We start from the raw sequence: 57,671 nt of genomic DNA, 5'->3' as shown, positions 1-57,671 counted from the left end.
ATAATCCTTGACAATAACCTCCTCATAAAGGGTCTGGCTATAATCTACAGGAAGAACAAGAAGTGATGTTAAAGCCCTTAGCCTTAAATCATAATTTAGCTTTGCTATAATTATTACTATATTTTTCGGAGGACTATCATGTGTCTGATATGCGACAGGATAGAAATGATAAAAAATGGAGAAAATCCCTATTTTGTAAAGGAGCTTGAAACGGGATATGTGGTAATCGGCGATAACCAGCATTTCCACGGCTATTCCCTCTTTCTTTACAAACACCACGGAGACAAAACGGAGCTTTTCCATCTGGAGCCTGCCGAGAGAGCAAAGTTCCTTGAGGAGATGTCTGTTGTTGCGGAAGCTGTGTCAAAGGCTTTCGGAGCTGAGAAGATGAACTATGAGCTGCTTGGTATGGGTGACGCACATCTTCACTGGCATCTGTACCCGAGAGTCAGCGGTGACATCGGTAACTACGGAAACAACGGCAAGGGACCTGTCTGGTGGTATCCTATGGAGAAGATGTACTCCGACGAAAACAGACCCGGTGAGGAGCAGCTTGAAAACATGAAAAAGAAGCTCCTTGATGAACTTGAGAAATTGCTGTGATACAGCAGACGAATAAGAAGCCCCGAAGCGCTTTGAAACGCCTCGGGGCTTTATTCATGTCAGTTTTTATCCTTTTTCTTGTCATCTTCCTTCTTCTTGTCAGCCTCTGTATTGAAGCTTTCGGTAGTGTTGAGGAAAAGTGCCGGGTCAAGACAAATTCCCAGATGCCTTACCTCGAAGTGGCAGTGTGAGCCGAAGGAATTACCCGTGTTGCCCACAAGTCCGATGAGCTGTCCGCGAGAGACATATTGTCCCTCGTCCACCAGCACCTCGCTCATATGACCGTAAACGGTCTGGTATTCGTCTGTATGGCCTATCTGTACAAAGTAGCCGTAGCCGCCTGTGTTCCAGCCTGCGGAGACTACCTCTCCGTCGGCAGCAGCATATATCTCCGTGCCGGTTGAAGCTGCGATATCCATACCCTTGTGGTTTCTCTCGCCGCCGAAGCCGTCGCTTACCCAGCCGCCGTCAACCGGCCAGCCGAACTCGCCCGAGCCCGTAAGTACAGTATCGGGACTGTCAGGTCTTGCGGCATAGATACCTATGCCTATCTTCTCGACCACAGGCTCCTTGGTTATCTTGCTGCTTATGGTCTTTCGCGAGTACTCCTTGCCGTCAACGTAGGTTATTTCCACATGGCTGGTCTTTTCGCCTCGCCTGCCCACTACAAGAGTGTCTCTCACGCCAACGTTAAGGGAGCTGGTCTCTACCTCCACGGTCTCATAGTCGAGGAAGGTAACGGGGTCCATTTCGCGGACGTACTGTATGGGAAGATAGCTCTCGGTCTCGATGACGTTGACTATCATGCCCTTGCTGCACTTCTTGATTATGCCCTCATTCAGCTCCTCCAGCTTGTTGAGGTCCATGTTGTATTTCATGGCGATGGTAACAGCAGTATCGCCCTTCTGAGCTACATATACCGCCTTCTTCTCCTTTGAGGAGGTAAGCAGGTCTATGGCAGCCTTGGTGTCCATAACGCTGCTTGCAAGGTAGATACCGTGGGAGTACTCGATGTTGTTCTTGTATGATATATCCTTTACCACACCGTCCACGCGGTAGTTGAGTATCCTCTCGTTAAGGGCGTCCTGAACGGGCTCCTTATCCGTTACAGCGCCTATGAACTTGCCGTCGATGTAGATGCCGAAAGCCTCTGTGAGAGCCTCATCGGAAGCAGCGAGCATCTCGTTTGCCAGCTGTGACGATGAGACCACCTTGTCGTTCTCGTTTATGATACGCAGCGAATACTTCGCGGAGAGGTCTATGGTCTCGTCGCTGTCTGCGTATGCAATTCTCTGCTGAACCTCGCGTTCGGCAGCCTCAAAGTCTGCCTCGGCGGTTATAATGCCTATCTCCCTGCCGTTGTACTCCACGCTGAGACCGTATTCAAGTCCGGAGCCGTAGCGGATAATGCCTATTAGAAAGGCTATGGAGACCACAGGCAGGATATAGTTGAAGGCGGTATAGAAAACGCCGTCCTCGCCGAAAAGGTATGAGAACCAGAACTGAAACAGTGCCTTGTTGTACTCGGACTTGCCTGCTTTCTTTGCCTTCATTACCTTTTTCTGCATATCCTTATTTATATTGAAGCGGTTCCTCAGCGGAGAAGTCAGCTCCCTGAGTATCCAAAGGAGCACCTTCAGCAGCGATACGGCAAGCTCAAGCAGCTCTGAGAGTATGAGCTTAACGCCCTTTACAAGTCCCAGAAGCAGGGCAGCTCCTACCTTTACGGAGAAGTGACCCACTCTTGCGAAGAAGTTCAGCTTACAACCGTCGGCAGCAGGGACTATATCACCTGTTTTCGCGGAAAAGTCCCGATTTTCCGTATCCATGACAACAGCTCCTTTCATTCATGATAATATATGCTCCCGGCTTTCGCCAAAGAACATTACTTATTATTATAACATAAAAGTTTGATAATAGCAAGAGGCGCGGTATTAAAGTTGCCGTTTTATGATACTTCGCCGCGAAAAAGGGGGCGGGGGCTCCCCGCTTATAACATAAAAGTTTGATAATAGCAAGAGGCGCGGTATTAAAGTTGCCGTTTTATGATACTTCGCTGCGAAAAAGGGGGCGGGGGCTCCCCGCTTATAACATAAAATTTTTATAATAGCAAGTGCGAGGAGTTAAATTTTGAAGCCCTTAGCCTTTAGCCATCAGGAAGCGGCTTAAATCGGAACAAAGCACACAAAACGTCAACGAAAAGCCATAGTACTTCCGATCACACATCAGAAATACTATGGCTTAAAACTTTTTTATCAGTCCCTATCTTATACTAAGAGACATCTTTATCCTATGATCTTTCCGAGAGCCTCCGTGAACTCTCTGTACATATACAGCGATCCCAGCACTATGAGCGGGATATTATTCTCGGCTGCATAGCTGTAAGCCGCCGCAGCTCCCTCGCTGAGGTCGGCAAAGGCTGTGGTGGGAAGTCCGCGCTCCGTAAGAGCCTCCGCAAGCTTTTCGCTGTCAAGTGAACGGGGATTATCGGGCTTTACCGCAAATGCTCTCACTGCCAGCTCTCCCAGCATATCCGCATAGAGGCTGTACTCCTTGTCCGCCATTACGCCGATGAGGAGCGCCACCTTTTTATCCTCGAAATACAAGCGTATACTGTCCGCTGCACAGCGTATGCCATCGGGATTGTGAGCGCCGTCGTATATGATGAGCGGCTCCCTGCACAGCACCTCAAAGCGTCCGTGCCATTTAACCTCTGCAAGACCGCTCTTTACAGCGTCAGGCGGAATACTGAGTCCCTGATGCCTGAGTATCTCCACGCAGCTCAGCACGTTCACAGCGTTGATGAACTGATATGTGCCGAGAAGTGGTATGTGCAGCTTTTCACCCTCGAAAACTATGTCCGCACCGTCGGTGGTGCAGCAGTCCTCGCTCCATGAGAAACGCGAATAATCGGGCAGGAACAGCTCCGCACCCATAGCTTTTGCCCTGTCGGCGATGATCTCATAGGCTTCCTCGCTGTCGCCGCCGAAGTAAACAGGTCTGCCCTGCTTGATGATGCCTGCCTTGTGGGAGGCTATCTCCGCCACGGTATCGCCGAGAAAGGCGCTGTGGTCTTTCTGTATGTTTGTGATGACCGAAAGCACGGGAGCCTTTATGACGTTGGTGGAGTCAAGGTCGCCGCCCATGCCGCATTCGACTACGGCTATTTCACAGCCGCGGCGCACGAACAGCTCAAAGGCTGCCGCCGTCAGCACCTCGAACTCCGTGGGCTTTTCCTCCATGCTCTCGCATATGGGAGCTATATCGCCGATAAGGTCGGCAAAATCCTGCTGTGATATCTCCTCACCGCCGATACGGAAGCTGTCTGTGACAGATGTGATGGCAGGGGAAGAAAATCCCCCCACCTTATATCCTGCGCTTTTCAGCACAGCCGTCAGCATAGCCCCGAAGGAGCCCTTTCCGTTGGTGCCCGAGATATGGACAGTCCTTACCCTGTCCTGTGGGTCTCCCATGATGTGAAGAAGCTCGGTAACACGGGAAAGTCCCAGAACGCTGCCTCTTTCGGCAGCCTTTTTCATGTACTCAAGCGCTTCTGTGTAGTTCATTTCTTTCTTATTTTTTCAAGCTGAGCCGCAAATGCCTTGTTGCTCATGAGCATATAGATTATTCTGATCTCGATAACAGCCATTACCAGACTTGTCACAGGTCTCCAGATGAGCTGTGGTCTCATTGCAGGGAAGAGGAAATACAGACTTGTTGTGGTGATGAGCACAGAGCCCACAAGTCTTGCGATGATGACCGACAGAGCTATTCTGGGGAGAGTCTTGTTCTTGAATACATTATTGTATACAAGTCCTGCCATAAAGCCTGTTGCCGCTGCACCGAGGGTTATCATGGGCGCAGGAGTCATGCCTGTTACAAGACATCCGATAAGGTCTGCGCCTGCGCCGACTGCGGCACCGATAAAGGGTCCGAAGAAGATGCCTGCCATAAGAATAGGCAGTGTCTCGGCGCTGATGCGGATAACGCTGAAGATGTCAACTCTCAGTGATTTTCCCACAACGCTGATAGCAATGAGAAGTGCTGCCAGCACCAGTACCTTTGTGCTTCCGAAAAGTCTGATATCAGACTTTACTGCTGCGCCTTTGTTGTTTGTAGTCATAAAAATAACCTCCTTTTCCTCACTCATACGACAAGAAAAGAAGGTTCTGTTTCTTTTTTAGTTGTCCTATGAAGCGGGATGCAAAATGTGAACCGTAAGCCTGAGCTTTTCGTTTGACCGACAACTCCCCGTTCGGTCAACACTGGAATACCTTGTGGTATAACGAACACATTTTTACTCTTCAAATGATTTTTGCAGTGCCTTTACTGCACTATTATTATACGATGAAAAAACGCCTTTGTCAATAGGCTGAAGCACGAAAACACGGCTTGTTCCGCTATTTGTCAAAATGCTCTAAATGATAGTCAGCTCGTGGTTATTTTAGGTAAAAAAGCCGAAAATGTATAAAACCCTTGACAAAACCTCACAATAGTGATAAATTATAGTTAGCACTCGGAGAGTTAGAGTGCTAACGAGGTCAGTAGACAGATCGATAAAGGGAGGGAGTATCGTGGACGAAAGAAAACTGAAGATACTCGCTGCCGTGGTTGACGAATATGTCAGGACGGGTGAACCCGTCGGCTCGAAGTCGATCTCGAAGCTGGAAAATATCAATGTTTCCTCCGCTACTATCCGAAACGATATGGCGGCTCTCGAACAGCTGGGTTACCTTGAACAGCCCCATACCTCGGCAGGACGAGTTCCTACCTTCAAGGGCTACCGCCTCTACATCGACAAGCTCATGACTCCTCACGACATTCCCGAGGAGGAAAAGAAAATGATCGATGATATGCTGGGCGATAAGGATACCCCCGAGGAGCTCCTTGTGCAGAACGCCGCTACGGCTCTCACGGAGATCACTCACTGTGCCGCAGTTGTCACAAACGCTGTTCCGAGGTTCTCGGTCATATCAAAGGTAGAAGTTATCCCCACAGGAAAGCGTCTCTACGTTATCCTGCTCATAACCTCCAGCGGAAACATCAAGAACAAGGCTTGCAGACTCGAATTCGACCTCAGCCATGAACAGCTCGATTTCTTTACACATTATATAGAGGAAAATCTCAGCGGAGTCTCCGTAAATGAGCTCTCCGAGGAGATGATGGACAATATGGTCGCCGCAGTAAGCGCCTACATGGTATCGCTTTCACCCCTTGTAAAGGGCATATGCGAGCTCTCCGAGGACCTTCGTCAGCAGGAGCTGACAGTCAGCGGAAGCGAAAAGCTCCTGTCCTGCGATGAGCTGGACAAAATGGAGGTCGTCAAGTTCATAGAACACAAGGACGGTCTCTCGGAGCTCCTTGAAAACGCATTCAGCGGCATACAGGTGAAATTCGGGGCGGAGAATGACAGCTTCGCTATCGGAAATTCAAGCCTTATCGTCTCCAAGTACCGCAAGGACGGCAAGGAGGCAGGCTCTCTGGGAGTCATAGGTCCCATGAGAGTGGATTACAAAAAGATCATTCCATACGTCGAATACCTGACGCAGAGGATATCCTCGCTGATGGACAGCGGCGATGATGACATCATAAACGCTCCCGACAATATGCAGGAGCCGTAGAAAGGAGCAATGACCGATGGAAAAAAATGAGAATATCTCAGAGGAGCTGGAAGATCAGGCAGAGCTTGCAGGCGATACCGCAGAGGCTCCCGAGGATGAAAATACAGACGAGCTTGAAGAAGCCGACGCGGTCAGCGAGTACAATGATACCGCAACTCAGTTCTCAGACCTTGAGGACGCACTGGCAGAGGCTAACGACAAGTACCTGAGGCTCTTTGCAGAGTATGACAACTACCGCAAGAGGACTGCCAAGGAAAAGACAGAGACCTATCAGAACGCTTCCGTAAAGTGCGTGGAGAAGCTCCTCCCCGTACTGGACAGCTTTGAGAGATCTCTTGAGGCAGAGTGTTCCGATGAGAACTTCAAGAACGGCATGAGCATGATTTACAACCAGCTCACCGCCTTCCTGACGCAGATGAACGTGACAGAGATAGAAGCTCTCGGCGCGGAATTCGACCCCAACGTACACAACGCTATCCAGCAGCAGGACGGCACCGACTATGCAAGCAACCATGTCTGTGCGGTCTTCCAGAAGGGCTATATGCTCGGCGACAAGCTGGTACGCCCCGCTATGGTGGCAGTGGCAATTTAGTCTTGCAGGGACGCCGCCCCGGCGTTCCGGAAATAACATCAATAAGAACAATCAAATCTGTCCGCAAAGCGGACACCATCGGCTAAGGGCTGAAGGCTCACGGCTGATGGCTTATAGATCAGGAGGAATTTATTATGGGAAAAATCATTGGTATCGATCTTGGTACAACTAACTCTTGCGTAGCAGTTATGGAGGGTGGTAACGCTGTAGTTATCCCCAACAGCGAAGGCGCAAGAACAACTCCTTCCGTTGTTGCTTTCACAAACAACGGCGAGCGTCTCGTAGGTCAGGTGGCTAAGAGACAGGCTATCACAAACCACGACAGAACAGTTTCTTCCATCAAGAGACACATGGGTTCTGATTATAAAGTAAGCATCGACGGCAAGAACTACACTCCTCAGGAGATCTCAGCTATGATCCTTCAGAAGCTGAAGGCTGACGCAGAGGCTTACCTCGGCGAGCCTGTAACAGAGGCTGTTATCACAGTTCCTGCTTACTTCACAGACTCACAGAGACAGGCTACAAAGGACGCAGGTCAGATCGCAGGTCTTACCGTTAAGCGTATCATCAACGAGCCTACAGCCGCAGCTCTCTCCTACGGTATCGACAAGGAAGAGGAGCAGACCGTTATGGTTTACGACCTCGGCGGCGGTACATTCGATGTTTCCATCATCGAAATGGGCGAGGACGTTCAGCAGGTTCTTGCAACAGCAGGTAACAACCGTCTCGGCGGCGACGACTTCGACCAGCGTATAATCAACTGGATCGTTGATGAATTCAAGAAGACTGAGGGCATCGACCTTTCACAGGACAAGATGGCTGCACAGAGACTCAAGGACGCAGCTGAGAAGTCCAAGATCGAGCTTTCTTCCACAACAACATCAAATATCAACATCCCCTTCATCACTGTTGATGCAACAGGCACCCCCAAGCACCTTGACCTTACTCTTACACAGGCTAAGTTCAACGAGCTCACAGCAGACCTCGTAGAGGCTACTATGGGACCTGTAAGACAGGCTCTCAGCGACAGCGGTCTCAACATCTCAGAGATCAACAAGGTCCTCATGGTCGGCGGTTCTTCAAGAATCCCCGCTGTTCAGGAAGCTGTAAAGAAGCTTATCGGCAAGGAGCCTTTCAAGGGCATCAACCCCGATGAGTGCGTAGCTCTCGGTGCTGCATACCAGGGCGGCGTTCTCGGCGGCGACGTCAAGAACGGACTCCTCCTCCTCGATGTAACTCCCCTTTCACTGGGTATCGAGACAGCAGGCGGCGTATGCACAAGAATGATCGAGAGAAATACAACTATCCCTACAAAGAAGTCACAGGTATTCTCAACATATGCAGACAATCAGCCTGCTGTTGATATCAACGTACTTCAGGGTGAGCGTGAGTTCGCTCGCGACAACAAGCAGCTGGGTACATTCCGTCTCGACGGTATCGCTCCCGCTCCCAGAGGAATCCCCCAGATCGAGGTAACATTCGATATCGACCAGAACGGTATCGTTCATGTATCCGCTAAGGATCTCGGCACAGGCAAGGAGCAGAACATCTCCATCACAGCTTCCACAAATATGTCCAAGGAAGATATCGACAAGGCTGTAAAGGAAGCCGAGCAGTACGCTGCTGAGGATAAGAAGCGCCGTGAGGCAGTTGACAACAAGAACGAGGCTGAGAACCTTGTATTCCAGTGCGAGAAGGCTCTCACAGACTTCGGCGACAAGGTATCTGCTGACGAGAAGTCAAATATCGAGTCTAAGTGCTCAGCTCTCAAGTCTGCTATCGCTGCTGACAACGCTGACGAGATCAAGAACCTGAAGGAAGACCTCCAGAAGGCATTCTATGACCTCTCTGCAAAGATCTACCAGCAGGCAGCTCCCAACGGCGGTGCTCAGGGCATCGATCCTTCACAGTTCGCTAACATGGGCGGTGCTGCTGATGCAGGCGCTCAGGGCGGAAACGACGACGGAGTAGTTGACGCAGACTTCACAGAGGTCTGATAACCGATAAAATGACACCATACAAAGGGCGGAGATATACTTCGCCCTAAAGGTGTATATAAGAATATGCCGCGCGGAAAAATATTACCGTTATGATAGTATTATGACGCGAAAAAGGGAGCGGAGGCTCTCCGCCCGCCCTAAAGGTGTATATATAAACAAATTAGATCCGTATTCCTGTTTGTAGGGGCTGGCGTCCCCGACAGCCCATGTTATATGGATCAGTAATGATTCCGGAACGGGACGTCGAGGACGCCGTCCCCTACAAAAACTTTCCGCCGGACAGCGGAAGAACGGAGAATAGATATATGGCAGAAAAAAGAGATTATTACGAGGTCCTCGGTCTCCAGAAGGGGGCTTCCGAGGACGAGATAAAAAAAGCCTTCCGTAAAAAGGCAAGAGAGAACCACCCCGACCTCCATCCCGACGATCCCTCTTATGTAGAGAAGTTTCAGGAGATAAACGAGGCTCATGAGGTGCTTTCAGACCCCGAAAAGCGTGCAAGATATGACCAGTTCGGCCATGCAGGCGTTGATCCCAGCTACGGCGGCGGCGCTGGCGGCGCTGACGGCATGGGCGGCTTCGGCGGCTTTGCCGATATGGACGATATCCTCGGCAGCATCTTCGGCGGATTCGGCTTCGGCGGCGGCTCAAAGCGCTCAAGCGCAAACGCTCCGAGGAGAGGCTCGGACATTCAGGAGACCGTCACCATCAACTTCATGGACGCCTGCAGAGGCAAGAAGCACGACCTGAGAGTCAACCGTATGTGTGTCTGTGACTCCTGTAAGGGCTCGGGCGCAGAGGCAGGCTCAACACCCGATATCTGTCCCGACTGTCAGGGCAGAGGCTCGGTAAAGACCACACAGCGCACTCCCTTTGGTGCTATTTCCTCATCAAAGCCATGTCCCCACTGCGGAGGCAAGGGTAAGATAATCAAGAACCCCTGCTCAAAGTGCCGCGGCGTTGGCAGAGTAAGAGTCCAGAAGACCGTTTCCATCGACATCCCCGCAGGTATCGATGACGGACAGACACTGCGTATCGGCGGTCAGGGCGACTGCGGTATCAACGGCGGTCCAAACGGAGACCTCCTCGTGGGTATCAACGTAAAGTCCCACCCCATTTTCAAGCGCGAGGGCTACGACATACACTGCGATATCCCTGTTACTTATATGGAAGCCGTTCTCGGCGCGGAAATAACCGTCCCCACTATCGACGGTGATGTGAAGTACACCATCAGCGAAGGAACCCAGACAGGCACTATCTTCCGCCTCAAGGGCAAGGGAGTACAGAGACTCCACCGCACAGACCGCGGAAATCAGTATGTAAAGATATACGTTGAGGTCCCCAAAAACCTTACCAAGAAGCAGAAAGACCTGCTGAAGCAGTTCGAGGCTTCGCTCTCGGAAAAGAATTACGCAAAGCGCCAGAGCTTCTTCGAGAAGCTCCGCTCAAAGCTGGATCTTTGATAAATGATACAGACCTGCTGCATATAGTTGCAGGTCTGTTTTTATACCGAAAGGAGGCAGAACTATGTATGAACAGGACTATATCATGCGCCAGATAAAGGAAATTACTGCCGTTATGGCAAAGGTGCTGCTGGACGCAAAGGTGGACCAGTCCTTCGCTATGCTTCAGGAAGTGAACAACCAGAAGGCTTACACCCTCATAGAAAAGCTGAGAAACGGCGAGATAAAGGAAGCCGTTGAGGAAGTAGACAGGCTCACCGACAACAACACCAAGGAGAATCTGGTGATCGGTCTTGCCTTTTACGATGAACTCAGCGACATCAGCGACGCTGCCCTTATCGCCGCAGGCTACAGCTGGGTCAAGGCAAGGGAAGCCTTCGAGAGATTTGCAGAAAAATACGGTATGCAGCAGATGACGAACCTCTATTTCGGCGACGGAAATGACGGCGGCGATGACGACGAATAGGTATAAAACCTCCCCAAGAGGACATAATATCCGCAAAGGGAGGTGTTTTTTATGGTAGAACAGGATACGATAAGACTGCTCAGGGAGTGCGATGCAGGCGTGAAAATGGGTATATCCTCAATAGGCGATGTGCTCGGCTATGTCAGCAGCCCCGAGCTAAAAAAGCTGCTTCAGGACAGCTCTCAGGAGCATGACGAGCTGAAAGCCGAACTGCAGGGACTTCTTGCGGAGTATAACGACGAGGGCAAGGAGCCTGCCGCAATGGCGAAGGGAATGTCATGGCTCAAATCAAATGTGAAGCTCACCGTTGACGGCTCTGACAGCACTGCTGCCGACCTTATGGTGGACGGCTGCAACATGGGAGTAAAGTCCCTGAGCCGCTATCTCAACCAGTACAAGGCAGCCGATGAACGCTCAAAGAACATGGCAAAGCGGATAATCAGTGCCGAGGAAAGGCTCTCCGCGGATATGCGTCCGTTTCTGTAAAAGAAAAGTCACGAAGCCCTTAGCCTTTAGTTTTTAGCCATTAGGAAGCGGCTTCGCCGCTTTATTATCGGGCGGCGGAACGCCGCCCCTACATCAGGCTAACGGCTAATGGCTATGGGCTAACGGCTTAAATCATAATTTAGCGGAGCTAAATTATGATTTATCGGCATAAACACAAAGCCCCTGAGTGTTAAAAAGCACTCAGGGGCATAATCATTATATGCTTACTGACGGGTGAGTGAGCAGGCTTTCCACAAGCCTCCGTCGTTTACCGCGTCGATGACAAAGGTCTGTGTATCGCCGAAGTAGTCCACAGGGACGGAAAATGTAAAGGAGCCGCCTGTTATATTGCTGATGGACGGTTCACCCTTGAAGTTATATCCGCAGCCTCTTCCGCCCTGCAAGTAGCAGAGTCCGCTGTCGAACTCCTTGAACATGGGAACGTCGCCCGAGTATATCTCGCTGTACTTATAGAGCAGGTCGCCGCAGACCTTTGACTCAACATAGGTCTGAACGTCCGACAAAGAGCCGAAACGGGGGTCGGTGACGTTGGAATATCTGTACATTCCGTCGTCTATTACGTCGCCGCCTGTGCTGACAGCGCCGCCGTCTATCATATCCAGATCATTTAGGTTCACCATGATGCTCTTTGCAGCTGTGACATATTCGGCAGGAACACTGCTTTCCTGAGGAGCAGGAGCCTGTGTGGTCTGGGGAGCTGTAATCTCGGGTGCCTTCTGCTCGGGCGCTTTGTTCTCCGGAGCAGCCGCTGTTGTGGCAGCTTCCTGTGCCTTGGGAGCTTCCGTAGCCTGCTGCTGAGCTTCGGTATATGGTGTTACCTCGATGTTGAACTGCTGTGCAGAGCGCGATGAGGTGCCGCTGTATGTTTCCACCGTGCAGGAAGCGAGACTTCCGCAGAGGAGTATTGATGCTATTGAAAAAGCAAATATCTTGTTCATGTTAAACCTTCTTTCGTGGGTATCTGATCGGTGTGTACTTAACATCATGCAAAAATTCCTTGAATTATAAAGAACTTGCGCTCCCCGAGCGAAGTTCGGGGCAATAACCTCCTAAAAGCGGTCATTGAGTTTACATTACTTATATGATACACATTTTCCGCGGCTTTTTCAAGAGTGAAAATCACCGAACTTCAGCCTGCTGAGCGGATTTTTTAGTATATATAGCCATGAACGGCTCCTGTCGGGCAGCATAGTGCTGCCATGCGCCGGTAAAAACGATGTCCCGAAGCAGTTTTTTCAGCCGCTTCGGGACAGTATATATTATCTCATGAACACTTATTTATTTTCAGCCCTCGATCTTGGGGAGGTTTGCGAGGGACTTTGCGATCTCCTCGTCTGTGGGGATATAATCGCTCATCTTGCCGTCATTGTAAGCACCGTAAGCATACATATCAAAGTAGCCTGTACCTGTGAGACCAAAGAGGATAGTCTTTTCCTCGCCTGTCTCCTTGCACTTGAGAGCCTCGTCGATAGCAGCGCGGATAGCGTGGCTGCTCTCGGGAGCAGGAAGGATTCCCTCAACTCTTGCGAACATCTCGGCAGCCTCGAATACAGCTGTCTGCTCAACAGAGCGAGCCTCCATGAGGCCCTGATCGTAGAGCTCTGAGAGGATAGCGCTCATGCCGTGATAGCGGAGACCGCCTGCGTGGTTGGGCGAAGGCATGAAGCCGCTGCCCAGTGTGTACATCTTCTGGAGGGGGCAAACCTTGCCCGTATCGCAGAAGTCATAAGCGTATGTGCCTCTTGTAAGGCTGGGGCAGGATGCAGGCTCAACTGCGATGAATTGATAGTCTGCTTCGCCGCGGAGCTTCTCGCCCATAAAGGGAGAAATGAGTCCGCCGAGGTTTGAACCGCCGCCTGCACAGCCGATGATGATATCGGGCTTGATGTCATATTTATCCATAGCAGCCTTTGCTTCCAGACCTATGATGGACTGGTGGAGAAGAACCTGAGCAAGCACGCTTCCGAGAACATAGCGGTAGCCCTCCTTTGTGGTAGCTGCCTCAACAGCCTCAGAGATAGCGCAGCCGAGGCTTCCGTTTGTATCAGGGAACTCAGCCAGTATCTTTCTGCCGACCTCGGTGGTATTTGAGGGAGAGGGAGTAACGCTTGCACCGTAGGTACGCATTACCTCGCGGCGGAAGGGCTTCTGCTCGTAGCTTACCTTTACCATGTATACGTTGCAGTCAAGGTCGAAGTATGAGCAAGCCATTGAGAGAGCTGTGCCCCACTGACCTGCGCCTGTCTCGGTGGTAACGCCCTTGAGACCCTGCTTCTTTGCGTAGTAAGCCTGAGCGATAGCGGAGTTGAGCTTGTGGCTTCCGCTGGTGTTGTTGCCCTCGAACTTGTAGTATATTTTTGCGGGAGTTCCCAGCTTCTTCTCGAGGAAGTAAGCTCTTACCAGAGGAGAGGGACGGAACATCTTGTAGAAGTCCTGTATCTCCTGAGGAATGTCGATGTAGGGATGTGTCTCGTCAAGCTCCTGCTTTACCAGCTCGTCACAAAAAACGTGGCTGAGCTCCTCTGCTGTGCAGGGCTTGCCGGTTGCGGGATTGAGGAGGGGTGCAGGCTTCTTCTTCATATCAGCGCGTACATTGTACCACTGCTTGGGAAGCTCGTTTTCTTCCAGATAAATTTTGTAAGGTATTTTCTCGTTTGACATAGTAAATTCTCCTTTTTGTCAGTTTTGGATCGTGTGTACTATGCCGAGACGGGATATAAAAAAGCTCCTGTCCCAGCATTAATTCTGCCGGGACAGAAGCTGTAAAACTTCTGCGGTGCCACCCTGCTTGACGCTCAGCGTCCACTCGATCTGTACATATATACAGTGGTTTTGTTAACGCAGACCTTTCTGCGTCTTGCCTACACAGTGCCTTTAACTGCTGTCGTTCAAACGTTGTCGGTCCTGATGCTGCTGCAACATTCCGTCCTGTCTGATCGCCTGCGCTGCACCTTCAGCTTGCCCTCGGAAGCCCATTCGCTCTGAACTGCATATCTGCTCTCACCTGCCGCAGACTCTCTGAAATGCAGAGACATGAGTTACTATTCTTCTTCATTGGTTTACTAAGGTGAATTATATCATATACAGCCTGATATGTCAAGTGCAGCGGCGAAAATTCCCCAAAATGCCGAAAAACGGGCGCAACGAGCGGCAGAAAGTGGTGCAAACTTAAAAAACTCCGCGGAATTGGCAGAGCCATTTCGGCTAAGCCATTAACGATAAACGGCCCCCGAAAGGACCGTTGTTTGCCTTATGAAACCTGCCTATTACCCGTAATAGGACAGATGTATAATAAAATGCGGAAAAAGACTTTTCAACAGAGCGGAAAAGTGGTATAATAGATAAGTGTACAGCTTACTTGATGTCGCTCCTGTACTTTGCACGGGTGCGTGAGATACTCTCCTCGCTCCTCTTTATGAGGTTGAGCAGGGACGATGAGTACTGGGCGAAATCCTTCTGGAGAGTAGCTGTGGTAACATAGAGGGTATCGAAATTGTCAACGCAGTCGTTGCCGTCAAGGGCTATTCCGCTGGAAGCAGCCTTGATATTGGCTTCGCTCATGGATACGATAGCGTTGGCGCTGTCGTTGGCGATGACCTTGGGAATGCGGAAGAGCTTCTGGTCATTGTGGGGATTTGCGTTGTATACGATACGGAAAAGCTTGTACACCGAGAGCATAAGGTAGGACGATACCTCCTTGATGAGGGTGATGCTGTTAGCCTTCTGAGCGAGGCTGAACAGCAGACTTATGGAGTTGTTGATTATCCTTCTGTTGAAGTTGATTATCTCGGGCGAGGGCATCTTCATGCTGTTGTTGCCGTCGTCGTCGGGGATATCCTCGATAGTGATAGTTTTTCCTTCGGGCTCGGGAGTTCTTCCCAGCAGGTAATCGCAGGAAACATTATAATAGTCTGCTATCTTTACGAGGAAATTGAGTCCGCATTCACGGATGCCCTTCTCATAGTGTGAGAGCAGAGCCTGAGATATACCGAGGTCTGTGGCAGCCTGCTTCTGGCTTATATGTCTTTCCTTACGCTGTAAAGTGATAATTCTTGCAAAATCTGAATTCATTGAAGTAAACCTCCCGATCAATATTCAAAAATATCCTTTACTAATATTATAATACAAAGCGTATAATTTGTAAATATGCAGAAGTATGAAAGAATTAGAGAAAAAATTTGACTCTTTTCGTGAATTTTACTAAGAGTTAAAAAAACGAGCAGTAAATTTGTGCAAAATTATCCTATCTGTATGTTTGAGAAGCTTCATACTGTGTTTCACAGGACATCAATATAAAAGGAGACGACTATGAAAGGCTACAGGATAAGCGTCCTCCGTCACGGCATGACGGAGGCAAACGAAAAAGGCGTCTATATCGGCAGTACAGACCTGCCCCTGTCCGACAAGGGAGCTGCGGAGCTGGCTGCAAAGGCTGACGAGTATGACTACCCAAGGGTACACAGGGTATATTCCTCGCCCCTGCGCCGATGTACCGAGACTGCGGAGATACTCTTTCCCGATACGGAGCTCTGCACCGTCGATGACCTGAGAGAGCTGAATTTCGGCGAATTTGAAAACAAGAGCATAGACGAGCTGGCAAAGCGCAAGGACTACAACGACTGGCTCAGAGGCGGCAAGGACGCCCGTCCGCCCAAGGGCGAGAGCCTTGAGGAGATGACCGCAAGGACATATAAGGCTGTCCACAGCGTAATAACCGATATGATGGAAAACGGGCTGACCCACTGCGCCATTATAACTCACGGCGGCATCATATCCAATATGCTCAGCTGCTTCGGACTGCCGAAATATGACGCAAAGACGCTGAGCTGCGACTTCGGTATGGGCTTTGACATAATCGTGACAGCTCAGATGTGGCTTAATTCTCAGGCATTCGAGATACTGGGATACTGCCCCTATGACAGGCTTCCCTCGGAGGAGGACGAATAATCGCGCCAAAACCGTCAATAATATCTGCAAGACCATTTTTTCGGAGGCGCAGATATGAAGATAAGGGAGCTTATCCGCTATTCGGGGCGGCTGCTGGAGGGCAGACGGGCAAGGACTATGATGATATGCCTGCTTCCTGCGGCGGCAGAGCTGTTTTTCCGCTTCGCCGAGGCAGCAGTGTTCAGCCTTTTGCTGTATTTCGGCGGCAGTATGCCCATAGAGCTTTTCAGCGGCAGCAGCGCTGTGCAGCTCTCAGTTACGGGAGTATGCACCCTGCTCAGATGGCTGACGGCTGCTCCGCTTATGTACGGGGCGGCGCAGAGGCTTTACCTCATCACCGCTGAGCTTCCACATAAAAGAAACTTGCCGTTTTCGCGGATCGTGCTCAACAAGCGCACCCTCAGACGCAGCGTTTCCGCTGCTCTTTGGACGAGAGTCATAGGACTCCTTGGACTGGTGCCCGTGGTATTCTTCGGTGCATGGGCGTATGAACTGCTCAGGGGAAGGCTCCGCGGTACGGAGATGTTCCTTGCGGCAAATGCCCTGTTTTTCGCGGCATTATCCGCTGTCATGTGGCTGTCGGTGAAGCTGAGCTTCGCGGCTGTGCCGTTCCTGCTGGTGAGATATCCGCAGCAGACTGCTTTCCGCATAGTATTGCGCTCCATAGGCTTTATGAGGGGCAGAAAACGTGTGCTTGCAGGGCTTATAGCAGTATATCTGCCTCAGATGCTGACCATAGTGGGACTGCCATATGCACTTATGAGACTTATGACCGCATTTTCGCTGAGTATAGACATTTTCATCAGGGAGGACGAATACCTTGAAACGGATAGAGCTGACGGTGGACACGGAAAAGCCCGTGACACTGGAAAAATTCCTCGTGGGAAGAAAAGGCGTGTCAAGGCGGCTGCTGACAAGGCTTAAACGGCAGGAGGGCGGCATTACGCGGAACGGCGAGACTGTCCGCAGCATTGATACGGTCTATAACGGGGACGTCATCGTCCTCAGCCTTGAGGACGACAGCTTCCTTGAGCCAAACAGCAGCCTGAATGTGCCAATTGCCTTTGAAAACGAGAGTCTTGTGGTGTTCGACAAGCCCGGCGGTATGCCCGTACATCCCTCCATAAAGCATCAGGGAGACACCCTCGGCAACTATTTCGCACATCTGTATCCGCAGCTGACATTCCGTCCCGTGAACAGGCTGGACCGCGACACCTCGGGACTGTGTATGATCGCCAAGGACGCTCTTGCGGCAAAGCTGCTTCAGGGCTGCTGCAAAAAGGTGTACTATGCGGCGGTTCACGGGGATATCCCCGAAAGCGGCACCATCGACGCTCCCATAGCAAGGGAGAGGGAGTCCATAATCCTGCGCTGTGTCAGAGAGGACGGACAGCGTGCCGTGACCCATTACAGAAAGCTGCTTGGCAGCGAAAGGTACTCTCTTGCGGAGATAGACCTTGAAACGGGACGTACCCACCAGATAAGGGTGCATTTTGCTCATATCGGAGCTCCCCTCGCAGGTGACGACCTCTACGGAGGGCTCCGTGATGATATACCAAGACAGGCTCTGCACTGCGGCAGGATGAGCTTCAGTGATCCGCTGACAGGCGAGCCCGTAACAGTTTCCTCGGAGCTTCCCGAGGATATAAAATCATTGTTTCCAACAGGAGGTATAGTATGGAAAAGATAGCAAGCTTTCAGGTAGACCACACAAAATTCAGCGTAGGAATGTACATATCCCGTATCGACGATGATATCGTTACATACGATGTCCGCATGGTAAAGCCCAACGGCGGCGTATATCTTGAGACTCCCTCAATGCACACTATTGAGCACCTTTTTGCAACATTTGCAAGAAACTCAGAGTTCGGCAAGAACATCGTCTATGTGGGACCCATGGGCTGCCGCACGGGATTTTACCTGTTGACAAGGGGACTTTCCCACGAAAACGCAATAAAGCTGGTGCGCGAGGCATATACGTTCATCAGGGATTACAATGACGAGATCCCCGGATGCACAGAGGTGGAGTGCGGAAACTACCGCGAGCACGACCTTGCTTCCGCAAAGAAGGACGTTGTGCCCCTTCTGGAAAAGCTTCAGGACTACACCGTGGAGATGCTGGACTATTCATGGCACTTCGATAAGAACTGAACCATTGCGAAAAAGATTTGCCCCCGAGTGTTTCAAAGCACTCAGGGGCATTGCATTATTTACGCTGCTCATATAAATCGGAATTTAACACCGCAGGTGTTAAATTCCGAAGCCCTTAGCCTTTAGCTTTTAGCCATCAGGAAGCGGCTTCGCCGCTTTATTATCGGGCGGCGGAACGCCGCCCCTACATCAGGCTAACGGCTAATGGCTATGGGCTAACGGCTAAAAACTTCTGTAAGAGTCCCTGCCTCGGGACTTGCTGATCACCTTAATATCTGATCTTGGGCATCGCAGGATATCCCCACTGGTTGGGTCCCACGCTTGGACGGCAAAGGAAAATGATCATTATTATCGCATAGGTCACCAGGAAAATGAATGTTGCACAGAATACTGCGCCAACAGCTTCTCTGCTGCCTGTAACAGCTGTTGCGATCATAAAGCCTGCACCGCCAATGGCGATCAGAATAGTACCTAATACCCACCAGCCCGATTTGCCGATGTCATGGAGCCTTCTTACCTGTGATGAAAGATTGGGCAGGAGGAACACAGCTGATTCAGCCAAGCTGATTATACTTGTTATGACCAAAGCGTCAGAGCCAAGTGTCGTTTTCAGTATTTCCGTGACTGCATTGACACATAAGCCAACTATAAATACGAACAGATAACCGAACCAGTATTCGCTTCGTGTAGAGCGTCCTTTGAAGTTCACATAGTTCTTGAAATAGAGCTTGATAGCCTCTCCGAAGCCTACATATCTGGGACTTTCGTCCGACTGATTATAGAATGCCGGATCAAGTCCGTAGATAGGAGGAGCGCCGTAGGGCTGACCGTAGTTATTCGGCTGACCGTAGTTGTTTGGCTGACCGTAATTGTTTGGCTGACCGTAATTGTTAGGCTGACCATAATTGTTCGGCTGTCCGTAGTTGTTCGGCTGACCGTAATTGTTAGGCTGACCGTAATTGTTCGGCTGACCATAATTGTTAGGCTGACCGTAGTTGTTTGGCTGACCATAATTGTTTGGCTGACCGTAGTTATTCGGCTGTCCGTAGTTGTCAGGCTGTCCGTAGTTGTTCGGCTGAGCACCGCCGCCCTGCTGTGCCTGATCTGTTGTCGGCTCTGCAGGTGCCTTTGAAGCTGCAAAGAGATCGTCCATTGCCCCCGACGCATCCTCCAGCATAGCTCCGCAGTTTTCGCAGTATCTGTCGCCTATCTTGTTTTCATAGTTACAGTATTTGCATTTCATGGTAAAAACCCCCTTTATCATAATGATATTATTCTATCAGAAAAAATTCCGTTTGTCAATATATATATACAAACAAAAAAGCTCCCTGTCGGGGAGCTTCTGCTTATTCGATCGTAACAGAGACCTTCTGGTCCTTCTTAGCTGCGCCTGCGCGCATGATAGTACGGAGGGCCTTTGCGATCCTGCCCTGCTTACCGATAACTCTGCCCATATCGTCGGGAGCAACGTTAAGGTGGAATACGATAACGCCCTCTTCGTCGGGCTCGTCCTCGGTGATATTTATAGCGGACTTATCTTCTACGAGGCCTGCTGCGATAGCATAAAGTAAATCTTTCATTAGTATTAAACCTCCGATAAGCTTTCGGACAGAGGCAGAGACCTTTACGCCTCTCCTCCTCCATTAAGCTTCAGCTCAAAGAACTCCCTCTTTCTTGAGGATAGCCTTTACTGTGTCAGTAGGCTGTGCGCCCTTAGCGATCCAGTCCTTAGCCTTATCTGCGTCGATCTTGACAACAGAGGGCTCCTTAGTGGGATCATAGTAACCGATCTCCTCAACGAAACGACCGTCTCTGGGGTATCTTGAATCAGCTACGACTACACGATAGAAAGGAGCCTTCTTAGCGCCCATTCTTCTCAGTCTGATCTTTACTGCCATTTGAATTCACCTCCGTGTAAAAAGTATATATTCCATGCGGCGGGAGACGTCGCATTGAAAGCTGTGTCAGTCTTTTCAGAAGGGCAGGTTTCCGCCGCCCTTGCCTGTGTACTTATCGAAGTTCATGCCTGCAAGGTTCTTTCTTGCCTTACGCAGGCTCATCTTGCCCGACTTGCCTGTGAACTTCTTCATCATTGTCTGCATCTGGTCGAACTGCTTGAGGAGTCGGTTTACGTCCTCTACCTTAGTGCCCGAGCCGTTTGCGATACGCTTCTTGCGTGAGGGATTGATGATAGAGGGCTTGGCTCTTTCAGCCTTGGTCATAGAGGTTATCATAGCCTCTATCCTGCCCAGCTGGCTCTCGTCGATATCGGCGTCCTTTATCTTGTCGCCCACACCGGGGAGCATACCGAGTATTGACTTCATGGAGCCCATACGCTTGATCTGCTTCATCTGGTCAAGAAGGTCGTCCATATCGAACTTGTTCTCCTTGAACTTCTTGGTGAGCTTTTCGGCGTCCTTCTGGGACATGACGTTCTCGGCTTTTTCTATGAGTGTGAGCACATCGCCCATTCCGAGGATACGGGAAGCCATTCTCTCGGGGTGGAACTGCTCGAAATCGTCAAGCTTTTCGCCCATACCAACGAACTTGATGGGCTTACCTGTTACGGAGAGTACGGACAGAGCCGCACCGCCTCTGGTATCGGAGTCAAGCTTTGACATGAGAACGCCTGTTATGCCCACAGCATCATCGAATGCCTTGGCAACGTTTACTGCGTCCTGACCTGTCATAGCGTCAACTACCAGCATTATCTCATCAGGGTTTGTCTCCTTCTTGATATTTACCAGCTCGTCCATGAGAGCCTCGTCAATGTGGAGACGACCTGCGGTGTCTATTATGAGTATGTCGTGACCGTAGTCCTTGGCGTAGGCAAGAGCCTTCTTGGCGATGACAACGGGGTCTGTCTGACCCATCTCAAACACCTTTACGTCAGCCTTTCCGCCCACTACCTGCAGCTGATTGATAGCAGCAGGACGGTAGATATCACAGGCAGCCAGCAGGGGACGGTGTCCCTCCTTCTTGAGGAGCTTAGCCAGCTTTGCGGCGTGAGTTGTCTTACCCGAACCCTGAAGTCCGCACATCATGATGACCGTAGGCGGCTTTGAAGCCATATTTATACGGGCGTTGCTGTTACCCATAAGGGATACCAGCTCTTCATTAACTATCTTTATTACCTGCTGAGCGGGAGTAAGGCTTGCCAGCACTTCCTCGCCCACAGCTCTTTCTGTAACGCTCTTTACAAAGTCCTTAACTACCTTGTAGCTTACGTCGGCTTCAAGCAGCGCAAGTCTTACCTCACGCATAGCCTCCTTTACGTCTGACTCAGTGAGCTTGCCTCTTGACTTGAGCTTTTTGAAGACGTTATTGAGTTTTTCGGAAAGTCCCTCGAATGCCATGCCGAACCTCCTTTATATTACAGCAGCTCCGCGCCCTTAGCGGTCTCGGAGAGTATGGTATTTCTTATATTCCCGTCAGTGATCTGCTCTGCGGCAGCTTCTATATTGCCGAAGCACTCCCGCATCCTGCCCAGTCTTTCCGCGAAGCCCAGTTTTTCCTCATAGTTGAGGAGTATATCCTCGGTGCGCTTGATAATGCTTCGCACCGCCTGTCTGGTGATATTCATGGGCTGACCTATTTCCGCAAGGGACAGGTCATCGCAGTAATACATCTCCATGATACTGCGCTGGTGGTCTGTGAGCAGGTCGCCGTAGCAGTCAAGGAGCATTACGAATTTCAGTTCTTTAGCCATTTTCGGGCACCTCTTTTGGGTGTAATGCAAAATCACTTTACACATTATACTACATCCCTGCGGTTTTGTCAAGTGGGAGCGATAAATTTCCGCCACATTCGGGATAATGCCGAAAAAAAGCGTCCCCCTCGGGACGCTTTTTGTATACTGTCTTAAAACGGGCTTATTTCTCCTGCTCGGCTTCCTCTGTTTCGGACATATCCGAATATGTAATGCTGACCATATCCACCACATCGTCCTCATTGAAGGAAATGACGATGGAATGTCCTCTCAGTATGCCCTGTTCGTCCTTGCCCAGCATGATACCGTAGCGATAGGTGTGGGTGAAGGGCATTTCCAGCTTCTGCTCGTCATCGGGAGGACCTATGAGCTTCGTCACATCGTCTATGGTGGACACAAGGGGCGTTATGCCGTAGATACTGCTGTCCGAGGTCTTTACGGATATGCTGTACATAACGCTTTCCTGCTCGTGATGGGTATAGGAGTTCTCCAGCATAACGGTACCCATTTCCGTACCGTTATAATAAAGGGAAGCCATGGCGTTGCCCTCATGAAGTCCGTACTCCTTCTTGTCATAGAACTTTACGTCCCATTCCTTTCCCAGCTTTGTAATGTACTGAGGCAGGTCAAAGTGCTGACCCTTTATATTGATATTGCTTCGCACCGCATCAACATCGAAGATGCCGTCCTCAACTGTATATGGCTCGGGGATAGGCGGTATCTCCATATGGGATACCACAAAATCGTCCTTTTTGAGACAGCCTGCGGATAAACACATCATGGCGCAGGCAAGCATAAAGGCAATGGTCTTTTTCATGTTATTCTCCTCTGTTCGTAAGCCTTCAGCGGCAGGCTTTTCCTATTTTCTCGCCGTATTTCACCACGGTCTCGATACCCTCTGCGGAATTGCGGAGTATATCCTCATCGGGACAGATGGTGTCTTTTCCGAAAAGCATGACTATGGTTGAGCCGCCAAACTCGAATTTTCCCTTTTCCTCGCCGCGGCAGAAGCCGCCCTCACCGTGGTGGTTCACGATCCTTCCCACCATCATTGCGCCGACCTCCACCTGCACAACATCGCCGAAGTTCTCGGTGTGGAGCACGGTATACTCGCGGCTGTTGCGCTTGTATATGTTATACCGCTCCAGAGCCACGGGATTGACCGTGTGGAGCTCTCCTGCGATAAAGGTATTTTCGGTCTTGGTGCCGTTGTCTATGTAGCAGTAGCGGTGATAGTCGTCCACCTCAAGGCGGAAAATAAGGCAGTAGCCTCCGCAGAAGCGGTTCGCAAGGAACTCGTTCTTCAGCAGGTCGCTGACTCTGTATCGCGAGCCCTTTATGCGGAAGATGCTGTTCTTTCCTATCTTATGCACCGTCAGCTTTGAATCGCAGGGGCTTATGAGATGGTCGGGAGCATAGTCCACAGGGCGTTTTTCGGGCTTTATGACACGGGTGAAGAAATCGTTGTATGAGCGGAAGCGGTACATGACATACTCCGAGGTATCTATGCCGCTGCGCTTGATGAAAGGCTTTATCAGCAGCGCCGAAGCCCTTGAGTCCATGAACTTTCCTGCAACATAGGACACAGCAGGGGCAGTCAGGGTCTTGAGCAGCACTCGTCCGAGGACACTGCCGTAGAGCTTTTTCAGCAGCTTGTTCTGATTTTCGTTTGTGACGATGATCTCGCCTGTTCTGGTCTTTATCATGGTGAAGCTCCTCCCCTCAGCCTTCACATGGACTTAAAGCCTTGCATTGGCAAGCATGAGCTTGATACGGTTTTCCTGATTTACTCTTGTGGCACCGGGGTCATAGTCTATGGCGACTATATTTGCGTTGGGGTTATCCTGCTTGATAGCACGGGACATACCCTTTGCCACTATATGATTGGGCAGACAGCCGAAGGGCTGTGTGCAGATGATATTCTCCACGCCCGACTTTGCCAGTGCAGCCATTTCCGCAGGTATGAGCCAGCCTTCGCCCATGACTACGCCCTGATTGATGTACTTGTCGGCAAGCTTTCTCAGGTGCTCGAAGTCGTGGAGAGGCTCGAAGCTTCCCTGCTCCTTCATGACCTTGATGAGCTCCTTCTGCTTGGCGTAGATAAGGTCATAGCCTATCTTGTTGAAGATGGACTGCTTTGTGGTGTGGTCGTATATCTTAGCGTCGTTGAATGTGCCTGCGGCGCAGTACATAACAAACTCCAGCAGCGAAGGCACAACGGGCTCGCAGCCCTCGGAAATAAGGAAATCCTCAAGGTGGTTGTTGGCAAGGGGAGAATACTTGACGTATATCTCGCCCACGATGCCGACTCTTATCTTCTTCTCACTGCTGAGAGGGATAGAGGCGAAATCATCAAGGATATCCCTGTATACCTTCTTTGTCCTGAGGAACATCTTGCTGCCCTTCAGGAAGATATTGCACAGTCTCCTGTGCCATTTATCCAGCATTTTCTTCGACTCGCCCTTGTTTATCTCATAGGCTCTGCACTTGTTGTAGCAGGTCATGAGCAGGTCGCCGTAGAGCACGGCGTACAGCATTTTAAGGAACATGGGAGCGGTTATCTTGAAAGCGCTGTCCTTTTCCAGTCCGCTGAAATTCAGCGATACAACGGGTATCTGAGGATAGTTCTTGGCAACAGCCTTTCTCAGCAGGTGGATATAGTTTGAAGCTCGGCAGCCGCCTCCCGTCTGTGTGATGAGGAGAGCGGTCTTGTCGGGGTCATACTTTCCGCTTTTGAGAGCGTCCATGAACTGTCCTATAACGAGGAGCGCAGGGTAGCAGGCGTCGTTGTGAACGTTTTTCAGTCCCTCATCGACCACTGCACGGGAATCATTTGTCAGCAGCTCCAGCTTATAGCCCTTTGCCTCAAAGATGGAAATGAGCATCTTGAAGTGTATGGGCAGCATATCGGGTACGAGGATAGTGTGGGTCTTTATCATATCCTCGGTAAACTTTGCATATTCGGGCATAGTGACCTCCGTATCATTGCTTCATAGCCTGTGCAGCTCAGACGGTCTGCACCTGAGGCTTTTTGGCAGGCTTCTGCTCTGCCTGCTCCATAGCGGCGACAAGGCTCCTGAGTCTTATCCTTGCAGCGCCAAGGTTGTTTATCTCGTCTATTTTAAGCTGTGTGTACAGCTTTCCGCGGCTCTCGAGGATATGTCTCACCTCATCGCCCGTAACAGCGTCTATTCCGCAGCCGAATGACACAAGCTGTATGAGCTGCATATCGGGCTGTGTGGTGACGTATTTGGCGGCGCGGTAGAGCCTTGAATGGTAAGTCCACTGGTTGAGCACGCCCAGCTTGGGGGTGCTGGAAAATCCCGAGATGCTGTCCTCTGTGATGACAGCCATGCCGAGACTGGAGACAAGCTTATGTATGCCGTGGTTTATCTCCTTGTCTATGTGGTAGGGACGGCCTGCGATAACGATTATCTTTCTTCCCTCGGCTCTTGCCTGAGTGATTATCTCCATGGCTTTTTTCGTTACCGAGTTGTGGTAAGCCTGAAGCGCCTCGTAAGCCTTGTCCACAGCGTCGGGTATCCTGCCCTTGACGTTGTAACGGCTGAGAGCCTTTCCCAGAACCTTTATGACGTTCTTCCTGATATTCAGGTCGAGGTAGGGGTGGATAAAGTTCTCCTTGTTGAGCCTTGGATTGTTTGCCATGAGCAGCTCGGGATAATAGGCAACTACGGGACAGTTGAAGTGGTTGTCGCTGCCGCCCTCGTCCAGATTGTAGCTCATGCAGGGATAGAATATGAAGTCCACGCCCTTGTCCAGCAGGTTCTCGATGTGTCCGTGTGTGAGCTTTGCAGGGTAGCACACTGTATCCGAGGGGATGGTATGCTGTCCCAGATAGTACATATCACGGGAGCTCTCGTCGGAGACCACTGTCCTGAAGCCCAGTGTGGTGAACAGCATATGCCAGAATGGCAGCTGCTCGTAAAATCCGAGTGCAAGTGGAAGTCCCACTGTGCCGCGATAGCGCTTGGGCTGGTGGGTCTTGACGGTATTGAGTATGCTGTCGTATTTGAACTCGTAGAGATTGGGAACGGTGTTCCTGTTGGCAGCTCCGCCGCCCTTTTCGCAGCGGTTGCCCGAGATGAAGCGGCGTCCCTTGCCGAAGCTGATGATGTTCAGCTGGCAGTGAGCGGTACATCCGCCGCAGTTTGCGGAACGCGAGGTGTAGGTGAAGTTCTCAAGCTCCTCTGCGGAGATGAGCTTTGAAGCCTCCTCCCCTGCTCTCTCCTTAGCATAGAGAGCACAGCCGAAGGCGCCCATGAGCCCCGAGATAGCAGGACGGATAACGTTCCTGCCCAGTTCCTTCTCAAATGAGCGGAGCACCGCGTCATTGAGGAAGGTTCCGCCCTGAACGACTATGTTCTTTCCGAGGTCGTCGGGAGAATTGGCACGAATTACCTTGTAAATGGCGTTCTTGATGATAGAGGAGGACAGACCTGCGGAGATGTCCTCCACGGTGGCGCCGTCCTTCTGCGCCTGTTTTACGGAGCTGTTCATGAATACGGTACATCGTGAGCCCAGATCAACAGGGTGCTCTGCAAAAAGACCCAGCTGCGAGAACTCGGCTATATCGTAGCCCAGCGCCATTGCGAATGTCTGTATGAAAGAGCCGCAGCCCGAGGAGCAAGCCTCGTTGAGCATGATGCTGTCGATGCTCTTGTTCTTTATCTTGAAGCACTTGATGTCCTGTCCGCCGATGTCGATGATGAAGTCAACGTCGGGACAGAAGTAAGCCGCCGCCTTGAAGTGCGCCACGGTCTCTACTATGCCGTGGTCAACGGAAAGACCTGCCTTTATGAGATCCTCGCCATAGCCTGTTACAGCGGAGCCCTTAATGGTGATACCGGGGTTCATCTCGCTGTAAATACGTTTTACCTGATCGGCTATCTTGTCAAGGGGCTGACCCAGATTTGAGGAGTAGTGGTGGTAGAGGATACGTCCGTCCTCTGTGATGAGCACCAGCTTGGTGGTGGTGGAGCCTGCGTCGATACCGAGATAGGCATCACCCTTGTAGGTGCGTATATCCGCATAGCCCAGATCAAACTTCTTGTGACGGTCTATGAACTCGTCATACTCGGCATGGGAGCGGAAAAGTGGCTCGCCCGTAACTATGGCGTCGGAAGCCTTTGCGGTGCGTATCTTCTCGATTATATCGCTTATATGGAACGCCTTCTCGGCAGTAGCCGCATAGATAGCACAGCCGTAAGCCACGAAAACAGGAGCCTCGGGCGGGAACACAGCGTGCTCATCGTCAAGACCGAGAGTCCTTACGAAAGCCTTTTTGAGTCCGCGGAGAAAGAATAAAGGACCGCCGAGGAAAAGTACCTTTCCCTCAATGGAGCGTCCCTGAGCAAGTCCCGAAACAGTCTGGTCAACGACTGCCTGAAAGATACTTGCGGCAACGTCCTCGCGCCTTGCGCCCTGATTGAGCAGGGGCTGTATATCCGACTTGGCAAAAACTCCGCAGCGTGAAGCTATGGGGTATATCTTCTGTGCGTGGAGGGACAGCTCGTCCAGCTGGTCTGCGGAAACGCCCAGCAGTGTAGCCATCTGGTCGATGAATGCGCCCGTACCGCCTGCACAGGTGCCGTTCATACGCTGTTCAACGCCGCCTGTCAGGAATATTATCTTAGCGTCCTCGCCGCCAAGCTCTATAACAGCGTCAGCGTCGGGCTGCTTCTGCTTAACGGCGAGAAAAGCCGCATGGACCTCCTGAACAAAGGGGATATCCGCAGAATTTGCCAGTCCCAGACCTGCCGAGCCCGTGATACATACGGTGAACTCCTCGTCGGGATAGTCCGCCTGAATGATCTTCAGCTGGTCAGTCACCGTCTCCTTTACCTTGGAGAGATGGCGCTGATACTTGGAATACAGGATATTTCCGTCGCTGTCGGTTATGACAGTCTTTACCGTGGTCGATCCCACGTCAATGCCGAGAGAATACTTATTTGCCATTATACACCTCAGAAGAAGTTATTATCGGGCGGACGATCCGCCCATATCGTTCAATTCGCTATTCTTTTATTATAGCACAATTATTATGTAAAAGTAAAGAGGTAAAATTTCCGCATTGCAGATAGGTGGGATAAGTTGCCATTTTTCGCAGGAAATGATATAATAACGTATATTTGGTACATTTCAGTATAGCACGATAGCTTCACAATGTCAATTTGAAAATTTTTCGGAAAAAGCTGTAACGAAAAGGCTTTTTCCGCAACTAATAAGTGAACGTTCGGAAAGGAGGTGTCGGCGTGTCGGGAGAAATGGAGCAATACTACAAGGAAAACGGCAGGAAGGTCTTTCTGTACCTCATGACTCTCTGCGGCGATGCCGACACCGCCGAGGAGCTCACTCAGGAGACCTTTTACCGCGCCATAAAGTCGCTGAGGAAATACAAGGGCGAGAGCTCCGTGTACACATGGCTGTGCAGTATCGCGCGCAACGCATGGCTGGAGGAGCTCCGCAAGCGCACAAAGCACAAGGGCGAGGAGATAAGCGAGCTTGCGGAGGACACGGCTCCCCGTCCCGACGAGGCTGCGGAGAGCGCCGACGGACGGCTGAGGCTGCTGAAGAAGATACACTCCCTGCCCGAGACGGAAAAGGAGCTGATACTGCTCCGCGCCTCACAGGAGCTGAGCTTCCGCGAGATAGGGGAGATATTCGGCAAGTCCGAGAACTGGGCGCGTGTGACCTATTACCGTGCTAAGCAGAAATTAGCCCGCGGCGATTGATGCAGGGACGACCGCAAACAGCCAACTGTAGGGGAGGGCGCCCCCGCCCTCCCGAAGCAAGCACATCACCATGAACGGGAGCCCGAAGCGGAATAACCGCCTGTAGGGGCTGATATTATCCGCCCGACAAGTTGAGAGTTGAAAGCAGATAGTTGAGAGTTGAAAGCAGATAGTTGAGAGTTGCGGTATCGCCTTTCGGCGATAGTATTCAGATCTGTCTGCGTAAACAGACACAATAACTCTGCACTCTCAACTAAAAAAGGAGTTGATATTATGAAATGCAATATAATCAGAGACCTTCTGCCGCTGTACTGCGACAAGCTGACCTCAGAGGACAGCAACGAGGAAATAGAAAAGCACCTCCGCGAATGCGAGGAGTGCAATAGTATCTACGAGAGCATGAACAACAAGGAAGATGATATAAAAGCCGACCAGAAGGACATAAAGCCGCTGAAAAAGATAAAAAAGCGTATAAAACTCAAAGTAATAGCCGCCATTCTCGGCACACTTGCAGTGCTGTCTGCAGTTTTTGTATTCGTTTTTGTGGGAGTTATACCCATAAGCTCGGATAAGCTTCATTATACCGTGACCGCATATGAGGTCAAGTCATACATGATAAAGCACGAGCCGAACGAAAACGGTGAATATCTCGAAGAATACCGTGCTGAATACATGGACGATTTCTATCCCATTCCTGATGGTGCAAAAGTCGAAACAGAACATCATATAAGCATTGATTTTGAGGCGGACTGCAAGATGATAAATTACAGGTTTGACGCTGATTACGAATATTTTGTAAATGATGAGGGCATAAATGATATGAGAACGCATGAGGAGAGGTGGATATATCCTGTTGTGAAGCTGCCTTTTGATAATTGTGGCAAACACCCTAATCAGTTTTCGTGCGGCGGAAATGTTAAAGAAGGCGATACTCTCACTATCCACTGCCGTGACAAGGACATAGAATTAGACCTCTGGCAGTTATATCTGGACAATGTTGAAAAATAACGCATACGGACGGCGTTCGCCGTCCGTTTTCTTTTTCCCTGTTTTTCGGGCGGCGGAGCGCCGTTCATGTGGTCCGCGACCGGGGTTCGATGCGTTTTTCAACTTTCAACTTCCCAAATGTTGACAAATCGGGACTCTTTATGTATAATAATAGCAGTATGAAACGGAAAGGATAATTTCATGTTCAAACGCAACCATGTCGTAAGACTTATACTCATATTCACCCTCATTATGGGAGTTTCCTCCCTCGCTGTCATGATAGGCGGAATGATGAGGGCGCGAAACAACAACTACATCACCATCGATCCCGAGACTATGAAGCTGATACAGCTTGATCCCCCGAAGGAGGGCGATCCCATAGCTATCGTGGACACCACCCTCGGCGAGGTAAGGTTCAGGCTCTTCCCCGAGCAGTCACCTAACGCCGTGGCGAACTTCACAGAGCTGGCAAATTCGGGTTACTATGACGGCACCTACGTTTTCCACGCAGAGAGCGGAGTCTATTCCGCGGCAGGCGCTCCCAACAAGGACGGCTCCGCCAAGGACAACTCACATGAGCTGGTGGAGAGAGAGCTCAGTCAGGACCTCTGGCCCTTCAAGGGCGCTGTCCTCGCCATGAACACCACTGTCAAGCAGAACTTCAAGGAGAAGATACTGGGCGGCGGCACCTACTACAACGGAAGCCGCTTCATCATGCTGAACACAGTCGAATACGATGACGAATTCAAGGAGGAGCTGAAGAACTCCTCCGAGAGCGAAGCACTTGCGGACGCATTTATCGAAAACGGCGGCGTTCCCAACTTCTCACAACAGATGACCGTCATCGGTCAGATATACAGCGGCATGGACGTTGCGGAAAAGCTGGCTCAGCTTGAGACCAACGACATCGGCGTGTATAAGTTCCCCAAGGAGGACGTCCTCATAAATTCTGTCACTATAAGCACCTATTCTTCGGAAGATGAAATAACGGAAGATACAAAAAACAACTGATATTTCGTTGATTTCAGCGATAAAACCTGCCTTTTCATGGAAAAGCTTTGTAATCTGACAACAAAAATATCAGGAAACTATTTACAAATCAAATTATTTGATGTATAATATATAAGTTGAAGTATAGTTACTCATAATAATCACAGTATCTCTTAATTCTGAGGAGTGATATATGATGCTCAGAAAATTCCTCGCAGGTCTTTTCTGTACAGTAATTGCGGCTTCTGCATTTACATCATGCAGCAGTCAGACGAGCAGCAGCTCTGACACCGCGGAGGTAACTACCGCAGCAGAGCTTACAACAGAGGCTGTTTCCACACAGCCGCTCACAGTGGAAAATGTTGACATTGCAAACTTCACAGCCCCCGAAAAGGGCGATACTATAATAATCATGAACATCAGGGACTACGGAACGGTCAAGTTCAGACTCTTCCCCGAGTACGCGGACAGAGGCGTCGAGAACTTCGTTGAGCTGGCTAAAAAAGGCTACTACGACGGTCTCAAGTTCCACAGAGTCATCAACGACTTCATGATACAGGGAGGAGACCCCCTCGGCACCGGCACAGGCGGCGAATGCGTGTGGGGCGGAAAGTTCGACGGCGGTACAGACCCCCATCTTATCCATGCAGCAGGCGCTGTTGCCTACGCAAACAGCGGCGGCACCTCCACCAACGGCAGCCAGTTCTACATCGTTACGGGTACTACCTATACCGATGAGGATTTCGACGATATCGCCAATAAAGGCTATATATTCTCCGACAACGCAAAGGAGATATACAAGAAAGCAGGCGGAGCCCCCTGGCTTGACGGCAGCTATACCGTTTTCGGTCAGGTCATCGACGGTCTGGATATTATATTCAAGATACAGAATGTAAAAACCGACCCCGACAACGATATGCCTTACAAGGACGTCATCATGGACTCCGTTACCGTCGGCGAGTACGACGGAGAGGATATACGCTGGTATATCAATGATTACGAGTCATTTGACCCCGAGGAGATCAGACAGGCATCGGCTAAGGAAGACGTGGAGATCAAGAACTTCACAGCCCCGAAAGAGGGCGAGACCATAGTCAGCATGAAGCTGAAAGGCTACGACAGGGAAGTAAAGATCAAGCTCTTCCCCGAGTACACCGAAAAGGGCATCGAAAACTTTACCACACTGGCAGAACAGGGCTACTATGACGGGCTCACATTCCACAGGGTGATGAAGGATTTGCTCATTGAGGGCGGTGACCCCAACGGAGACGGTACCGGCGGCGAATCCATATTCGACAAGGGCTATGAGGACAGCGCAGACCCACACCTCCTCCATGTTGCAGGTGCAGTTGCCTATTCAAATGAAGGTTCACTTAATACAAACGGAAGCCGCTTCTTTATTGTCACAGGTGAAAAGCTCACTCAGGACGAGGTCGACGAGATAGAGTCCTACGGCTACGAATTCTCCAAAAGCGAAAAGGAGCTCTACACCGAGTACGGCGGTGTACCGTGGTTCGACGGGAGCTATACGGTCTTCGGTCAGGTCTTTGACGGACTGGATATCATCTTCGATATCCAGAACTGCGAAGTTGACGAAAACAATAAGCCCAAGAAGGACATTGTCATCGAGAAGATGACCGTCACCAAGTATAACGGAGAGGATGTCCGCTGGCATCTTTCCGACTATGAATGACAGCTTTCAAGCTAAGGCTTGATGATTTATATTATCGGCGTCTTATGCCGAGGAACAAAAGAAAGAAATTCGGGAGCAGATATAAATAACCCGAAAAATAAGGAGAGAAAATATTTGGATAAGTTTGTTATAAAAGGCGGAAGACGCCTTGAAGGTGAAGTTACCATCAGCGGTGCAAAGAATGCAGCTGTTGCTATCCTGCCCGCAGTGATCCTTTCGGACGAGCCCTGCGTTATCGAGAACGTTCCCTACATCAGCGATGTAAGGATATGCATCCGCATACTCAAGGAAATGGGTGCGGAGGTCACAAACGTAGGCAAGGACGCTTACAGGATCGATCCCACAACTATCAATAAGTTCTGCGTTCCTTATGAGTACGCAAGAAAAATGCGTGCTTCCTACTATTTCCTCGGAGCGCTCCTCGGCAAGTTCAACAAGGCAAGAGTTTCAATGCCCGGCGGATGTCCCTTAGGAGACCGCCCCATCGACCAGCACCTGAAGGCTTTCACAGCTCTGGGCGCAAAGTATACCCTCAGTCAGGGCATGATCGACCTTACCTCAGACAAGCTCTCGGGCAGCCAGATCTTCTTCGATGTGGTAACTGTGGGCGCGACTATGAACGCTATGCTGGCTGCCGTAAAGGCAGAGGGCCTCACCGTCATAGAGAATGCGGCTAAGGAGCCCCATATCGTTGACCTTGCAAACTTCCTCAACTCCATGGGAGCAAATATCATGGGCGCAGGTACAGACGTCATCAAGATCAGAGGCGTAGAGCACCTCCACGGTACTACCTACGCTGTTATCCCCGACCAGATCGAGGCAGGTACATTCATGGTGGCTGTTGCAGCTACAAAGGGCGATGTGCTCATCAAGAACGTTATCCCCAAGCACCTTGAGTCCATCACAAAGAAGCTTGAGAAAATAGGCGTAAACATAGAACAGTTCGATGACAGCATCAGGGTATGGGTAGACGGTCCCCTTGTAAAGACCAATGTAAAGACCGCTCCTCACCCCGGATTCCCAACGGATATGCAGTCTCAGATAGCTACTCTCCTCTGTCTTGCAGAGGGAACCAGCATCATCACCGAGAATATCTGGGAGCAGCGCTTCCGCTACGTTGACGAGCTGAGAAGAATGGGCGCCGATATCACCGTAAACGGCAAGGTAGCTCTTATCGAGGGCACCGGCAAGCTCATGGGAGCTCCCGTAAAGGCGTGTGACCTCAGAGCAGGTGCTGCACTTATCATCGCAGGACTGGCTGCAAGCGGCGTCACCGAGATCGAGGATATCTACCATATCGAGCGCGGCTATGACTGCATGGAGGGCAAGCTCCGTGCGCTGGGCGCAGATATCGAAAAGGTCAGCGTTCCCGACAAGGCTGAGGACTCAAAGCCCGATAACGCCAAGGCTGCTGTTTAATAAGTATCACGGCTGCTGCACAACAGTGCGGCAGCTTTTTCATCTGTCTGCATGGGAGCACGCTCTGCGCGCCCCCTGTTTTTATGACCTCACACAAGGAGTTTTATGAAGGATAATAAAGGATTATACAAAAAACTGTTTACCATAGTGGCGCCTATCGCCTTCCAGTACATGATGTCGTCACTGGTTTCGGCGTCGGACGCCTTTATGCTGGGCTTTCTTGATCAGGACTCACTGTCCGCCTCATCACTGGCAGGACAGATAGCCTTCGTGTACAGCCTGTTCTTCGGAGCATTCGTGGCAGGCTGCGGAGTCCTCGCTGCCCAGTACTGGGGCAAAAAGGATCAGCGTACTGTTGAGGAGGTCCTTGCCATAACCATGCGCTATTCCCTTATAATAGGCGCACTTTTCTCACTGGCAGCCGCTTTGCTGCCGCGGCAGATAATGCACATCTTCACATCTGACAGCAACCTCATCAGCCTCGGCGCAGTATATCTGCGTACTGTGGCAGCTTCCTACCTGCTGGCAGGCTTCTCGCAGGCTTATTTCGGTATTATGAAGGTCTGTGACCGCGCAGGGCTCAGCTCCCTTATAGGCAGCCTTGCGGTGGTGCTGAATATTGCTCTCAACGGCTGTCTCATCTTCGGAGTGGGACCATTCCCCGAAATGGGCATCGCAGGAGCAGCTCTCGCCACGGTCATCACCCGTGCTTTTGAATGCGTGTTCATACTCTTTGTCATCGGCATGAAGAAATGTCCGCCTCTGCGGCTGAAACTCATGCTGCGGTCAAGGACTCCCCTCCTCCACAGGGACTACATACGCTATACACTTCCCCTGCTGCTCAATCAGCTGGGCTGGGGCGGCGGAGTCACCATGTACTCCGTTATCATGGGGCATCTTGGCTCTGACGCAACTGCGGCAAACTCCATAGCAGGCATAGTCCGCAGCATAATCGCCAGCCTTTGCTGGGGAATCGCCTCGGGCGTGGGCATCATCATCGGCGGTATGCTCGGCAGAGATGAAAAAGAGGAAGCCAAAAAGGCAGGCGGCAGCTTCGTTCGCTTCTCCATATGGATAGGCGCAGCCTCGGGAGTGGTCATACTGGCACTTACGCCACTGCTCATGAGGTTCATCACTCTCGCTCCACAGGCGCAGTTCTATCTGAAGTATATGCTGTTCATGGCAGCTTATTATATAATCGGCAACTCCCTGAACTCCACCATAATCTCGGGAATATTCCCCGCAGGCGGCGACACGAGGTTCGGCATGATATGCGATATCGTAACGCTCTGGTGCGTGGTGGTGCCCATGGGAATGATAGCAGCCTTCCTGCTGAAGCTCCCTGTGCTTGCGGTGGCGTTTATTCTCACCCTTGACGAGTTCGTGAAGATACCCGCGGTATACAAGCACTACATGAAGTACAAGTGGGTCAGCAATATCACACGATAAACAAGACTTCAACGCCATGCCGTAATTATTGGAATTTAACACCGAAAGTGTTAAATTCCGAAGCCCTTAGCCTTTAGCTTTTAGCCATCAGTAAGCGGCTTCGCCGCTTTATTATCGGGCGGCGGAACGCCGCCCCTACATCAGGCTAACGGCTAATGGCTATGGGCTAACGGCTTAAATCATAATTTAGCTCCACTAAATTATGATTTATCGAAATAAACACAAAGCCCCTGAACGTGACAAGACGCTCAGGGGCAAATTTTATATATGGGCTTGGCTCAGTTCTTCGCTTTTTTCTCATGCTGCGAGATTATGAGCCTTATGGAGTTGTACAGATAGGGCTTCAGCTCCACAAGGGAACATGGCTCCTTATAGAGTATCGCCGAATAGCAGGTGGAGCTCACCAGCTCGATTATCATGAAAAGCATTATCTCGGGGTCGCGGAAGCCGTTTGGCGCCTCCGACAGCATCTGATAGTACACCTCCGAGAAGTTGATGTCGTCCTCGGAAACAGGTGTTGTGATAGCGTTCTTGAATATGCCCCAGCTGAGATTTTTCGATATGAATGTGAGCAGGGACTGGTTATTGTTGAGCTGATTTATGATATTGTCGATTATCCTTATGAGCCTTTCCTCAAAGGGAAGGTCATTGATAGTGTCGCCAAGCTCTCTGAGCGCCGTCTTGAAAAGCTGGCTGGACTTGTGGGACACAAGCTTGTTGCGGATGTCATATTTGTCCTTGAAATAAAGGTAGAACGTGCCCTTTGCCACTCCTGCCTTGTTCACGATGTCGGTTATGGAAGTCTTGCTGAAGCCCTTTGTGGTAAAAAAATCAAAAGCTGTTTTCAGCAGCGAATTCTCCTTCAGCTTTTTATTAAGGTCGACCTTTCCCATGTTTACACACCTTTCCTGAGGATGTACGGAGCGTCCCCCACCGTTCCATTATTTTTTCCGCTTTGCAGTTACATCATAATTATTATAGCCCGAAAAATCGGCTGTGTCAAGGCTGTAAAATTGACCAACCGTCAGCCCTGACAAAAGAGAAATTTGTGCAGGCATACAAAAATATGACCGAAAGTCATTTTTTCACTTCGTTGCAGTTGACTAACGGTCATTTTTGTAATATACTAAGGTATAACAAATAAAACGGACGCATATTGAGTGTCCGCGGCAGACTGTGCGTATCTGTTCATTCCCGACAGATCAGCCCATTTTTCTCCTAAAGGTATTTCCCGACTGTCCCTCAGCTTCCGACGGGGACAGTCTCCTGCACAGAGCTGCGGACCTTCAATATGCGCCCGTAAAAAATGATAAGAAGGGATGATAAGATGCTTAAATTCGGTGAATGGATAGCTAAGCACAGAGTGCTGATACTCATTATCGCAGTGCTCCTGCTTATTCCTTCGGCTATAGGTTATATCAACACCCGTGTGAACTACGATATACTCTCCTATCTGCCAAAGGACATAAATACAATGATAGGTCAGGATATACTCAAGGAGGACTTCGGTCAGGGCGGCTTCTCTCTGGTAATGGTGGAGGGAATGAGCGACAAGGATGTTGCGGAGACTGCCGACAAAATATCGGCGATAGACCACGTTTCCGACGTCATATGCTATCAGTCCATGACGGACTGCAAGATACCCATGGAGATACTCCCCGAGAATATCTACGACTTCTTCAACAAGGGCGACACCACCATGATGGCGGTATTCTTCGATGATACCACCTCGGGCGACGGAACTCTCGCCGCTGTTGAGGAGATGAGGAACATCACCTCGAAGCAGTGCTTCATCAGCGGTATGTCCGCCATCACTCTCGATATGAAGAAACTCACTCAGAGCGAGACCCTCATCTATGCGGTCATCGCCGTTATACTCACAAGCATAGTCCTTACATTGACTATGGACTCCTTCCTCATTCCCGTATTCTTCATGCTCAGCATAGGCTTTGCGGTAGTGTGGAACTTAGGCTCAAACATCGTTCTCGGTGAGATATCCTTTATCACACAGGCTCTGGCAATGGTGCTCCAGCTTGGCGTCACCATGGACTACTCCATCTTCCTGTGGCACAGCTACAAGGAGCAGCTCACTCACTTCCCCGACAGCAAGCAGGAGGCTATGGCACACGCTATCGCAGCAACTATAACCTCCGTTGTGGGAAGCTCCTTCACCACAGTTGCGGGCTTCCTTGCAATGTGCTTCATGACCTTCACACTTGGTCTTGATCTCGGAATAGTTATGGCAAAGGGCGTTGTATGCGGCGTTATCTCCTGCGTAACAGTGCTTCCCTCAATGATACTCATATTCGAGAAGGCTATTGCAAAGACATCTCACAGGGACTTCCTTCCCTCATTCAGCCGCACCTCGTCTTTCATCGTAAAGCACTCATGGGTATTCCTTACACTGGGTATAGTTCTGCTTATACCTGCGGTCTTCGGCAACAACCACTACGATGTTTACTACAAGCTGGACAGCACTCTCCCCAAGACCCTTGACAGCGTTATCGCCAACACCAAGCTGGCTGAGGAGTACAACATGAACAGCACCCACATCCTTATGGTGGACTCTCATATGAGCGCAAAGGACGCTGACAGAATGCTCAGCGAGATAAAAAAGACTGACGGCGTTCAGTTCGCCGCAGGCTTCAATTCACTGGTGGGACCTGCTATCCCCGAGGAGGCTGTTCCCGAGGAGATAAAGAGTATCCTCAAGAGCGATAAGTGGCAGATAATGCTGATAGGCTCGGAATACGAGGTAGCCTCCGACGAGGTAAACGAGCAGATCTCAGACCTGAACACCATTGCCCAGAGGTATGACCCCGAGGCTATGCTCATAGGTGAGGCGCCTGCCACAAAGGACCTCATCACCATTACCGACAGGGACTTCAAAATAGTAAACTTCCTGTCCATTGCGGCTATATTCCTTATCATAGCCTTTACATTCAAGTCGGTAACACTTCCTGTGATACTGGTCTCCGTAATAGAGCTGGCTATCATGATAAATCTGGGCGCCGCCTACTACACAGGTTCAAGGCTGTCATTCATCGCTCCCATCGTTATAGGAACTATACAGCTGGGCGCTACGGTAGACTACGCGATACTCATGACCACAAGATACCGCACCGAGAGAAGCAGCGGTCAGGCAAAGAAAAATGCTATCGGTATCGCTCTCAGCACCTCCATAAAATCGGTCATCACTTCGGCACTGGGCTTCTTCGCCGCAACCGTAGGCGTTGCCCTCTACTCCGATATCGGTCTTATCTCGGAGCTGTGTATGCTCCTTGCAAGAGGCGCTCTCATCTCAATGGTGATAGTAATAACCGTGCTGCCCTCCATGTTCATGGTATTCGACAAGCTCATTTGCAGGACCAGCGCAGGCTTTTCACCTAAAAGAAAGGCGCAGGGCAAGCGCCGCCATATTTTCGGAACAGTGTGATATAAAGGAGAGATAGATATGAAAAAGATAAACAAGATCCTTACAGCTCTGGTGGCAGCTGCTGTTTCCGCAGGAGCTACGGGCTCCATCGCTTACGCAAAGAACAGCGACAAAAATACAGAAGCTCCCAAAAAGTCCGTAAAGACATCAGCCGACAGCGAGGCTGCCTCAAGGCAGAGCAACGGCGAGAACGCATACAAGGACGAGACAGTTTACGTCCTCTGCAACAGCGATTCCTCCGTGAAGAACGTGGTGGTAAGCGACTGGCTGAAAAATTCTCCCGCTCTGGTGAATATCTCCGATATCTCCGACCTGAGCAATATCGTCAACGTAAAGGGCGACGAGGAATTCGAGCTCAGCGGCGAGAACCTCAGCTGGGAGGCTGACGGCAGCGATATCTACTACAAGGGCAATTCCGACAAGGAGCTCCCCGTGGACGTTACCATGGAGTACTTCCTTGACGGCAAGAAAATGGCTCCCGAGGAAATAAAGGGCAAGAGCGGACACCTCGTTATCCGCTGGACATACAAGAACAATCAGAAAGTTACAAAGAATATAGGCGGCGAGGAGAAGGAGCTGTATGTTCCTTTCATGGCTGCCAGTGCCGCTGTACTCAGCACAGACAAATACATAAATGTTGAGGTCACAAACGGCAAGGTGATCTCAGACGGCTCAAAGCTCATCGCTGTGGGCATGGCATTCCCGGGGCTGGGCGAAAGTCTGGCTCTTGACAAGATAGAGGGCATGAGCATAGAGGTCCCCGAAAGCTTCGAGATATCCGCAGACGTTACGGATTTTGAGATGAATACCTCCGTGACAGTGGTCTCCAACGAGATATTCTCACAGCTTGACGTTGACAATGCAGCCGACTTCGGCGACCTGAAGGATAAGCTGAAGGAGCTCAGTGACGGTGCGGAGAAGCTCTCCGACGGCACAGCAGCTCTCTATGACGGCGTAAAGCAGCTCTCGGGCGGTGCAGGAGACCTTACAGACGGTATCGACAAGCTCCTTGCAGGCTCTCTGGAGCTGAAAAACGGCGCGTCAGAGCTTGACAGCGGCGCAAAGAAAATAACCGACGGCGCAAAGACTCTCTCCGACTCCACAGGCACATTCGCAAGCGGTCTGGGCAGCGCTAAGGACGGCTCTGCACAGCTGAAAGACGGTCTGGGACAGGTAAGCAGCGGCGCTTCCGACTTAGCTAATGGTCTGGGCAGCGCTAAGGAGGGCTCATCGGCACTGGTAGGCGGCTTCTCAAAGGTGACCGCAGGCGCTGACGCTCTCAGCAGCGGACTCAAGGACGCAAAGGCAGGCTCGGACGCTCTTACCGCAGGCTTCAAGCAGGTGGACGACGGCGCAGCTGCTCTCACAGCAGGCGCAGGTACGCTCTCGGGCGGCGTTGGAGCTCTCACAGACGGCAGCAAGCAGGTAAAGGACGGCTCCGCACAGCTTTCACAGGGCGCAGCTGCTCTCAGCGACGGTGCCGCACAGCTCAGCACTTCCGCAGGACAGCTCTCGGAGGGCATTGCCTCCGCAAAGACAGGAGCTGACTCCCTTGCAGAGGGTATCGGCTCAGCCAAGACAGGTGCAGACCAGCTTGCAGGCGGCGCGGCAGCCCTTACGGACGGAGCTTCACAGCTGGGCGCAGGAATAGCTCAGGCAGGGGCTTCCCTTGATACCACAATAGCCGCTAACGAGCAGGCTCTCGCGGCATTGCAGGCATTATATCAGCAGTCTCCCTCACAGGAGCTTGCTGTTGCAATAGGCACATTACAGCAGACCATAGACGGTCAGAAGCAGATATCAGCCTCTATGGCTGAGGGCGGACAGCTCAGCGCAGGTGCAGTTTCACTCCAGACAGGAGCACAGCAGCTCTCGGGCGGTCTGGGACAGCTCAGTGCAGGTCTGGAGACCGCACAGAACGGCTCGGCAGCTTTACAGAGCGGTCTCGGCACTCTCGATGAGGGCGGAAAGGCTCTCTCCGCAGGAGCACAGCAGCTCTCGGGCTCTACCGCACAGCTTTCAAAGGGCGCAGCAGACCTTAACACGGGAGCAGCTGCCCTCGACACAGGCATAGGCACTCTCGCAGGGGGCAGCACCGAGCTCATCGGCGGTCTGGACTCCCTCGTAAAGGGTCTCACACAGCTCAGCAGCGGCAACGCTTCACTGAATGACGGCCTCGGAAAGCTCTCAGTCGGTGCAGTTGACCTGACAGGCGGTCTCGGACAGCTCTCTGACGGTGCTTCTGCACTGGACAGCGGTCTTGCTCAGCTTTCGCAGGGCTCACTCACTCTGAACGGCGGTCTTGGACAGCTCTCAGACGGCGCTGCAACTCTGGACGGCGGTCTTGCTCAGCTCTACGGCGGAAGCACTCAGCTGTCTGGCGGTGCAAAGACTCTCTATGACTCACTGAAACAGCTCAGCGCAGGTGCAGCAAAGCTGTCGGGCGGCTCGGGAGAGCTATACAACGGCATAGGCACTCTCAGCTCGGGCAGCACTGAGCTCATAGGCGGCGTAGGCAAGCTTGAAAGCGGCGCAAAGGAGCTCAACGACGGCATGATAAAGTTCAACGACGAGGGCATTTCCGTGCTCACGGGAGCCGTTGACAAGAACCTCCCCGAGATCATCGACACTCTCAAGGCTCTCAGGGACGCTTCCCGCGATTACAACAGCTATTCGGGCATTTCCGATAAAATGGACGGCAGCGTGAAGTTCATCTATCTCGTTGACGGTACAAAATAAACCGACGCTGATATAAAAATTCAAGCCATAGTATTTCTGATGTGTGATCGGAAGTACTATGGCTTTTCTGTTGACAGGTTTACGCCATTAGCTAAGGGCTAAGGGCTAAGGGCTCAAATCATAATTTTGCTCCGCAAAATTATGATTTATCACAGGTATCCGTATGCGCCGGATTTTGACATCTCTCCCCTCTTGCTGTATAATAGTATGGCGGACTGAAAAAAGTTTTCAGAAAAGTGAAACCTTTCCCGCCGCAGATGTGTATTATGAGTGTAAAGGTCCTGACGACCTCCCACGAAACGTTTCTAAAAGGAAGACAGAAAGCTATGACTGACGATAAATTCTTATGGGCATATGAAAAGTTCAGAAATACGGTCTATTCCGTCATATTCAGCTATGTGCGCAATACAGAGGACGCCTCCGAGCTTTCGCAGGATACCTTCATAAAGCTATACACATACGACGGCGGCTTCGACTCCGACGAGCACATGAAAGCATGGCTCATCAGGGTCGCTATAAACAGCTGCAACAATCACTTCCGAAGCAGAAAACATATCTCTGCATCCCCTATCCCCGATGACATACCCTCGGAGGAGATGCACGAGACCGACGAGATCATCAGCATCGTCATGAAGCTCCCCGAAAAATACCGCATACCTATACACCTGTTTTACTACGAGGAATACAGCATTGCGGAAATAGCAAAGATACTGGAGCTCCCCGAGGCTACCGTGAAAACAAGGCTCAAAAGGGGCAGGGACAAGCTGAAAAATACTCTGAGAAAGGAAGACTGGCTGTGAGCGATAACAAATACAAAAAGGCAATGAACGACGTATGTGACAGGAATTTCAATGTATCGGCTGCGGAAATGCTGGAAAAAGCACGTTCCGCCGCTCCCACGGAAAGGAATATCACTATGACAGGCACAAGTAAAAAACATCTCATCGGAAAATTCATCGGCGCGGCAGCTGCCTGCGTCATCATATCGGGAACAGCCGCTTCGGCTATGGGCTACGGACCTCTGGGCGACAGTTTCCGCCGTTTCTTCGGCAAGGACGAGACCACCGCAGAGATAATCGACGAGGGTCACTACTGCGAGTTAGGTCAGGACATCACCGACGGCAGCTTCACCGTAATGCTTGACTCCGTAACAGGCGACCGCTCCTCACCGAAGCTGCTGTTCGAGGTGACTGTAAATGATGAGGAGCTTGCTGCAAAGAACGACAGGCTGCACCTCTTTGCCTATATCCTCGACGAGGACACCTATCAGAACCGCCTTGATGATTACGGTATGTGGGACGCATGGGGCGAAAAGGACCCCGAGGTCAGCAATATGTACCACGTCTGCATGGACGGTCCTGCAACATTCATGATAAACAACGCCGATGTCCTTGCGGCGGTAAAGCAGATAAGCTTTGAAAATGACCCTGTGAACCGCAAGTTCGACTATGATGTGGATATGGAGTTCCGCTTCACTGTCCCCGAGCAGGCTCTCAAGGAGACCGCTTATGAATACTACGACGATATCACCATAAGCAGCGGCAATGTCGATTACGAGCTGTTCTATGCCGAATTCGGCGCATACGATTCTCTGCTCAAGGTAAAGTACGACTTTCTGGGCACAGACCTTGCAGGCGGCGAGACCGACTACTATCAGGTAGCAGATAAGTTTGACAAGGACTGGCATGAGCTTGCGGGGAACTTCATTCTCACCGTTGACGGCGTGGAATATGAGCCCAAAGAAATGGGCTACAGCTACTGCGATACAGAGGGAGAAGCCTTCGACGCAGGAAAGTGCAGCACATGGATGACCTTCCCCAGCGTGGACTTCACCTCCGCTGAAAGCGTGACCCTCACCGTAAACGGACAGGTCTACGACCTCAAATAAACATGATATAGTAAAAAGCGGCACAGTAAAGGCGGTACTCTTATAGAAGTTTTACAAGTGATATTGAGGAAAACCCTTTTGAAAAAGGGTTCTTCCTCAAACTCCTTTCCTAAAACTTTCAGCATTAAATTTAGCCCCAACAGGGCGCTCTCAGTATTATTACTGATTTTCACATCTTGTGTGGAGCGCCCTGTCGGGGCTAAATTCAGTTATAAAGTCTTTGGAAAAATGGAGCTTGGGGGTGACTCCCCACAGTGTGGGGAGATGTCACGCAGTGACAGAGGGGACCGCCTCCGTCAGAGGAAGAACCTTTCCTCAGAAAGGTTTTTTCCTCCAATAATTACATATAAACTTCTATATAAGTACTACTCTTAAAACTGTGCCGCTTTCATTTTATTGATTCTTTTTCACCATATTGCACCTGCCCCACAGCTCGTCGCCGTAGGGAAAGGCATCGGGAGTTGTGTGCCTCTCGGCAAAGCCTGCGCTCTCGTAGCACTTCCGCGCTCTCTCGTTGACAGTGAACACATTTAGCTGAACCGCCTCCGCTTTAAGTATCTCAAAGCAGTACCTTGCGGTAAGCTCTATCATTTCCTTTCCATAGCCCTTGCCACGCTGTGCAGGGTCCACTATGACAAATGCAAGCATCGCCTCATTGCTCTCCATGTTTATGGAAGTGCATATAAAGCCCACTGTCTCCCCCTCGTCTGTTACGGCAACAAAGGGGCAGTCGCCGTGTTTATCGTACATAGCCGTAAGGAAATCGCTGAAGGCGTCCTTCTCCATGGGAAAGGGAGCGTGGTTTGCGCTCCACATGGCGTTGGTGCGTTCATCGGCGACCCATTCCTTTATGGCGTCGAAGTCGCGGCTGTGGACGTATGGTCTCAGTCTCATAGCAAAACCTCTCGTTCAATTCATGATTATTCTGTCCGCTGATGCGGATAAAAAAGCAGGGACCGGCGTCCTCGACAGCCCATTATTTAGATTACATTTAAGGGACGTCGGGGACGCCGTCCCCTACAATGATATTATGTTATATATTTCGTTGGGCGCCGGCGCCCATATTTTATCCTCACTGCTTACTTCTTTGAAGCTGCTCTCTGGAAGCACTTCACTATCTCAACAATAGGAAGAATGCAGAAACCTGCAAGGAATGCCCAGAGGTAGTTCATACCCGAAAGTGCTGACAGTGAGAAGATATTTCTCAGTGCAGGGATAAAAAGTATCGGCAGTGTGAGAACTGCGGAGAGTGCGATAGCACCGATGAGTACCTTGTTGTGCTTCTTCATGGTGAAGACAGAGCCCTTGAGGCTTCTCATGTTCCATGCGTGTATCATCTCACATACACAGAGGGTGATGAATGCCATGGTCATGCCTGCGCCGTGTCCCTCGCTCTGATATCCGATAACGTAGGACACAAGGGTGAGAGCTGCGATAACAGTACCCTGCCAGAGCAGATTTATTCCCAGACCGTCAGAGAAGATGTGTGAGTTGCTGCTTCTGGGCTTTCTGGACATTATTCCGTCCTCGGCAGGCTCCATACCCAGCGCGATAGCGGGGAAGCAGTCTGAGATGAGGTTTATCCAGAGCAGATGTACGGGGTTGAATATTACGAATGAACCGTCTGTAAGTCCTGCAAGACCCAGTGTTGCGATAAGTATGCAGAGCACCTCGCTGAGGTTGCTGGAGAGCAGGAACTGTATTGCCTTACGGATATTGTCGTAGATACGTCTGCCTTCCTCGACAGCACCTACGATGGTAGCGAAGTTGTCATCGGTGAGCACCATATCAGCAACATTCTTGGTAACGTCGGTACCTGTGATACCCATACCAACGCCGATATCGGCACTCTTGATGGAGGGGGCGTCGTTTACGCCGTCGCCTGTCATGGCGGTGGTCATGCCCTTCTTGCGCCATGCATTTACGATACGCACCTTGTGCTCGGGCTGTACACGGGCATAAACACTGTAATCCTCAACGTGAGCGTTGAACTCATCATCGGGTATCTTTGAGAGCTCTGCACCTGTGAGAGCCTGCTGACCGTTTCCGAGGATACCAAGCTCCTTTGCGATGGCAACGGCTGTATCCCTGTGGTCGCCTGTTATCATTACGGGACGTATTCCCGCTGAGCGGCAGAGACCGATAGCGTCCTTTACCTCCGGACGAACGGGGTCTATCATACCTGTCATGCCTATATAGATGAGCTCGCGCTCAAGTCCCTCTGGTGAGATATCATCGGGGATCTCGTCGTACTCGCGGTAAGCTGCAAGGAGAACTCTCAGAGCCTGATCAGCCATCTCCTTATTTCGGCGGAGTATCTCAAGTCTGTCGGACTCGGTCATTATGCGTACTCCGCCCTCCTTGATCATGTGTGTGCAGTTCTTCAGCACCTCATCGGGAGCGCCCTTTGTGTACTGTACAAAGCCCTTTTCGGTCTTGTGTACGGTAGTCATCATCTTTCTCAGTGAGTCGAAGGGAGCCTCGGCAACACGGGGCGTTGCAGCCTCAAGCTCGTACTTTTTAAGTCCGCACTTGTGTGCATAAGCCACGAGGGCAGCCTCTGTGGGCTCACCTGTTACTGTGTCGTCGGAATTGAGCTGAGCGTCACAGCAAAGTGCCATAGCCTTTGCAAGGAGCTCCTTGTCGTCTGTATTCTCCTGAACCACAGTCATCTTGTTCTGTGTCAGGGTACCTGTCTTATCGGAGCATATTACCTGAGCGCAGCCCAGAGCCTCAACGGCTGTAAGGCGGCGGATTATAGCTCCGCGCTTTGACATATTTGTAACGCCGATGGAGAGAACTACCGTAACGACCGCAGCAAGTCCCTCGGGGATAGCGGCAACTGCAAGGCTTACGGCGATCATGAAGGATTCAAGGAAGCCGGGCAGTGTGATAGTGCCGTTCTTCACAAGCATCTGAACGATGTTGAGTCCGAGGATGATAACGCAGATAACGAGTACTGCGATAGAGAGTATCTTGCTGAGCTGGTCAAGGCTCTTCTGGAGAGGAGTCTCATCATCATCAGCTTCTGCGATAGCGCCTGCTATCTTACCCATCTCGGTCTTCATGCCTGTTGCGACTACAACGGCGTCGGCACGGCCGTAGGCGATGCTGCTTCCCATGTAGAGCATATTCTTTCTGTCGCCGAGAGGTACATCCTCGCCCTCGAGGACACGGCTTTCCTTCTCGGAGGGAACGCTCTCGCCCGTCAGTGCAGACTCCTCTGCCTTGAGGGCTGCGGCTTCGAGTATACGGCAGTCAGCAGGGACGTTGTCGCCTGCCTCAAGGGTGATCACATCACCGGGAACAAGGTCTGAGCTGGGGATAACAATGAGCTCTCCCGAGCGGTACACCTTGCTCTGTGCGGCGCTCATTGCCTGAAGTGCCTCTATGGCTGACTCGGCTTTGTTCTCCTGATATACTCCGAGAACAGCGTTTGCCAGCACTACGAAAAGGATTATGAAAACGTCAGCTTCAAGCTTGCCCTCAGAGATAATGCCTGTTACAGCCGATATCACAGCGGCTGCGATAAGTACGATTATCATCGGGTTCTTGAACTGCTCTATGAACCTTGCAAGCAGCGTAGGCTTGGGGGGCTCGTCAAGCTTGTTCTTTCCAATTGTTTCAAGTCTTTTTGCGGCTTCTTCCGCGGTAAGTCCCGAAGCGGAGCTGTTTACTTCTTTGAGCACAGCCTCGGTGGTTTCAAGATAATGCTTCATGATTTTCCTCCCATATCTCCCTGCGTCATACAAAAAAAGCGTAAACGCGCTTTTACGGGCGCAGAATTACATCATCAAACAGATAATATTTTATCATCTACGGCTCAAAAAGTCAAGATATATCGGTGAACAGACTGTGACAGAATTGTGACATCACGGTGAAACAGATATATTTTGCCTTTGGGTGCTCCACGGACACGCCCACAGGGCTTTCCTTTAAAAGTGAAGGAGCCCGTTCCGGCTGAGAACGGGCTCCTTCACTGGGGGAGCTGAAGCGGGACTCCCCATATGAAAAATCACTGTATGATATACTGCGAAACAAGCGAATGAAAGGAAATTCTGAAAAAATATACTTTCAAGCGTTTTTTTGGTATATAGAGATGGTTTATTTTAAGAGAGATCTGAAAGCGTAGGGTTCACTGTTTGTTCCGAATAAGTAATGCCATTACAATGATCATCACCGAAAAAAGATTTCTGACGGGAAAAACCGTCTGCCTCCTTATGAAGGCAGGTGATTTTTTCCGTTAGGGGATATGATATATGTTATGAAAGCTGTTGGTGCGATCAAGCGTTCAGGCGGTATCACTATGATACCTTTGTGCAGTCACTCTGAATTATGACCGTATGCCCATTAATTAGGTCCGTCGCCCGAAAAGGTGACTGCGCAATCATCTGCCTGTCCGATCGATCTGTTTCAGGAATAGCTCTGAGACTGTGTCGGATTGTTAGCTGAAACTGTTAGCGGCATTTGCTGGGTGGCAGCATTGGTGCGATAATTGTTGCTCGGCGTACCATGGATAACATACGCTTCTGTTAGTGTGACTGTAGGACGTTTTTGTAAAGGAAAAAATGCAAGTGAAGTGTTGAGAATAGTAGTGTTGATATTATCAGATAAAATAATATGTAAGGTAGTGTTTAGAATTTTCTGAGTTTTCTGAGATCTTTTGGGGGGTCAAGCTGGTTAAGCCACCATGTGCATGCTGAATTAGCATTCTGCTCGGCAGCCTTTACCGATCTTGATACGATAGATTTCATTATTTTTGCCTTGACAGTGTTTAGGTTTTTCTTCATGACAAGAAATTCCTCCTGAGTAAATGATATGCGGGCACCTTCGGGTCGACGCCTAATTATTATATTTCGGATTTTCCAAAAGTCAATAACTTTGCACTAAACGCCGTTTATTTGCATTTTTATCCCGTGAAAAGTAAAAACCGACCGTTATTCGGTCGGTTTTTCGTTAGCCTCGGTATCTGGTATAGGTATCAGGAGCTCGGTGATGAACATATCTTCCTCGGTGTGAACATTGAAGCTTCCGCTGTATTTCAGACAGGCGCTCCTTATATTTGAAAGTCCTATGCCCTGATGGAGCTCCTTTGTGCTCCTGAAGCCCTTCTCCACGTCGGGCGCCACATTTGCAAAGGTATTCTCCATATATATGAATACGAAGTAGTTGCGTCGGGTTATGGACAGCCATACCCTGCGCTTGTCCTCGGGAAGCTCCTCGCAGGCTTCAAAGGCGTTGTCCAGCATATTCGAGAATATGGCAGTGATATCCAGATTTGATATAAAGTCTATCCTTGTGAACTCCGCGTCCACCCGGAAGTCAACGTTCATCTTCTCTGCGGCATCGAGCTTGTTGTTGATGACCACGGTCAGAATAGAGCTGTCGCATTCAAAACGGGGCATGAGCTTGTTCAGCTCAGCGTTGAGCAGGTCCTTGTAGCGCTCAGCCTCATCTGCCTTGTTGGAGTTTATAAGCCCCTCCAGCGACGAGATATGCTTCCTTACGTCGTGTATGACGCGCCTTGAAGCGGCATATTTCTCGTTAAGCTCCTTATAGGCGTTGAGCTGGAGCATGGACTGCTGTGTTACCAGTTCAAGCTCCTTTTCGGTCTGATAGGCTCGGGAGATCATCCTTATGAGGTATGCCAGATAAAGGTCCAGCGAAAGGAAGGTCAACAGAATGACTACTATCTCCCACCTTGAGTTTGACGAGCTTATCTTGTCGTTGAGGTACTGGAAAAGAAGTATCTCTCCTATCATAAGTACGAGGAACATGAGGAACTCATGGGTCCTTATATTATTCATGCCCTTGCCTGCAACTATGAGCAGGAAGCACTTCGCCACGGCTATCATGACTATCCAGCTCAATATAGTAGCCGCTAAGAAAAGTACGGGGCTGAACTTTATGTCCTCTGTCGTGACATTCAGCATGAACGCAAGCATAAGCGTCGAGAGCATCTCGACTATGCTCGATGTTATCATGTATATGGCATCATAGATGAGAAAGACCTTCCCCGGCGGCTTGTAGAAAACCAGATTTACCAGTATGAGCAGTACGAATGCGGTGATGAACTTGACTATGGGTATATCTATCATGTTGAGGGCGCCCTTGCTGATGGATATTGCACCGATTATCAGTATCTTCTTCAGCAGTGAGAGCTCCCTTGAGGTATATAGCTTGTCGAATATTATCAGCGTGAATATGTACATACCCGCTGCCGATATAGTGTATAGTAAAAAAAACATAGTCTTATCCCTGTCTGATATAGTTCTTGATGAAACGGCTGAACTCGTTGTGGAATTCCTTTAGTTTTTTCTGTGCAACGGGCACTTCTATGCCGTTTGTGGTGTATAGTGTGAAGTTGTTGAGCTTGTCTATATGCTCCATATTGACAATGAAGCTCTTGTGGGGCGAGACAAAGTTCTCTGAGTCAACAAGGGCGAATATATCCGAAAGGCTTCCTTTTATGCGGTATTTCTCGGACTTTGTATACACGGTTATCCGTCGGTTTCCCGTATACTCAAAGGCGTAGATATTTTTCAGACTGAGCAGGAGCGGTCCGTCCTCGCCTTTGAGCTGGATGACTGCTTCCTTTTCGGCATTCTCGGTGAGATACCGTGAAAGCTCGCCGAGAACGCTGTAAATGCGCTCCTTGTCAAAGGGCTTCACCACGAAATCAAAGGGGTGGACAGCGTAGCTTCGCAGGGCGAACTCCGAATGATTGGTGACATATACTATCCTTGCCTTTTTGTCTATCTCGCGGAAGAGCTGTGCGGTCTTGAGACCGTCGATGCCTCCCATTTCGATATCGAGGAATATAAGGTCAAAGCTGAGCTTTGTTTCAAGGAGCTTTTCTCCGCCCCTGAAGCTGTGTACGTCGTATTCTACCGAGTGTTCATGGCTGTATTCCGAGATGCATTCCTTTATTGCATCTATCATTTCCTTATCGTCGTCACATATTGCAATGTTTATCATTATATCGCTCCTTTCCTGTATGAGAGCCTGCCTAAAGCAAGGAATACCCCTGTGAACAGCAGTGCCATAGCTGCCGGAAGCATGAGCTTGTAAGCACCGAATATCCACATGACCGCCGAAACTGCCGTGACAACGGCGGCAACTATGAGAGACCTTCTGCGAAAGACCCTTTTCTCGATATCGTCAAAGGGCTTGTTGGGAGCTGCAACAGGTGCCAGAAAGCACACAAGCACATCTCCTGCCGAGGCAGATACTATGGCTGCATATAGTGCAGGTCTGCCGTTTATGAGCTTTGAAGCCGCTATGACAGCGGCAAGTATGAACATTGAGTATAAGAAGCAGGCAGTCCTCGTCCTTGCGTGGAAGCCGCCGCAGCAGCTCCGCAGAGGAGGATATGCCAGCATGAATACTATAACGGCAGGTGCGCTTTTCAGCAGAAAGGCTGCTATAAGCATGGCTGCCGATATGAGCGTTTTCATTATGTTCAGTTCGAGACCGTAGCGGACTATTTCCGCATTCTCCTCGTCAGCCCAGCCGCCTCCGAGAAGCTTTTCCATTATCAGATCCAGTAGTCGGTTCATTTCAATATCCCTTTGCAGTATACGGGCATATGCCCTCAATATTATATATTTCATTACTATGCCATAGGAACATTATATATTAAAATCAGTCAAAAATCAAGAGAAGTGACCCAAAATGTCATTTTTATTCCTGAAATGACACACTTGTGCTGGATTTAAGTAAAAACGGATCATTTAAGTTAGTGTAAACTCACACTTTTGAGCTATACAGCGTTCGCAGAAAGAATCTCCGCCTGTACTCACGCCGAAATCTCGCAGCACAATAGTATTATCATCACAGTTGACAGCCCTTTTCTTCCCTGTTATAATGAAAATACGGATAATTTCACGATATAGGAGGAAATATTCAATGAAGAAACACATTGCACTTATCACCGCACTCGCTCTTATCGGGGGAACACTTGGCAGCAGTCCTTTGCTGACAAAGGCAGAGACGGGTGTGTCCGACGTTCTGTCAGATGCAGAGCTCACATCGTATGATATTGGCTATGATGACTCTGTTTCGAGCGATCGGGACAAGAGATTCGTATACGAAATACATGACGGATATGCCGTTATCAGCGGTATCTCCGACAGTTCACTGCTCAGTGCCGAGGAGCTGACTCTCACCGACAGTATCCGCGGTGTCCCCGTGGTATCGCTCACCGACACAGCGCTGGCGAAATTCAAGAATCTGAAAAGGCTCACACTCTCCGCCAATACAAGATTCCTCACAAGGGACCGTTTCTTCTGTGACACTCTCGAGGAGGTCATCGTTCCCGAGGACAACCCCTACTTCACTGTAAAGGATGGTGTGCTCTATTCCGCAGATATAAAGACCCTTATCGGACCTGTCTCCGCAAAAGGCGTTTCGGAGCTGTCTGTCCCCAAGGTCACGGAAAAGATAGCAAAATTCGCCTTTGCTCAGTGCAATGAGCTGACAGAGGCAACTATCCCCGACAACATCTATGATATTGAGGAGGGCGCTTTCGCAGGCTGCGAAAACCTCGAAAAAGTCACTCTCCCCTCGGAGCTTGGCTGCATAAGCCATTACACCTTTGCAAACTGCCCTAAGCTCTCGGAGGTCAGTATAAACAGCGAGCTCCACATCATCGGAAGCGGCGCATTCAGCGGCTGCACCGCTCTCACGGACTTTACTGTCCCCGACTCAGTCGAATCCGTCAGCATAGGCGCCTTTGAAAATGCAGGCTGTGTCGAGACCGAGGACGGCATTCAGTATGTGGGACGCTGGGCTGTGGACACCGAAGAAAACATCCTGCACGGCAATATCCGTGAGGGTACTGTGGGCACCTGCGAGATGCTGTTCTCGCACAATGAGGATATGGAGACCCTGACCGTTCCCGAATCGGTAAAGCATATGGGAAGATGGCTGGTATCATCGGCAGGGAGCCGTCTGGAGCGTGCCGACTTCTATAACAGCGTCATCAGCTATAACGCGCTCGGTATCTGTAAGCATCTCAAGTCGGTATGGATACATAGTTCCCCATGCAATATAGCGGAATCACCGCGGACTCTCCCGAAATACTGGGAGGAGCCCTCGGCAGAGGACGATATATCAGCAATATCCGCATTTACGGAAGCTCCCGAAAAGCACGAGACAATGATCTGCGGCAGCGGTGCAAAGGATTATGCGCTTCTCTTCGGCAGAAAGCTCAGCCTCATCGACAAGGATATCCCACGAGATAGTCAGGACACCACCTATACGGTAAAGGACGGTATCGAATACGCGATCGATAAAGACGGCGCCGTTGCAATGATGCGCACCGATCCCGCTCAGAAGGACGTGGTCCTTGCAGATGAGGTAGACGGTGTCCCCGTAACAAGATGCAGCGATCTTCTGTCGCTAAGAGGTGATACCCCTGTGGGCAGACTTTTCCTGCCTGCTGATTTTACTGCCTCAAAGTTCTTTTTTACGGACATCATCAGCGATGTTTCCTTCTATGAGGTGGACGGGGATAATCAGAAGTTCACCGCAGTTGACGGCATACTTTACTCCAAGGATATGACCACTCTCATAAGATGTCCGAGGTACTATGAGAAAACCGAGGTAGTCATACCCGAGGGAGTAAAGAACATAGACGGATATGCGTTCTGCAGCTGTGAAAATATCGAAAAGGTAGTCCTGCCCGAAGGAGTTGAGGATATCTCCATAGGAGCCTTCCGCGCTTCGGGTATGCTGAAAGAGACAGTGCTCCCCCACAGCCTTAAAAGAATAAGCGCATCTGCCTTCGCATACTGTGATGCGCTCACTGATCTCACTCTCCCCGACAGCCTTGAATACATCGGCTCACAGGCTTTCAAGGGTACACCTCTGTGTGAGAATGAGGACGGGATCGACTATATCGGCGACTGGGCAGTAGGCTTTAACGCCAACGCACACAAGCTCATTTTCCGCGAGGGCACAAAGCATATCGCCTATATGGATACGGCTTCGGCTTACCTCACTAAAATAGTGCTGCCATACAGCGTAGAGTCGGAAGATCTGTACTTTGATCACCACAACGGGAATATAGAGACTCTTATAGTCTGCAACGACAAGTTCGATCTCGACGATCTGTACTGTACAAGACACGTCAGCGATGTCTATTTCTTCGATCCCTCATGCAGCCTCTCCCACGCCGCCACGACCCAATTCAGGCATATCCCCAACACCTCGGAGGACAGGCTGAAAACAAGGACAGAATATGCGGAGCTTATTCAAATAAAAGGGCTTCAGGTCTACTTCACGGAAGCTGAGAGAGCAAGGGCAACTTACATTGTGATACACGGCTACAAGGGCTCAACTGCCGAGGAAGCAGCAAATGAGCTGGGGCTTCCCTTTGTGCCCATAGACGGAGATATATCCGATGTCAGGGGCGATGTCAATTTCGACGGTGCGCTGAATGTGGCTGATCTCGTTATCTACAGCAAGTACCTCCGCGGCGGTCTCAGTCTCAGGGAGTCACAGCTAAGACGCGGCGACCTCAACGACGACGGAACTGCTGATATATTCGATATGATAAGCTTCCGCAGATCGCTGCTCGGTGTGTAAAAAAGCACTCCAAATAGTCGCAAGCCTGTCTTTTGTGAAAAAATCATCGGTGATACGTTGATTTTTACCAAAAACATATTGACATTGTTAGCATGAAATGTTATATTATTATTAGTATGTACTTACTTTAAATGCATACTAAAAAACGATCGGCAGACGCTGATCAAAAAGACAGAAGGAGGGGTTATAATGAAACCTATAAAACTTATGGCGGCACTGACAGCGCTCGTGCTCGCCGCAGCCAACACCGCAGCTATTCAGCCTAACCTCACGACAAAAGCAGAGGAAGGCACCGGCGCTTCCGAGGAACAGGGTACCTGCACACTTAACTTTTCCATTGTGGACAGCGAAACAGGTGAAGCTATCCCGGACATTGAAGCAACTCTCATCGTCAATCCCACAGGCACAGGCAGGATCATCGAAAAATGGACTACCACTGATGAGATCAAGAACATCACAGAGCTGCATAAGGAAGCCAGCTATGGCATTTCGCTGAGAAATGTCCCCGATATTTATTCCTGCAATACACGCATCTTTTTCGATTTTGAAAATGAAGGAGATACACTCGACCTTGTAATAAAGGCAGAGCGCAAAGACAGCAAGCCAAACGTGCGTATACTCGTACACGACTGGAGCGATCTCGTTGCTGACCCCGAGCAGGGACTCTGCACAGGAGGAGGCTCGATCCCCGACGGTGAATACACAGTGAAGATATACGACGAAGAAAACGGCTTCATCAAAGAGGGCAAGGGTCCGATGTATCTTCCCAACGGCGATTATATCGCCACCGTTATCCCCGATGATAAGGACTATGTTACTGTTTCCCCGTCCAGCAAAAAGGCTGAGAATATCCAGAGGATGTATCCCTCTGTGATTATACCTTCAAGTAATACAGTGCATTTCTCTGTAATAGGAGGAGAGCTCCTCGGCAGACCGGAAGTGTACTTCACAAGGAAGTCCGCTGTCGGCAATAATTCCCTCGTGGTAAATATTATCGATTCAGACACAAATGAAGCACTGAGCGGCTTTGGATTCCTTGTATACAAACTCTCCGACGAGCTCGCTGCAAAGGCGGAAAACACACCGCAGTTCATCGAGAACGTGGAAAACAACGAAGAACTCGTAGCCGCAGGCAGCACTTTTAACAATATCATAACCGATCTCAAGGCGGGTCAGAAATATGCTGTTATCATGAATTCCCGTGCGGCTGGCTTTGCAAATGACAGTCCCGAGATCGTGATAGTCGACTTCGATGAGGAGGGACTTCCTCAGGAAGTCACATTCAAGCTGAAGCAGGACGTTTTCTCACCCGAATGGAACACTGCTATCCATGTTGAACTCGTTACCAACGTTGACGGTATCTCCGTACCTGTCCATGCTCCAATGCCCGACGAGTGCAAGGTCAATGTATACAAAAGCAGCGGAGAGCTTTTCGGAGAATATGACTGCAGCGGAGACTTATATCTCTCACTTCCGCTTGATAATTACACAGTCGAGGTGATCAACCCCGACAGCACAAAGTATGTTCTTGACGGCAGTAACAAGTTCGATGTACCGCTGGAAAAATACGGTCTCGAGGTTGTAGAGGCATTCTTCAAGCCCGTCAATGATGATACAGTGATCGGCGATGCAAACTGCGATACAGATGTTGAGCTGGCTGACGCTATCCTCATCATGCAGGCACTTGCAAATCCCGATAAATTCGGTACAGACGGCAGCGAAAAAGAACACATCACCGAAAAGGGCTGGATAAACGCCGATGTTGACGGATCAGGAACTATGACCGGCAACGACGCTCTCAATATCCAGAGATATCTGCTCAAGCAGATAAAAGCCCTCCCCAACATTAAATAACGGATACCCATACAAAAATTTTGCCCCGAAGCGTTTCAAAGCGCCTCGGGGCATTATGTTTATTCGTCTCGCAGGATAGATTGGGATCTAACCATTATGGAACGGCTTAGCCGCTTTATTATCGGGCGTATAATATCCGCCCCTACATCGGGCTGACGGCTAACGGTCAATGGCTTATATCAGGCATCTGTATCAGCGCTGCCCGTAATATACGGGCTTTTCTTATTCTTCTTCAAGCGAAGCTCTTACGGTCACACGGCTCTGACCGCTGAGAGTGCAGGTAAACAGCGTCATATCCCAGTCCGTGGAGCCTCCTCCAAGCATATGGTCAATGTCATAGCCGTCAACATTCTCGGTGTACTCCACACGGTAAAAATACTGCAAGCCGTCCGCGTCGGTGAACCATATCTCGTCACCCTGCGACAGCTCCTTGATCCTGCCGAAATGACTGTTGTAGTTATGGGCAGCGATTATGATATCCCTGCCCTCCACTGTGCCGCTGTATCGGCACGGAGAGGTCTTCAGCCTTTCGTAGCTCCAGCTGCTTGTTACGGGGAGCTCCAGTCCCAGCTGAGGAAGGGTGATATATCCGCAGTACTCCTCGCCGTCAACGCTTATGCTCCGCATTTCCGAGGGAGGCTGTGCAGAGGGCACCTCATAGGGTGCAAACAGGTCATCCGAAGGCGGCTGGGTGATCGCTTCGGTGGTAGCGGATGCAGGTGACGGTTCGGGGATAAGCTGTTTCAGCTCTGCCATAACGTCCTGAGACTTCTCAAAAGCCGCATTGCTCTCATACATATTGTACGCCACAAGTCCTACAGCTCCGCCAATGAGGAGTATGCCTATCAACAGTGGCAATATCCATAGCTTTTTCTTCATTCCGCACCGCCTTCCGCACTATGTCTTAATTATATTATACTCTCACTTTGTATTTCCGTCAATCCCCTATGAAGTGTTTAGGGGCTTTATTATTCCTTTCTGAGATAAATCAAAATTTAGCGCATACGCGAAAAATTGGAAATGTAGGGGACGGCGCAGCTAACAGCTGCACGTACCCTCTGTCAGCTTGGCTGACATCTCCCTACACTGTAGGGAGTCACTCGACGTCCCACGAAATTTGTATTGTAGGGGTGGATATCATCCGCCGTTAAGGGACGCCCTCACTTCTGAACATTCCCTTATCAACAAATTATTTTTCATGTCTCTCCGAGGGAGTTATCCCTCGGAGATTTGCTTTATACCGCGGTCGGTATCTTTTCATTACCGATCATTATACCATCCGCCTCAAAAGCCTTTGTCGTAGTAAACGAGAAGCGGATATTGATACGATTGGTGCATTTTCTCGAATACTTGACTTCCTTTTCATAAACTTCAATGCGGTTGATAAAGGCTCTGAGAATTGCAGGAGTCACTTCTGTGACCTTTACGATCTTCTTTGCATTGGCAATAAAGTCACGAACGCATTTCTCACGGGCACTTATGACATTTGTCTTTGAATCAAGCTCCTGAAGTTTCTGCTTCAACTCGGACTGCTCCTTCTCATATCCACCTGCAAGGCTGTCATAGCGTTCTGGAGTAACTCTGCCTGTTACTCTATCCATGTAGAGTGTGCTGATAGCATTTTCGAGCTGTGCTATCCTTGCTTCATACTCGCTTCTCAGGTTTTCATTATCTTTTAACTGCTCTTTTGCTTCGAGTTCACCATTGCTCATAGCCATATTGTAGAATTCCTCGGAGTGCTCTCTTGCAAATGCTGTGACCTTTCTCAGCGATTGAAGTACAACTTCATCAATAACTGATTCTTTTATATAATGT

At 50.3% G+C, this 57,671-nt stretch carries 49 protein-coding genes and 1 riboswitch (1 of these 50 running past the window's edge); of the genes, 24 read left to right on the top strand and 25 right to left on the bottom strand.

Annotated features, from left to right (window positions below; all coding sequences use genetic code 11):
* Together DSZ37_RS05950 and DSZ37_RS05945 are read left to right on the top strand one after the other, a co-directional pair.
* Positions 1-66: the 3' end of a type III pantothenate kinase gene (locus DSZ37_RS05950; protein ID WP_109726030.1), read on the top strand. The gene continues 705 nt to the left of window position 1, outside the view; the window shows 66 of its 771 coding nt (coding positions 706-771); the start codon falls outside the window, past its left edge; it ends in the stop codon at positions 64-66.
* Positions 67-138: 72 nt separating this feature from the next.
* Positions 139-603: an HIT family protein gene (locus DSZ37_RS05945; RefSeq protein WP_028521668.1), complete on the top strand. Its 465-nt coding sequence runs from the start codon at positions 139-141 to the stop codon at positions 601-603.
* Between the two features lie 59 nt (positions 604-662).
* On the opposite strand, the gene DSZ37_RS05940 is transcribed toward DSZ37_RS05945, so the two are convergent.
* The 3 genes from DSZ37_RS05940 to DSZ37_RS05930 all read right to left on the bottom strand — a co-directional run bounded on the left by DSZ37_RS05940 (position 663) and on the right by DSZ37_RS05930 (position 4,726).
* A complete protein-coding gene (locus tag DSZ37_RS05940; protein ID WP_109726029.1) occupies positions 663-2,432 on the bottom strand; it encodes a M23 family metallopeptidase in 1,770 nt (589 codons plus the stop codon).
* A gap of 456 nt (positions 2,433-2,888) precedes the next feature.
* Positions 2,889-4,169, bottom strand: coding sequence for a bifunctional folylpolyglutamate synthase/dihydrofolate synthase (locus tag DSZ37_RS05935; protein WP_109726028.1), 1,281 nt, complete (start codon positions 4,167-4,169; stop codon positions 2,889-2,891).
* Complete coding sequence (locus tag DSZ37_RS05930) at positions 4,166-4,726, bottom strand: folate family ECF transporter S component (RefSeq protein ID WP_181380256.1); 561 nt, start codon at positions 4,724-4,726, stop codon at positions 4,166-4,168. Before DSZ37_RS05930 ends, DSZ37_RS05935 begins: the two co-directional genes overlap by 4 nt.
* A 69-nt stretch (positions 4,727-4,795) precedes the next feature.
* A riboswitch (THF riboswitch) is annotated at positions 4,796-4,910 on the bottom strand.
* A 267-nt stretch (positions 4,911-5,177) separates the two neighbouring features.
* On the opposite strand from DSZ37_RS05930, the gene hrcA reads away from it, so the two are divergent.
* From hrcA to DSZ37_RS05900, 6 genes are all read left to right on the top strand, one after another.
* A complete protein-coding gene (gene hrcA, locus DSZ37_RS05925) occupies positions 5,178-6,224 on the top strand; it encodes a heat-inducible transcriptional repressor HrcA (RefSeq protein ID WP_109726026.1) in 1,047 nt (348 codons plus the stop codon).
* Positions 6,225-6,240: 16 nt separating this feature from the next.
* The gene (gene grpE, locus DSZ37_RS05920) at positions 6,241-6,816 is read left to right on the top strand and encodes a nucleotide exchange factor GrpE (protein ID WP_109726025.1); all 576 of its coding nucleotides are present in this window, start codon (positions 6,241-6,243) and stop codon (positions 6,814-6,816) included.
* Positions 6,817-6,950: 134 nt separating this feature from the next.
* Positions 6,951-8,813, top strand: coding sequence for a molecular chaperone DnaK (dnaK, locus tag DSZ37_RS05915; RefSeq protein ID WP_109726024.1), 1,863 nt, complete (start codon positions 6,951-6,953; stop codon positions 8,811-8,813).
* Positions 8,814-9,121: 308 nt separating this feature from the next.
* Positions 9,122-10,279: a molecular chaperone DnaJ gene (dnaJ, locus tag DSZ37_RS05910; RefSeq protein WP_109726023.1), complete on the top strand. Its 1,158-nt coding sequence runs from the start codon at positions 9,122-9,124 to the stop codon at positions 10,277-10,279.
* Between the two features lie 64 nt (positions 10,280-10,343).
* Complete coding sequence (locus DSZ37_RS05905; protein ID WP_109726022.1) at positions 10,344-10,745, top strand: DUF6483 family protein; 402 nt, start codon at positions 10,344-10,346, stop codon at positions 10,743-10,745.
* A gap of 51 nt (positions 10,746-10,796) precedes the next feature.
* On the top strand, positions 10,797-11,231 hold the full coding sequence (locus tag DSZ37_RS05900; RefSeq protein ID WP_109726021.1) for a hypothetical protein: 435 nt from the start codon (positions 10,797-10,799) through the stop codon (positions 11,229-11,231).
* Positions 11,232-11,455: 224 nt separating this feature from the next.
* Here the strand turns inward: DSZ37_RS05900 and DSZ37_RS05895 are convergent, their stop codons facing one another.
* The 4 genes from DSZ37_RS05895 to DSZ37_RS05885 form a co-directional block, all read right to left on the bottom strand.
* Positions 11,456-12,190: a hypothetical protein gene (locus tag DSZ37_RS05895; RefSeq protein ID WP_109726020.1), complete on the bottom strand. Its 735-nt coding sequence runs from the start codon at positions 12,188-12,190 to the stop codon at positions 11,456-11,458.
* A gap of 346 nt (positions 12,191-12,536) precedes the next feature.
* Positions 12,537-13,913 (bottom strand): TrpB-like pyridoxal phosphate-dependent enzyme, encoded by a 1,377-nt coding sequence (locus DSZ37_RS05890; protein ID WP_109726019.1) that lies wholly within the window; start codon positions 13,911-13,913, stop codon positions 12,537-12,539.
* A gap of 227 nt (positions 13,914-14,140) precedes the next feature.
* Entirely contained in the window at positions 14,141-14,287 is a 147-nt protein-coding gene (locus tag DSZ37_RS17650) for a hypothetical protein (protein WP_164169201.1), read from the bottom strand.
* A gap of 319 nt (positions 14,288-14,606) precedes the next feature.
* Positions 14,607-15,323, bottom strand: coding sequence for a helix-turn-helix domain-containing protein (locus DSZ37_RS05885; protein WP_028521673.1), 717 nt, complete (start codon positions 15,321-15,323; stop codon positions 14,607-14,609).
* A 237-nt stretch (positions 15,324-15,560) separates the two neighbouring features.
* Between DSZ37_RS05885 and DSZ37_RS05880 the strand changes: the two genes are divergently transcribed.
* From DSZ37_RS05880 to DSZ37_RS05865, 4 genes are read left to right on the top strand one after another with little or no spacing between them, the layout of a single operon-like run.
* Positions 15,561-16,199: a histidine phosphatase family protein gene (locus tag DSZ37_RS05880; RefSeq protein ID WP_109726018.1), complete on the top strand. Its 639-nt coding sequence runs from the start codon at positions 15,561-15,563 to the stop codon at positions 16,197-16,199.
* Positions 16,200-16,253: 54 nt separating this feature from the next.
* Positions 16,254-17,123, top strand: coding sequence for a hypothetical protein (locus DSZ37_RS05875; protein WP_109726017.1), 870 nt, complete (start codon positions 16,254-16,256; stop codon positions 17,121-17,123).
* Positions 17,020-17,889, top strand: a complete 870-nt coding sequence (locus tag DSZ37_RS05870; protein WP_109726016.1) for an RluA family pseudouridine synthase — start codon at positions 17,020-17,022, stop codon at positions 17,887-17,889. Before DSZ37_RS05875 ends, DSZ37_RS05870 begins: the two co-directional genes overlap by 104 nt.
* Entirely contained in the window at positions 17,877-18,350 is a 474-nt protein-coding gene (locus DSZ37_RS05865) for an S-ribosylhomocysteine lyase (RefSeq protein ID WP_109726015.1), read from the top strand. The genes DSZ37_RS05870 and DSZ37_RS05865 overlap by 13 nt, the downstream gene beginning before the upstream one ends.
* 268 nt (positions 18,351-18,618) lie before the next feature.
* Here DSZ37_RS05865 and DSZ37_RS05860 read toward each other — a convergent pair whose 3' ends face one another.
* From DSZ37_RS05860 to DSZ37_RS05820, 9 genes are all read right to left on the bottom strand, one after another.
* Positions 18,619-19,593, bottom strand: coding sequence for a DUF805 domain-containing protein (locus DSZ37_RS05860; protein WP_109726014.1), 975 nt, complete (start codon positions 19,591-19,593; stop codon positions 18,619-18,621).
* A gap of 103 nt (positions 19,594-19,696) precedes the next feature.
* Entirely contained in the window at positions 19,697-19,930 is a 234-nt protein-coding gene (locus tag DSZ37_RS05855) for a KH domain-containing protein (protein WP_019679907.1), read from the bottom strand.
* 75 nt (positions 19,931-20,005) lie between these two features.
* Positions 20,006-20,248, bottom strand: a complete 243-nt coding sequence (gene rpsP, locus DSZ37_RS05850; RefSeq protein ID WP_019679906.1) for a 30S ribosomal protein S16 — start codon at positions 20,246-20,248, stop codon at positions 20,006-20,008.
* 75 nt (positions 20,249-20,323) lie between these two features.
* On the bottom strand, positions 20,324-21,706 hold the full coding sequence (ffh, locus tag DSZ37_RS05845) for a signal recognition particle protein (protein ID WP_028521686.1): 1,383 nt from the start codon (positions 21,704-21,706) through the stop codon (positions 20,324-20,326).
* 17 nt (positions 21,707-21,723) lie between these two features.
* A complete protein-coding gene (gene ylxM, locus DSZ37_RS05840; protein ID WP_028521687.1) occupies positions 21,724-22,059 on the bottom strand; it encodes a YlxM family DNA-binding protein in 336 nt (111 codons plus the stop codon).
* A gap of 163 nt (positions 22,060-22,222) precedes the next feature.
* Positions 22,223-22,876: a hypothetical protein gene (locus tag DSZ37_RS05835; RefSeq protein WP_109726013.1), complete on the bottom strand. Its 654-nt coding sequence runs from the start codon at positions 22,874-22,876 to the stop codon at positions 22,223-22,225.
* A 25-nt stretch (positions 22,877-22,901) separates the two neighbouring features.
* Positions 22,902-23,765 (bottom strand): phosphatidylserine decarboxylase, encoded by an 864-nt coding sequence (locus DSZ37_RS05830; RefSeq protein ID WP_109726012.1) that lies wholly within the window; start codon positions 23,763-23,765, stop codon positions 22,902-22,904.
* 33 nt (positions 23,766-23,798) lie between these two features.
* Positions 23,799-25,028, bottom strand: coding sequence for a 2-hydroxyacyl-CoA dehydratase (locus DSZ37_RS05825; protein WP_109726011.1), 1,230 nt, complete (start codon positions 25,026-25,028; stop codon positions 23,799-23,801).
* 37 nt (positions 25,029-25,065) lie between these two features.
* Positions 25,066-28,035: an acyl-CoA dehydratase activase gene (locus tag DSZ37_RS05820; protein ID WP_109726010.1), complete on the bottom strand. Its 2,970-nt coding sequence runs from the start codon at positions 28,033-28,035 to the stop codon at positions 25,066-25,068.
* A 296-nt stretch (positions 28,036-28,331) separates the two neighbouring features.
* Here DSZ37_RS05820 and DSZ37_RS05815 point away from each other — a divergent pair, with 296 nt between their 5' ends.
* The 6 genes from DSZ37_RS05815 (at position 28,332) to DSZ37_RS05790 (ending at position 35,349) form a co-directional block, all read left to right on the top strand.
* On the top strand, positions 28,332-28,811 hold the full coding sequence (locus DSZ37_RS05815) for an RNA polymerase sigma factor (RefSeq protein ID WP_109726009.1): 480 nt from the start codon (positions 28,332-28,334) through the stop codon (positions 28,809-28,811).
* 273 nt (positions 28,812-29,084) lie between these two features.
* Positions 29,085-29,819: a zf-HC2 domain-containing protein gene (locus DSZ37_RS05810; RefSeq protein WP_109726008.1), complete on the top strand. Its 735-nt coding sequence runs from the start codon at positions 29,085-29,087 to the stop codon at positions 29,817-29,819.
* Between the two features lie 180 nt (positions 29,820-29,999).
* A complete protein-coding gene (locus tag DSZ37_RS05805; RefSeq protein WP_109726007.1) occupies positions 30,000-30,809 on the top strand; it encodes a peptidylprolyl isomerase in 810 nt (269 codons plus the stop codon).
* Between the two features lie 172 nt (positions 30,810-30,981).
* A complete protein-coding gene (locus DSZ37_RS05800; protein WP_109726006.1) occupies positions 30,982-32,481 on the top strand; it encodes a peptidylprolyl isomerase in 1,500 nt (499 codons plus the stop codon).
* A 114-nt stretch (positions 32,482-32,595) separates the two neighbouring features.
* Positions 32,596-33,900 (top strand): UDP-N-acetylglucosamine 1-carboxyvinyltransferase, encoded by a 1,305-nt coding sequence (locus DSZ37_RS05795; RefSeq protein ID WP_109726005.1) that lies wholly within the window; start codon positions 32,596-32,598, stop codon positions 33,898-33,900.
* Between the two features lie 105 nt (positions 33,901-34,005).
* Complete coding sequence (locus DSZ37_RS05790; RefSeq protein WP_109726004.1) at positions 34,006-35,349, top strand: MATE family efflux transporter; 1,344 nt, start codon at positions 34,006-34,008, stop codon at positions 35,347-35,349.
* Between the two features lie 278 nt (positions 35,350-35,627).
* On the opposite strand, the gene DSZ37_RS05785 is transcribed toward DSZ37_RS05790, so the two are convergent.
* Entirely contained in the window at positions 35,628-36,242 is a 615-nt protein-coding gene (locus DSZ37_RS05785) for a TetR/AcrR family transcriptional regulator (RefSeq protein ID WP_109726003.1), read from the bottom strand.
* A 434-nt stretch (positions 36,243-36,676) separates the two neighbouring features.
* On the opposite strand from DSZ37_RS05785, the gene DSZ37_RS05780 reads away from it, so the two are divergent.
* From DSZ37_RS05780 to DSZ37_RS05765, 4 genes are all read left to right on the top strand, one after another.
* The gene (locus DSZ37_RS05780; protein ID WP_109726002.1) at positions 36,677-38,785 is read left to right on the top strand and encodes an efflux RND transporter permease subunit; all 2,109 of its coding nucleotides are present in this window, start codon (positions 36,677-36,679) and stop codon (positions 38,783-38,785) included.
* Between the two features lie 18 nt (positions 38,786-38,803).
* Positions 38,804-41,524, top strand: a complete 2,721-nt coding sequence (locus DSZ37_RS05775) for a hypothetical protein (protein ID WP_109726001.1) — start codon at positions 38,804-38,806, stop codon at positions 41,522-41,524.
* A gap of 326 nt (positions 41,525-41,850) precedes the next feature.
* The gene (locus DSZ37_RS05770) at positions 41,851-42,324 is read left to right on the top strand and encodes an RNA polymerase sigma factor (RefSeq protein WP_109726000.1); all 474 of its coding nucleotides are present in this window, start codon (positions 41,851-41,853) and stop codon (positions 42,322-42,324) included.
* The gene (locus DSZ37_RS05765) at positions 42,321-43,412 is read left to right on the top strand and encodes a DUF4179 domain-containing protein (protein ID WP_109725999.1); all 1,092 of its coding nucleotides are present in this window, start codon (positions 42,321-42,323) and stop codon (positions 43,410-43,412) included. Before DSZ37_RS05770 ends, DSZ37_RS05765 begins: the two co-directional genes overlap by 4 nt.
* 393 nt (positions 43,413-43,805) lie before the next feature.
* On the opposite strand, the gene DSZ37_RS05760 is transcribed toward DSZ37_RS05765, so the two are convergent.
* The 6 genes from DSZ37_RS05760 to DSZ37_RS05735 form a co-directional block, all read right to left on the bottom strand.
* Positions 43,806-44,306 (bottom strand): GNAT family N-acetyltransferase, encoded by a 501-nt coding sequence (locus DSZ37_RS05760; RefSeq protein WP_109725998.1) that lies wholly within the window; start codon positions 44,304-44,306, stop codon positions 43,806-43,808.
* A 185-nt stretch (positions 44,307-44,491) separates the two neighbouring features.
* Complete coding sequence (locus DSZ37_RS05755) at positions 44,492-47,131, bottom strand: cation-translocating P-type ATPase (RefSeq protein WP_109725997.1); 2,640 nt, start codon at positions 47,129-47,131, stop codon at positions 44,492-44,494.
* 915 nt (positions 47,132-48,046) lie between these two features.
* On the bottom strand, positions 48,047-48,202 hold the full coding sequence (locus DSZ37_RS05750) for a cyclic lactone autoinducer peptide (protein ID WP_109725996.1): 156 nt from the start codon (positions 48,200-48,202) through the stop codon (positions 48,047-48,049).
* A 147-nt stretch (positions 48,203-48,349) separates the two neighbouring features.
* Positions 48,350-49,660, bottom strand: a complete 1,311-nt coding sequence (locus DSZ37_RS05745) for a sensor histidine kinase (RefSeq protein WP_109725995.1) — start codon at positions 49,658-49,660, stop codon at positions 48,350-48,352.
* Between the two features lie 4 nt (positions 49,661-49,664).
* A complete protein-coding gene (locus DSZ37_RS05740) occupies positions 49,665-50,390 on the bottom strand; it encodes a LytR/AlgR family response regulator transcription factor (protein WP_109725994.1) in 726 nt (241 codons plus the stop codon).
* Positions 50,390-50,971, bottom strand: coding sequence for an accessory gene regulator B family protein (locus tag DSZ37_RS05735; protein WP_181380255.1), 582 nt, complete (start codon positions 50,969-50,971; stop codon positions 50,390-50,392). The genes DSZ37_RS05740 and DSZ37_RS05735 overlap by 1 nt, the downstream gene beginning before the upstream one ends.
* 349 nt (positions 50,972-51,320) lie before the next feature.
* Here DSZ37_RS05735 and DSZ37_RS05730 point away from each other — a divergent pair, with 349 nt between their 5' ends.
* Both DSZ37_RS05730 and DSZ37_RS05725 read left to right on the top strand, forming a co-directional pair.
* A complete protein-coding gene (locus tag DSZ37_RS05730) occupies positions 51,321-54,002 on the top strand; it encodes a leucine-rich repeat protein (protein ID WP_181380254.1) in 2,682 nt (893 codons plus the stop codon).
* 189 nt (positions 54,003-54,191) lie between these two features.
* Positions 54,192-55,856, top strand: coding sequence for a dockerin type I repeat-containing protein (locus DSZ37_RS05725; RefSeq protein ID WP_109725991.1), 1,665 nt, complete (start codon positions 54,192-54,194; stop codon positions 55,854-55,856).
* A gap of 222 nt (positions 55,857-56,078) precedes the next feature.
* Here DSZ37_RS05725 and DSZ37_RS05720 read toward each other — a convergent pair whose 3' ends face one another.
* Together DSZ37_RS05720 and DSZ37_RS05715 are read right to left on the bottom strand one after the other, a co-directional pair.
* The gene (locus DSZ37_RS05720) at positions 56,079-56,735 is read right to left on the bottom strand and encodes a sortase (protein ID WP_109725990.1); all 657 of its coding nucleotides are present in this window, start codon (positions 56,733-56,735) and stop codon (positions 56,079-56,081) included.
* A gap of 356 nt (positions 56,736-57,091) precedes the next feature.
* Positions 57,092-57,671, bottom strand: a 580-nt coding sequence (locus DSZ37_RS05715; RefSeq protein ID WP_146198164.1) for a DUF4368 domain-containing protein, incomplete at its 5' end; no start/stop codon positions are given.

The sequence above is a fragment of the Ruminococcus flavefaciens genome (assembly GCF_900116855.1).
Taxonomy (GTDB): domain Bacteria; phylum Bacillota; class Clostridia; order Oscillospirales; family Ruminococcaceae; genus Ruminococcus; species Ruminococcus flavefaciens_R.
Note: the sequence above shows the minus strand (reverse complement) of the source record. Positions and strands in the feature narration are given on the sequence as shown.

What these genes read in the sequence shown, in the direction of transcription:
- DSZ37_RS05820 (WP_109726010.1), bottom strand. Translation starts at nt 28,035, where the DNA reads ATGGCAAATAAGTATTCTCTCGGCATTGACGTGGGATCGACCACGGTA.
- DSZ37_RS05725 (WP_109725991.1), top strand. Translation starts at nt 54,192, where the DNA reads ATGAAACCTATAAAACTTATGGCGGCACTGACAGCGCTCGTGCTCGCC.
- DSZ37_RS05865 (WP_109726015.1), top strand. Translation starts at nt 17,877, where the DNA reads ATGGAAAAGATAGCAAGCTTTCAGGTAGACCACACAAAATTCAGCGTA.
- DSZ37_RS05945 (WP_028521668.1), top strand. Translation starts at nt 139, where the DNA reads ATGTGTCTGATATGCGACAGGATAGAAATGATAAAAAATGGAGAAAAT.
- DSZ37_RS05880 (WP_109726018.1), top strand. Translation starts at nt 15,561, where the DNA reads ATGAAAGGCTACAGGATAAGCGTCCTCCGTCACGGCATGACGGAGGCA.
- DSZ37_RS05860 (WP_109726014.1), bottom strand. Translation starts at nt 19,593, where the DNA reads ATGAAATGCAAATACTGTAACTATGAAAACAAGATAGGCGACAGATAC.
- dnaK (WP_109726024.1), top strand. Translation starts at nt 6,951, where the DNA reads ATGGGAAAAATCATTGGTATCGATCTTGGTACAACTAACTCTTGCGTA.
- DSZ37_RS05805 (WP_109726007.1), top strand. Translation starts at nt 30,000, where the DNA reads ATGTTCAAACGCAACCATGTCGTAAGACTTATACTCATATTCACCCTC.
- grpE (WP_109726025.1), top strand. Translation starts at nt 6,241, where the DNA reads ATGGAAAAAAATGAGAATATCTCAGAGGAGCTGGAAGATCAGGCAGAG.
- DSZ37_RS17650 (WP_164169201.1), bottom strand. Translation starts at nt 14,287, where the DNA reads ATGTCTCTGCATTTCAGAGAGTCTGCGGCAGGTGAGAGCAGATATGCA.
- rpsP (WP_019679906.1), bottom strand. Translation starts at nt 20,248, where the DNA reads ATGGCAGTAAAGATCAGACTGAGAAGAATGGGCGCTAAGAAGGCTCCT.
- DSZ37_RS05735 (WP_181380255.1), bottom strand. Translation starts at nt 50,971, where the DNA reads ATGAACCGACTACTGGATCTGATAATGGAAAAGCTTCTCGGAGGCGGC.
- DSZ37_RS05885 (WP_028521673.1), bottom strand. Translation starts at nt 15,323, where the DNA reads ATGAATTCAGATTTTGCAAGAATTATCACTTTACAGCGTAAGGAAAGA.
- DSZ37_RS05800 (WP_109726006.1), top strand. Translation starts at nt 30,982, where the DNA reads ATGATGCTCAGAAAATTCCTCGCAGGTCTTTTCTGTACAGTAATTGCG.
- DSZ37_RS05785 (WP_109726003.1), bottom strand. Translation starts at nt 36,242, where the DNA reads ATGGGAAAGGTCGACCTTAATAAAAAGCTGAAGGAGAATTCGCTGCTG.
- DSZ37_RS05810 (WP_109726008.1), top strand. Translation starts at nt 29,085, where the DNA reads ATGAAATGCAATATAATCAGAGACCTTCTGCCGCTGTACTGCGACAAG.
- DSZ37_RS05940 (WP_109726029.1), bottom strand. Translation starts at nt 2,432, where the DNA reads ATGGATACGGAAAATCGGGACTTTTCCGCGAAAACAGGTGATATAGTC.
- dnaJ (WP_109726023.1), top strand. Translation starts at nt 9,122, where the DNA reads ATGGCAGAAAAAAGAGATTATTACGAGGTCCTCGGTCTCCAGAAGGGG.
- DSZ37_RS05895 (WP_109726020.1), bottom strand. Translation starts at nt 12,190, where the DNA reads ATGAACAAGATATTTGCTTTTTCAATAGCATCAATACTCCTCTGCGGA.
- DSZ37_RS05790 (WP_109726004.1), top strand. Translation starts at nt 34,006, where the DNA reads ATGAAGGATAATAAAGGATTATACAAAAAACTGTTTACCATAGTGGCG.
- DSZ37_RS05890 (WP_109726019.1), bottom strand. Translation starts at nt 13,913, where the DNA reads ATGTCAAACGAGAAAATACCTTACAAAATTTATCTGGAAGAAAACGAG.
- DSZ37_RS05855 (WP_019679907.1), bottom strand. Translation starts at nt 19,930, where the DNA reads ATGAAAGATTTACTTTATGCTATCGCAGCAGGCCTCGTAGAAGATAAG.
- DSZ37_RS05770 (WP_109726000.1), top strand. Translation starts at nt 41,851, where the DNA reads ATGACTGACGATAAATTCTTATGGGCATATGAAAAGTTCAGAAATACG.
- ylxM (WP_028521687.1), bottom strand. Translation starts at nt 22,059, where the DNA reads ATGGCTAAAGAACTGAAATTCGTAATGCTCCTTGACTGCTACGGCGAC.
- ffh (WP_028521686.1), bottom strand. Translation starts at nt 21,706, where the DNA reads ATGGCATTCGAGGGACTTTCCGAAAAACTCAATAACGTCTTCAAAAAG.
- DSZ37_RS05760 (WP_109725998.1), bottom strand. Translation starts at nt 44,306, where the DNA reads ATGAGACTGAGACCATACGTCCACAGCCGCGACTTCGACGCCATAAAG.
- DSZ37_RS05930 (WP_181380256.1), bottom strand. Translation starts at nt 4,726, where the DNA reads ATGACTACAAACAACAAAGGCGCAGCAGTAAAGTCTGATATCAGACTT.
- DSZ37_RS05780 (WP_109726002.1), top strand. Translation starts at nt 36,677, where the DNA reads ATGCTTAAATTCGGTGAATGGATAGCTAAGCACAGAGTGCTGATACTC.
- DSZ37_RS05745 (WP_109725995.1), bottom strand. Translation starts at nt 49,660, where the DNA reads ATGTTTTTTTTACTATACACTATATCGGCAGCGGGTATGTACATATTC.
- DSZ37_RS05835 (WP_109726013.1), bottom strand. Translation starts at nt 22,876, where the DNA reads ATGAAAAAGACCATTGCCTTTATGCTTGCCTGCGCCATGATGTGTTTA.
- DSZ37_RS05740 (WP_109725994.1), bottom strand. Translation starts at nt 50,390, where the DNA reads ATGATAAACATTGCAATATGTGACGACGATAAGGAAATGATAGATGCA.
- DSZ37_RS05875 (WP_109726017.1), top strand. Translation starts at nt 16,254, where the DNA reads ATGAAGATAAGGGAGCTTATCCGCTATTCGGGGCGGCTGCTGGAGGGC.
- DSZ37_RS05830 (WP_109726012.1), bottom strand. Translation starts at nt 23,765, where the DNA reads ATGATAAAGACCAGAACAGGCGAGATCATCGTCACAAACGAAAATCAG.
- DSZ37_RS05750 (WP_109725996.1), bottom strand. Translation starts at nt 48,202, where the DNA reads ATGAAGAAAAACCTAAACACTGTCAAGGCAAAAATAATGAAATCTATC.
- DSZ37_RS05905 (WP_109726022.1), top strand. Translation starts at nt 10,344, where the DNA reads ATGTATGAACAGGACTATATCATGCGCCAGATAAAGGAAATTACTGCC.
- DSZ37_RS05935 (WP_109726028.1), bottom strand. Translation starts at nt 4,169, where the DNA reads ATGAACTACACAGAAGCGCTTGAGTACATGAAAAAGGCTGCCGAAAGA.
- DSZ37_RS05775 (WP_109726001.1), top strand. Translation starts at nt 38,804, where the DNA reads ATGAAAAAGATAAACAAGATCCTTACAGCTCTGGTGGCAGCTGCTGTT.
- DSZ37_RS05755 (WP_109725997.1), bottom strand. Translation starts at nt 47,131, where the DNA reads ATGAAGCATTATCTTGAAACCACCGAGGCTGTGCTCAAAGAAGTAAAC.
- DSZ37_RS05825 (WP_109726011.1), bottom strand. Translation starts at nt 25,028, where the DNA reads ATGCCCGAATATGCAAAGTTTACCGAGGATATGATAAAGACCCACACT.
- DSZ37_RS05720 (WP_109725990.1), bottom strand. Translation starts at nt 56,735, where the DNA reads ATGAAGAAAAAGCTATGGATATTGCCACTGTTGATAGGCATACTCCTC.
- DSZ37_RS05730 (WP_181380254.1), top strand. Translation starts at nt 51,321, where the DNA reads ATGAAGAAACACATTGCACTTATCACCGCACTCGCTCTTATCGGGGGA.
- DSZ37_RS05900 (WP_109726021.1), top strand. Translation starts at nt 10,797, where the DNA reads ATGGTAGAACAGGATACGATAAGACTGCTCAGGGAGTGCGATGCAGGC.